Raw genomic sequence first — 56,173 nt, forward strand, 5'->3', positions numbered from 1 at the left:
AGCCCCGCTCCCGGTCCGCATCCGGGCCTGGGACGGCAGCGAGTCCGGGCCGCCGGGGACGCCCGTCCTGGTGATCCGTCACCGGCGCGCCCTGCGGCGGCTGTTGTGGAAGCCGGGGGAGCTCGGCCTCGCCCGGGCCTGGGTCGCCGGTGAGATCGACGTGGACGGCGATCTGTACGCGGCGCTCGACCTGCTGGCCGGGCTGATCTGGGAGCGCGACGACCCGGCGGAGCTCAAGAAGACGCGCCTGGCGCTGCTCGACCCGAAGCTGCGGGCCGCCGCCCGCGGGCTGCTGGACATCGGCGGGCTGCTGCCCCCGCCGCCCCCGCCGGCGGAGGAGATCAGACGCCGCCGGGGCCCGATCCACACCAAGCGCCGCGACCAGCAGGCCATCAGCCACCACTACGACGTCGGCAACGACTTCTACGAGCTGGTGCTCGGGCCGTCGATGGTCTACTCCTGCGCCTACTGGGCCGAGGATTCCACGCTGGAGACCGCCCAGCGCGACAAGCTCGACCTGGTCTGCCGGAAGCTGGAACTCAAGGAGGGCATGCGGCTGCTCGACGTCGGCTGCGGATGGGGCTCGATGGCCATCCACGCCGCCCGCGAGTACGGGGCGCGGGTCACCGGTGTCACCCTCTCCCGCGAGCAGGCCGCGTACGCGCGCAAGCGCATCGCCGAGGAGGGCCTGACCGACCGGATCGAGATCCGCGTCCAGGACTACCGGGACGTCAAGGACGGCCCGTACGACGCGATTTCGTCGATCGGGATGGCCGAGCACGTCGGGTCGATCCGCTACCGCGAATACGCGGACGATCTGTTCGCGCTGCTCAAGCCCGGCGGCCGGCTGCTCAACCACCAGATCGGCCGCCGCCCCGAGCGCGACGAGTCGGCGTACGAGATCGACGCGTTCATCGACGCCTACGTCTTCCCGGACGGCGAGCTGTCGCCGGTCGGCCGGACCGTGGAGCTCCTCGAGGAGGCCGGTTTCGAGGCCCGCGACGTCGAGATGCTCCGCGAGCACTACGCGCTGACGCTCCGGGAGTGGGTGGCCAACCTTGAGGCGCGCTGGGCGGAGGCGGTCCGGCTGACGAGTCCGGGCCGGGCCCGGATCTGGCGGCTCTACATGGCCGCGTCCGCGCTCGCCTTCGAGAAGAACCGGATCGGCGTCAACCAGGTGCTGGCCGTGAAGACCCCGGAGAGCGGGGCCTCGGGGCTGCCGCGCCGGGCCCGCGACTGGCGCTGACGGGCCGCGGACCTGCCCGGCGGGCGCCGGGCACGCGCAGGGGAGGCCCGGGACACTGTCGATGTCCCGGGCCTCCCCGTCTGCGTATGACCGTCGCCGGGAGGCTTACTCCGTCTTGATCGCGGTCAGCATGTTCAGCCGTGCCGCGCTGCGGGCCGGCCAGAGCGAGGCCAGCACCCCGACGACCGCCGCGAGCGCCAGGAAGATGCCGATCCGCCCCCACGGCATGACCAGCACATAGTGCGGGATGCTCGACTTGATGGTCTGGCCGACGGCCCAGGCCAGGAAGGTTCCCAGCGCGATCCCGACCACCGCGCCGAAGAGCGAGATCACCACGGCCTCCAGCCGGATCATCCGCTTCACCTTGGCCCGGTCCAGGCCGATCGCCCGCAGCATCCCGATCTCCTGCTGACGCTCGAAGACCGACATCGCCAGGGTGTTGATGACGCCGAGCACCGCGATGATCAGGGCCATCGCCAGCAGCCCGTACATGATGTTCAGGGTGGTGTTGATCATGCCGCCCATGGTGTTGCGGATGTCCTGCTGGCCCATGACGGAGATGGCCGGGTTGCCACCCATCGCGTCCACCAGGGCCTGCTCACCGGAGCCGCTGTCCGTCTTCACGAGGATCTGCTGGATCTCCGGCTTCTCCTCGTGCGGGGTGAGCACCGACATGGAGGCCAGGACGGGCGAGACGAACTGGTTCTCCTTGAAGACCGCGCCGACCGTCAGCGAGCCCTTCTTGTCGTCCAGGTACTTCGCGGACACCTTGGTGCCGGGCTTCCAGCCCTGCTTCTCCGCCGTCTTCTGCTCGACGGCGATCTGGCCCTTGGCGAGCGAGTCCAGCGAGCCCGAGACCACCGGGAGGTTGAGCAGCTGCTGGATGTCGCCGGGCTTCACTCCGGAGACCGCCTGGTCGCTGCCGTCGATGATGATCTGGCTGCCGGTCTGCGGGGAGACCGCGGTGACGCCCTTGGCCTTCTCCAGCGCGGTGACCGTGGAGGGCGTCAGCGACATGCCGTTGGCCATCTCGACCATGTAGTCGCCCTTGAAGTTGTCCGTGGTCATCCGGTCAACGGACTGGCCCACCGTGACACCGATCACCGAGAGTCCGGTGACCAGGGTCAGACCGATCGCCAGCGCGGAGGCGGTGGCCCCGGTGCGGCGCGGGTTACGGACCGCGTTCTGGCCCGCGAGCTTGCCCGACACCCCGAACACCCCGGTCAGCAGCGGCCGTACGAGCGCGATGACGGGACGGGAGAGCAGCGGGATCAGCACGATCACGCCGATCAGGGCGAGGAAGGCACCGGCCCCGATCATCATCCGGCCGCTGGAGCCGGCCGACGCACCGGCGATGATCACCGCGGCGCCGGCCAGCGTGATGACGGCGCCGATCGAGTTCCGTACGACCAGGGACTTCGTCGTGGCGGGCAGATGGGCGCTGCCCATCGCCGCGACCGGCGGGATCTTCGCCGCCCTGCGGGCGGGCAGCCAGGCGGCGAGCATGGTGATCAGTACGCCGACGAGCAGCGCGGCCAGTGCGGTGCTGGGCGCCACGATCAGCGGGCCGCCGGGCACCTTCGCCCCGAACGAGCCCATCGCGGAGCGCAGCCCCACGGCCAGGCCGATGCCGAGCCCGAAGCCGACCACGGAGGCGACCGTGCCGACCACCAGCGCCTCGGCGAGCACCGAGCGGGTGACCTGCTTGCGGGACGCGCCGACGGCGCGCAGCAGAGCCAGCTCCTTGGTGCGCTGGGCGACCAGCATGGTGAAGGTGTTGGAGATCAGGAAGATCCCGACGAAGAGCGCGACCGCCGCGAAGCCGAGGAGCATCTGGCTCAGCCCCGACATCTCCCGCGTGATCTGCTTGGCCTGCTCGTCGGCGAGCTGCTTGCCGGTCTTGGCCTCGGCGTTCTTCGGGAGGAGCGGCGTGACCTCGGAGAGGAGCTTCGCCTGGGAAGTGCCGGGGGAGGCCGCGATGTTGACGTCCTGGTACCAGCCGGGCTGCAGATAGAGCTTCTGCGTGACCGCGGTGTCGAAGAGGACCAGGCTGCCGCCCGCGCCGACCGCGCCGTCGTCGGTGGTGAAGATCCCGGAGAGGGTGTACGTGCGCACCGGCCCGTTCGTCGCGACCCGCACGGTGTCACCGACGTGGTAGCCGCCCTTGTCCGCGGAGTCCCGGTCCAGCGCGATCTGGCTGCCGCGCACCGGGCCCGAGCCGTCGGTGAACGCGTACTGGCCGTCCTTGCCCCCGGCGCCGGGGGAGTAGTTCCCACCCTTGTTGGACCAGCCGTTGCCGATCAGCTTGCCCTGGTGGTCGGCGACACCGGCGAACCCGGAGACGCGGCCGGTGGCCGAGGTGACACCGTCCAGGCCCCGTATCCGGTCCAGGGTCTTCGCGCTGACCCCGGGGGCTTCCTTGGGGTGTTCCGAGTCGGAGTACGAGGTGACCGCGACGGCCACGTCGGAGTAGTTCTTGGCCGACTGGTTACGGAAGGCGTGGCTGAGGGTGTCGGTGAAGACCAGGGTGCCGGAGACGAAGGCCACGCCGAGCAGCACGGCGAGGACGGTCATCAGCAGCCTGGCCTTGTGCGAGAGCACATTGCGCAGGGCAGTACGGAACATGGTGGGTGTCAGTCCTGAGGTGAGGAGCCGGCGGGGCGGGCGGAGCGGGGCCGTACGGGGTGGGGTCGGCCGGAGTGGGTTCGGCCGGGGCGGGGTCAGCTGGTCCGGCCCCGGGCGTCGAACTCCTTCATCCGGTCCAGTACGGCTTCGGCGCTGGGCGACAGCATCTCGTCGACGATCCGGCCGTCCGCGAGGAAGATGACCCGGTCCGCGTAGGCGGCGGCCATCGCGTCATGGGTCACCATGACGACCGTCTGGCCCAGCTCCCGTACGGAGTTGCGCAGGAAGCCGAGCACCTCGGCGCCCGAGCGCGAGTCCAGGTTCCCGGTCGGCTCGTCGCCGAAGATGATCTCGGGCTGCGAGGCCAGCGCACGGGCAACGGCGACGCGCTGCTGCTGGCCGCCGGAGAGCTGGGTGGGCCGGTGGCTGAGCCGGTCCTTGAGCCCCACCATCTCGATGACGTTCGCCAGCCACGCCTTGTCGGGCTTGCGGCCCGCGATGTCCATCGGCAGCGTGATGTTCTCGGAAGCCGTCAGCGTGGGCAGCAGGTTGAAGGCCTGGAAGATGAAGCCGATCTTGTCCCGGCGCAACTGCGTGAGTTGCTTGTCCTTGAGGGTGTTCAGCTCGGTCTCACCGATGCGTACGGAGCCCGATGTGAAGGTGTCGAGCCCCGCGACGCAGTGCATCAGCGTCGACTTCCCGGAACCGGACGGGCCCATGATCGCGGTGAACTCGCCCTGCCGGAAGTCCACGGACACGCTGTCCAGGGCGACCACCTGGGTCTCCCCCTGGCCGTACACCTTGGAGAGGTCGGAGGCGCGGGCGGCCACCGCGGTGGCGCGGCGGGCGGTGGTGGTCGAGGTCACGTGGGGCTCCTGTTCGGAACGGGATGCGGGGACTTCTCCATCCTCGTGGCCGCCCGGCGCCGTAACGTCCCTCCGCATGCCCGTTCCCGTGGCCCTCTTGAGAGTGACCGGGAGGGCGCCGCCTCCTCCTCCGGTATGACACCGCCCCTGAGGCCGTCCCCCGCGGGTACCCCGGCCCGGCGGCCGGGCCGGGGTACCCGGTACGGCGACTTTCCGTCAATCCCGTACGCCCGGGTACGGGGCCGCCACCACGTGCGGCATGTGCCGATGGCGCATCCACTCGCTGACGGACCTTCAGGCATCAATAAAATAAGACAACATCGCGCTGAGGGTCCGCTGTCCGGGCGGCGCGTCCGGATAGTCTCTGAAACGCGAATGCGGTGCCGCGCGTCTTGCCCGGATGGTGGAATGCAGACACGGCGAGCTTAAACCTCGCTGCCCCTCGGGGGCGTACCGGTTCAAGTCCGGTTCCGGGCACCTCGCCGGGCGCCGGGGGCGGCCGGCGACCTACGCCGATTCACCGCATGGGTCACCACCTTGGCCACCGCCGTGGGATCGTGTTGTTGCCCGGACCAGCCGCGGGCTGGACCCACCGGTGACGTCGCACCCCTCACGTGACGCGGCCCCCGCGCTCCGCGTGCGGCCGTGCCCCGAAGCGCGGCGATGAGGGTGCCCGGACCAGTCGTCGCGGAGGGATACGGAGGGATATTGATGGAACTTGCCCAGGTCCGCCTTCTTGTTGCGGACTTCCCCGGCTGTTACCGCTTCTACCGCGACGTACTGGGGCTGAAGCCGCAGTTCGATGCGGAGGACGGCCCGTACGCGAAGTTCACTCCCGACGGCGGCGCCGCGGGCATCGCGTTGCAGGACCGTACACAGATGGCCCAGGTCCTGGGCGAACTCGCCGCTGAGCCGTCCGGCTACCGGTCCCTCGTCGTTCTGCGGGTCGACGACATCGGCCGCTACTGCGAGGAGATCGCCGCGCGGGGAGCCGTACTCGTCCACGGCCCTGCCGCCATGACCGATCGCATGCGCGTCGCCCACCTCATGGATCCGGCGGGAAACCTCGTCGAACTTCAGGAGTGGCTCGCCCCACGCGGGTGACGAGCCGGGCCCGGCCCCGCAGGGCGCCGGGTGCGTCCGGCGTCACGATCACGGAAAGATCCTTCCCAGGCACTACGCCCTTCTCTTTGCTGTCCCATTACTCTGGTGCACGAGGCCACGCACCGTGGCCACTGAGGAGTGAGATGAGGAGCAGCAACCCGGTCTTCTCGCGACGGGGCTTCAGCCGCGACAACGGCTACGCGGGATTCAACGCGGCGCCGCAGGCCGGGGGACCCGCGGTAGGAACCAACCCGTACGCGCAGAACCCGTCCGGCCAGAACCCGTACGCCAACCCGTACGCGGCCAATCCGTACGCGACCGACCCGTACGGCCCCCAGGCGCCCGCGCGCGCCGGTGCGATGACGATGGACGACGTCGTCACGCGGACGGCCATGACGCTCGGCACGGTCGCCCTCGGCGCCGTGCTGGCCTGGGCGCTGCTGCCGGTCTCCTCGACCAGCTACGGACTGGCTGTCGGCTCCGCGCTGGTGGCCTTCGTGCTGGCGATGGTGCAGTCCTTCAAGCGCACGCCGGCACCCGCGCTGATCCTCGGTTACGCGTTCTTCGAGGGCATCTTCCTCGGCGTGCTCAGCGAGATGTACAACAGCCAGTGGTCGGGCGCGCCCTTCCAGGCGGTGCTGGGCACGATGGCCGTGTCGGCCGCGAGCCTGCTGGCGTACAAGCAGCGCTGGATCCGGGTCACCGCGCGGTACGCCCGCATCGGCATGATCATCGCGATGGCGTTCCTGATGGTGATGGTGGTCAATCTGCTGCTGGTCGCCTTCGGTGTGGCCGGTGACGGCGGGCTGCGCGACTTCGGGCCGCTCGGTGCGCTCGTCGGGGTGCTGGCGATCCTGATCGGCTGCTTCTTCCTGACGCTGGACTTCAAGCAGATCGAGGACGGCATCACCTATGGCGCCCCGCGCCAGGAGTCGTGGCTGGCGGCGTTCGGCCTGACCATGTCGCTCGTCTGGATCTACCTGGAGATGCTGCGGCTCGTCGCGATCTTCAGCGGCAACGACTAGGACAGCGGAAGTGAGTGGACGGCCCGGCCGTCAGTGAGGGGCCCGTCCGGATGCGTTCCGGACGGGCCCCTTCGTGTGCACTGGAGTGGGTGAGCTGCTTCGCGGTGGCCGGTGCTCGGTGCTCGGTGCCCGGTGCCCGGAGACGCCTAGAGCAGCCGCCGTGCGGCTCGTCTGAGGTCGTACTCGTGGATGATCGCCTTGGCGTGGCCGTAGGCAAGCTGGTGTTCGGTCCTGAGCCAGCTGACCTTCTCGTCGAAGCGGACGAGGGTGGGGCCTTCGTCGACGGCACGGAGCCAGTCGGACACTTCACGGCCGGTGCACTCGGGGATGCGGGAGAGCATGTTGCGATGGGTCTCTTCGGAGAAGACTTGGGACATCGGCGCCTCCGGAGGCATTGCGCTGAGTCGGTATTGCTGTGCCTTCACTGCACCGTGCCTCAGCATTGGCCCGTTGGCAACCGTCCGGGACGGGCGCGTAGGGTCGCGGCGTGCTCGATACGACGCCCCTCACCACCGCGGCGGACCGCTTCGCCGACCGGCTGCGTTCCGCCCCGCAGAGCCGGCTCCAGCGCGGAGCCGCCGCCGCAGGTCTTGAGCTGGCCAGGGAACTGTCCTCGCGCGCCCAGCGTCTGGAGTTCCCGGACGCAGCCGTGCGGATCATGCCGGACGCCGGGATGTTCGCCGTCGCCGACCAAGTCGCCGTCGCGGCACACGACTTGGCCGAGGAGTTGCGAACGGCCCCGTCCGCGGAGCTGGACGAGGCCGTGAAGTCGGTGGAGGCTGCCGAGGCCCGATCGGGGCTGTGAGGGGCGTTACGGCGGTGGGGGCTGCGGCGACGGGCGTTACGGCGGCGCTGTGACGCGGTCCGGCGTTACAACGACGCTATGACGCGGTCCGCGAGGATGTAGACGTTCTCCTCGCCGCAGGTGAAGGTCAGCGCGTACGCGCCGGAGATGCCGGAACCGCCCAGCAGGACCGGGTTGTCGCCCGCGCGCAGGGCCTCGGAGAGCCGCTCGGCGGTCTCGCGGTGGCCGGGCGTCATACAGAGCGTGGTGCCGTCCGTGAAGACGTACACATCGAGCGTCCCGAGCGGGCCCGGACGGACGTCGGAGAGCGCGGTGCGGGTCTCGGCGAGTTCTTCGAGACGGGTCACCATGCGCTCGTGCTCGGTCACCACGGGGGTCTGCACCGGGACGAAGTCGGGGTGGGAGGGGTGCCTGCGGCGTGCCGCGGCCAGTTCGGCGCTGTCGGCCGCGTACTCGTCGGGGCCCGGCTCGTCGTCCGCGTCGGCGCCCGACTCCACGGCCGGTTCCAGCTCCGGGCCGAAGCCGGCATCGAAGGCCGGGTCGACGCCGGTGAAGTCGGTCTGGCGCGGCAGGAAGAACGCGGCGTCCTCGCCGAGTCCGGCCAGGCCGCCCAGCAGGGACGGGGCGTCCGCCGCGTCGCGGGACTCCTGCGCGGCCCAGAAGGCGCGCGCCTCGGCCAGCTCGCGTTCACGCTCCTCGGCCAGCGCTTCCGCGACGGCCGCCCGTATCTCGGCCGCCGGGGTCTCACGTGCGGCCGGTACGGTCGCGCCCCGAGTGCTGCCGCCGGACGCGCAGGCGAGGTCGTCGCGCAGGGCGGCGATCTGGCGGCGCAGGCCGTGTGCGGCATGCAGGGACGCAGCGCCGACGGCCGTGGCGGTGGCCGTCGTCAGCAGCAGGGCAATCGACAAAGTGCTCACTGACTTACTCCCGGATTCAATCGGTCCCCGACTTCCTACATCAGCTTGTCGTGAGAGTGTGTCCGCCGGCAGTGCATTACGTCATGAATTGGACAGGTCTTTGGGCCCTGTTTTTCCCTCTGATTCCTCTGTGACCTGCGGGAATGAAAAGTTCCCGGGAGATAGGTCACATCCTGGGGGAGATTCGGTCACGACTGGGTGGCGAGAGGCATGGAAGGAGGGGAGTTGTGACAGGGGCGGCATCAACCATGCCTCTGGGTAGCGGAGTTACGAACGCCCCGACCCCTCCTGTGGGAGGGATCGGGGCGTTCCCGTCGACGCAGCGTCAGCGTCCGGGTGCGCTGTGTGCGTGTCTGTGATGCCGCTGTGGGATCACTGTGTGCTGCTGTGCGGCCGCTGTGGATTCAGGGGCTGGTGGCCGAATCGGGCCGGTGGATCGGGCCGGTGGATCAGGGGGTGGCGGAATCAGCTGAGGCGCTCGATGACCATCGCCATGCCCTGGCCGCCGCCCACGCACATCGTCTCCAGGCCGAACTGCTTGTCGTGGAACTGCAGGCTGTTGATCAGCGTGCCGGTGATGCGCGCGCCCGTCATGCCGAAGGGGTGGCCGACGGCGATGGCGCCGCCGTTCACGTTCACCTTGTCCAGGTCGAGGCCCAGGTCCCGGTAGGACGGGATGACCTGGGCGGCGAACGCCTCGTTCAGTTCGGCCAGGTCGATGTCGCCGATCGTCAGGCCCGCCCGCTTCAGCGCCTGCTTGGACGCCTCGACCGGTCCGTACCCCATGATCTCGGGGGAGAGGCCGGTGACGCCCGTCGAGACGATCCGGGCCAGCGGGGTCAGGCCCAGCTCGCGCGCCTTGGTGTCACTCATGATCACCAGGGCCGCCGCACCGTCGTTGAGCGGGCAGCAGTTGCCCGCGGTGATGCGGCCGTCGGGGCGGAAGACCGGCTTCAGGCCCTGAACGCCTTCGAGGGTCACGCCGGCACGCGGGCCGTCGTCAGCGGAGACGACCGTGCCGTCGGGGAGCGTCACCGGGGTGATCTCGCGGGCCCAGAAGCCGTTCTTGATCGCTTTCTCGGCGAGGTTCTGCGACCGCACGCCGAACTCGTCCATGTCCTGCCGGGTGATGCCCTTGATCCCCGCCAGGTTCTCGGCGGTCTGGCCCATCGCGATGTACGCGTCCGGGACGAGGCCGTCCTCGCGGGGGTCGTGCCAGGAGGCGCCCTCGCTCTTGGCCACGGCCTCGGTGCGGGCCTCGGCCTCGGCGAAGAGCGGGTTGTGCGTGTCGGGAAGGCTGTCGGAGTTGCCCTTCACGAACCGCGACACCATCTCGACACCGGCCGAGATGAAGACGTCGCCCTCGCCCGCCTTGATGGCGTGCAGCGCCATCCGTGAGGTCTGGAGGGAGGATGAGCAGTAGCGGGTGACCGTACAGCCGGGGAGGTGGTCCATCCCCATGGCGACGCTGACGATGCGGCCCAGGTTGTTGCCCTGTTCACCGCCGGGCAGCCCGCAGCCCAGCATCAGGTCGTCGATGTCCCGGGGGTCCAGCTCGGGGACCTTGGCGAGGGCGGCCTGGATGATGGTGGCGGTGAGGTCGTCGGCGCGCAGGTCCTTCAGCGAACCCTTGAAGGCGCGGCCGATGGGGGAGCGGGCGGTTGAGACGATCACGGCTTCGGGCATCACGGCTCCATGAGGCTGAGAAAGCGGGCTGGCTGGGCGGTGCTGGTTCGGCGGGCGGGGCTGATTGGAAGTTACCCGGACGTACCGCCGAGGTCACCGGGGACGGTGTGTGATGCGGGCCTCTTTTCTAAGCGACCGCTCAGGATGGTGGAGCGGGGGGCTGCGCGACCCCCGGCTCCGGCTGGCCCGGCTCCGGACCGGGCCCTGGCTTCGGCCCCGGACCTGGCCGCGTACCTGGCTCGGGCCCTGGCCCCGGCTTCGGCTTCGCCTCCGGCCCCGGCTCCGGCTCCGGCTCCGACACCGGCCCTGGAGGAGCGATCGGCGGCTGCGGCCCGTGCCGCTGCTCCCCGGGCGGCGCGGCGTGCGCCGTTTCGGGCGACTCCGCCGGCAGGCGCCGCCGCCTGCGGTGCTTCAGCAGGGCCCAGGGGGCGCGGACGCCCGTGACCTCGGTGCCCGCCTCGGACGCGGCGGCCGACGCGGCCTTGGCCACCGGCAGCATGTCCTCGTCGCGGGTGGCGTCCAGGCGGTCGGTCTCCGGCCACAGGCCCAGTACCGCGCAGAGCGTGGGCAGCACCGCCATCGCGGCCGTCGCGTACCCCTCGGCGGAGGGGTGGTAGTTGTCCGGGCCGAACAGCTCGCGGGGGTTCGCCGCGAACTCCGGGCCCAGCATCTCGCCGAGCGACACCGTCCGCCCGCCCTGTTCGACCACCCCGATCGTCTGCGCCGCAGCCAGCTGCCGGGAGACCCGCCGGGCCAGCCACCGCAGCGGCTGGTAGACGGGCTCGACCGTGCCCAGGTCGGGGCAGGTCCCGACGACGACCTCGGCCCCCGCCGTCCGCAGCCTGCGGACGGCGGTCGCCAGATGGCGTACGGACTGGGTGGCCGGCATCCGGTGGGTCACGTCGTTGGCGCCGATCATGATCACGCAGACCTCGGGCAGCCGCGCCGGGTCGGCGAGCACCAGCCCCACCTGCCGGTCCAGATCGTCCGACATCGCGCCGGGCAGCGCGACGTTCCGGAGGTCCACCGGCCGCTCGGCCACCGCGGCGAGACCGGAGGCCAGCAGCGCGGCCGGGGTCTGGCCCGCCCGCCGTACGCCCTGGCCCGCCGCCGTCGAGTCGCCGAGCATGGCCAGCCGCAACGGCTCCAGACGCCCCGCGCGGCCGGCGAACGCCAGCCCGTACCGCCCGTCAGCGCTCGGCGCCTGAGGGGCCCGCCCACCGCCCACGGAACGCTTGGCCAGCTGGACCTCCGCCAGCACCACGCCCACCGCGGCCGCTCCGACCAGCCCGATGCTGCCGCCTCCGTACGCCGCGCCCGCAGCGATCCGTCGCGCCACCCTCGCCCTCGACACTGCCACCTCCTCATAGCCGTACACGACGTAACTGCCCGTACACCGGTGCTGCCCAATCTTGTCCAATACGCTGACCGCCATGGTGCACTTCCACGACTCGATGATCAGCCTCGTCGGCAACACCCCGCTGGTGAGGCTCAACAACGTGACCGCAGGGATCAGGGCGACCGTCCTGGCCAAGGTCGAATACTTCAATCCGGGCGGTTCTGTGAAGGACCGTATCGCCGTGCGCATGATCGAGGCGGCGGAGCAGAGCGGCGAGCTGCAGCCCGGCGGCACGATCGTGGAGCCGACCAGTGGCAACACTGGTGTCGGGCTGGCGATCGTGGCCCAGCAGAAGGGCTACAAGTGCATCTTCGTCTGCCCGGACAAGGTGTCAACGGACAAGATCAACGTGCTGCGGGCGTACGGGGCCGATGTCGTCGTCTGCCCGACCGCCGTCGACCCCGACCACCCGGACTCGTACTACAACGTCTCCGACCGCCTGGTCAGGGAGACGCCGGGCGCGTGGAAGCCCGACCAGTACAGCAACCCCAACAACCCGCGCTCGCACTACGAGACCACAGGACCCGAGCTGTGGGAGCAGACGGAGGGGCGGATCACCCACTTCGTCGCCGGCGTCGGCACGGGCGGCACGATCACCGGGACCGGCCGGTACCTCAAGGACGTGTCCGACGGCCGGGTCAGGATCATCGGCGCCGACCCGGAGGGCTCGGTGTACTCGGGCGGCTCGGGGCGGCCCTACCTGGTCGAGGGCGTCGGTGAGGACTTCTGGCCGTCCGCGTACGACAGGACGGTGACCGACGGCATCGTCGCCGTGTCCGACAAGGACTCCTTCCAGATGACGCGCAGGCTCGCCAAGGAGGAGGGCCTGCTGGTCGGCGGCTCCTGCGGGATGGCGGTCGTGGCGGCGCTGCGGGTGGCCGAGGACCTCGGGCCCGACGACATCGTCGTCGTGCTGCTGCCGGACAGCGGGCGCGGCTACCTCTCGAAGATCTTCAACGACGAGTGGATGAACGACTACGGGTTCCTGGAGCAGCCCGGCACCGAGCCGCGCGTCTCCGATGTGCTGCTGGGCAAGGAGGACGGCATCCCCCACCTGGTGCACATGCACCCGGAGGAGACCGTCGGCGACGCGATCGACGTGCTGCGCGAGTACGGCGTGTCGCAGATGCCCATCGTGAAGCCGGGGGCCGGGCACCCGGACGTGATGGCCGCCGAGGTCATCGGTTCGGTGGTGGAGCGCGAGCTGCTCGACGCGCTGTTCACCCAGCGGGCCTCGCTGGGCGACGCGCTGGAGAAGCACATGTCCTCGCCGCTTCCGCTGGTCGGCTCGGGCGAGCCGGTCGCCGATCTGATGGCCGTCCTGGAAAAGGCGGACGCCGCGATCGTGCTGGTGGAGGGGAAGCCGACGGGTGTGGTCAGCCGCCAGGACCTGCTGAGCTATCTGGCACGTAACGCCGAGGCCCGCTGAGACCTGCCTGTCCGGCCCGGTGGCCGGTGTGCGGCGGTTCTCCCTGCGGCTCTTCTCTCCCGGCGGCCCTCCCCGCGCATCCCGTGCGCGGGGAGGGCCGCCGTACACCCGCTGATCCCGCGTCCGCGGGCAGGATTCCCCCAAGTGGTACACGGGTGACACGCCCGCGCAGCACCGTCTTAACAAGGCTGCGGCAGATTGGTGGATGCCGGGAGGGAGACCCTCCGGCACCACGAACGGCGTCACGGACCTCCGGAGCGGCTCCCGGCCTCCAGGACGCCATGGACGCGGCACCCCGGCCCTGACCCGGACCCGCGTCCCTCGCGGGGACCGCCGTCGTCCCGCCTCCCGGTCCGCCGGGGGGTCGGCGGTCCCCGCGATCGCCCTTGGACGGCGGCTGCCGCCTGCCGTGCCGGGCCGTGAGCGGTGGTACGCGGTGAACCCCGGACCCGAGTCGGTCCCGGGCCAGTCCCGGGTCGGTCCCCGGTCGGTCCCGGGTCAGTCCTCCCAGCCGGATTCCGGCGAGGACTTCGCGTGGGTGCGCAGCCGCTGGAACAGCCCGCCGTCGCGCGCGGCGTGGACCATGTTGACGCCCGCGATCCCCACCCACGTGACGATGAGACCCGGCAGGCCCGCGTTGACCACCCCGATCGCCGACAGCGGGACGGCCAGGATCATCGTGACGATCCCGAACCCGAACCGTTCGCCGAAGCCGCTCTCGGGCTGCTGCGGGCGGTTGCCGCCCCGCGCGACCACCATCTGCTGTTCGGCCATCTGCCGGCGAACCCGCCGGTCCACCGTGCCGTCGAGCCGCTGCTCGACCTTCTCCAGGAACGATTCGACCAGGGCCGAGTCGTAATCCTCGCCCAGTTCCCTGCGGGCGTGCAGGGCGGCGTCGAGTTCCTTCTTCAACTCCGGGTCGCTGGCTTCCATGGTGTCCACGGTACGAACCCGGAACGCGGGGGGCAGTGGGGCTAACCCCCCAATTCAGGGGGGTACCTCCACCCACCTTCCCCGCGGTCCTGTGCCGTCCTACGGGGACGGCACCTGCTCCGGTACGGGCTCGGCGGCCGGCGCCGACAGGATGGTGGCCTCCGGGACGTGCGAGGTGTTCCGCCGCGCCAGGATCCAGTACAGCGCCGCCGGGACCACGAGCCCCACGATCCAGGAGATGTCGGCGCCGCCGAGGGGGCCGACCAGCGGTCCGGTGTAGAAGGACGTGGCCAGGAAGGGGAACTGGGCCACCAGGCCGATCCCGTAGACCAGCAGGGCGTCCCAGCGCCAGGCGCCGTAGCGGCCCTTCGGGTCGGAGAGGGCCGGGATGTCGTAGCGCTCGCGGGAGACCAGGTAGTAGTCGACCAGGTTGATCGCCGACCACGGCGTGAAGAAGGCCAGCAGGAAGAGCAGGAAGTCCTTGAAGGAGTCCAGGAAGCTGTCCTTGCCCGCCAGGGCCACCACCGTGCCGGCGACCATGATGACCAGGATGTAGAGCGTGCGGCCGCGCGGGGTGAGGGTCTTCTGGCCGCGGAATCCGCTGATGCTCGTCACCATCGACATGAAGCCGCCGTAGGTGTTCAGCACGTTGATCGTGAGCTTGCCGAGCGCGATGACGAAGTAGAGGGCCGAGGCCATCAGGCCGGTGCCGCCGAGCCCGACCACGTAACCGACCTGGCTGTTCAGGAAGGCGTCGCCCGCCGTGGCCGCCACCAGGACACCGAAGGTCATCGACCACTGCGAGCCGAGCGTGGTGCCGCCGAGCGTCCACCAGAACGTGGCCCGGCCGCTCGTCGTACGGGGCAGATAGCGCGAGTAGTCCGCCACGTACGGGCCGAACGCCAGCTGCCAGGAGGCCGAGAGCGAGACCGCGAGCAGGAACAGCGGGAACGAGAAGCTGTGGTCGTGCAGGACCGTGCCCAGGTCGATGCGGTCGAGCAGCCGGATCCCCAGGTAGATGAAGGCGATGGCGCAGATGACGCTCGCCACCCGGCCGAGGGTGTGGATCACCCGGTAGCCGATGACCGCCATCGCCGCGGTGATCACGGCGAAGATGACGATGCCCGCGGTGTCGCCGAGGTGGGTCAGCTTGCCCACCGCCTGGCCCGCCAGGACGGTACCGCTGGCGAAGAACCCGACGTACATCAGGATCACCAGGGCCAGCGGGACCACCGCGCCCTTGACCCCGAACTGCGCACGGGACGAGATCATCTGGGGCAGCCCGAGCCGCGGGCCCTGCGCCGAGTGCAGGGCCATCACGGTCCCGCCCAGCAGATTGCCGAGCAGCAGCCCGACGATCGACCAGAGCGCGCCGCCGCCGAAGACCACGGCGAGCGCGCCGGTCACGACCGCGGTGATGTGGAGGTTCGCGCCCACCCAGAGGGTGAACTGGGAGAAGGCGCTGCCGTGGCGCTCCTCGTCGGGGACGACATCGATTGACCGCTGTTCCACCAGGCCCGCCACTGACGGCCTCCCTCTCACCACTGCGCCGCGTTCACCGCGCTGCCATCGCTGGCCGGGTGTGCCGACCGACGTTGTATCGATCTATGCAGAGTGTGCCGTGATGAATGGAAGGTCAATAGGTTCAGGCGAATTAGTGCCGGTCGGGTGGCTGATTCTTCACGCGGCGGGACTGTCCATAGGGCGTAGTTCGTCCGCATATGACACAGAAATCCGGCGCATCAGACCGTCGTCACTGATGTCGTACTGGCCGAGCCGCCAGAGCGGCGGCGAGTACGCGTGGATCGAGACCGCGTCGTCCGTCGCCCCGGTCAGACGGTGGATGTGGTCGGGACCGAAGCAGAAGGAGGTGTCCGCGCCGACGGCGGTCGCCAGGTGCCGGCCGCCGATGCGCGGATTCGACTCGGTCAGTACGCCCTGGACCACCCGGACCGCGCCCGACGAGATGTCGTGGTCGTGCCAGCCGGTGTCGTTCTGCCGGGTCCAGCAGAGCAGCCAGATGTCGACGTACTCGTCGCGGTGCAGCGAGGCGTAGTGCCGGTCGGTGTCCGAGAAGGCGACCTCGGACCGCCAGAGCTCCGGGCGGGCGGCCAGGTCGTCGACCAGTGCCTGGAGTTCACGCTTGTCGAGATTGCGGTCGGGCAGCGTGGCGTCGTACGTCACGGGGTTGCTCCCTTCAGGAGGCGGGATTCAGGGGGAGGGATTCAGGAGACGGGCGGGGTTGGCGGCGCGGAGCGCGTGGACGGCCGCTTCGGCGCCGAGGTCGGGGGTGACGGGCCGGGCGTACGGGCGGTCGCTGCCGGACACGACCACGTCGATGCCGACCGCTCGGACCAGGGCGTCCACCGCCCGGGTGCCGTACGACGAGGTCTCGTAGAAGGTGTCGAAATCGACCTGGCCCCGGCCGCCGCCGCGGGCCGCGAGCCGCTCGCCGTGCAGCGGGGCGAGGCCCGCGAGGGCGGCGAAGCAGACCCGCAGCCCGGGGTGGCGCGGCCGGCCGAACGCGCGGAAGGCGAACCAGGAGGCGTGCAGCTGCTGGACGTACGGCACCAGTGCGGGCCACCACGGCGGGGCGCCGGGGGCGCTGGGCGGCGCCGCGCCCGGGTGGACGAAGAGCGGTTTGCCCGCGCGGGTGAGCGTGTCGAGCAGCGGCGCGCAGTGCACCCAGCCCGCCTCGTCGAGCAGTGCGGTGGCGGGCAGTTGGAGCCCGGCGCACCCCTGGCCGAGGGTGCGGTCCAGCGCTTCGGGGTCCGGCGCGACGAGCCCCGCCGACGCCCAGACGCCGAAGGGCGCGGGGAGGGCCAGCGCGCCGTCGTGGAAGGCGGCCAGCAGCGGGTCCGCCTCGGCGGGCGGCAGGTACTCGATACCGAGCGGGCTGGAGAGCGAGACGAGCGCCAGGCCGAGGCCGTCGGCGTGGGCCAGTGCGGTGCGGGCTGCGACGTCGTGATCGCCCGGGTCGACCGCGTACGGCGGCTCTCCTTGCAGGTGGAGCGTCCAGCCGTCGAGGTACGGGGCGGTGGTGCGGGCGCGCAGCAGCTCCGTGAAGGCCGGCGGCCAGAGGTGCTGGTGGACGTCTACAAGCAAGATTCACCTTGGTGTTAAGCGGTTAACTGACGCGCTTAAGTGAAGCGGTTAACGAGGTGCGGTGTCAAGGCCGGCTGCCAGGCCGGCTGCCAGGCCACGGCCGAGCGGGGCCGCGCGGGCCGGGAAGAGCCGGTCGCGGGTCTGCGCAATGGCACGGCGGGCTGTCGGAGGTGGCCGGTAGGCTTCCCGTCATGGCCAGGCCGAGCAAGCGCACCACCCTCCGCGAGGTGGCAGAGGCCACCGGCCTCTCCACTGCCGCCGTCTCGTACGCGCTGCGCGGCAAGCAGGTCTCCAAGGAGACCGAGGAGCGGGTCCGCAAGGCCGCCGCCGAGCTGGGGTACGAGGCGGATCCCATCGCCCGCGCCCTCGCCAGCGGCCGTACGAGCATGGTCGGCGTCCTCGCGGGCGACCTCCAGGACCTCTGGCAGCAGCAGCTGATGGCGGCGATAGGGCGCGAACTCCTGGCGGGGGACCGCTATGCGCTGATCCTCGACGCGGGCGGCGACCCCGAACGGGAACTCGTCCTCGCCAAGCAGCTCCGCGACCAGCGGGTGGACGGTCTGCTCGTCTCGCCGGTCGACCCCTCGGCCGAGGGCTGGGCGAAGATCGCCGACGCGGTGCCGGTGGTCTCCATCGGTGACTCGCTCCAGCAGGCCAGGACCGCCGGTGAGGTGCTCTTCGACAACCGCGCCGGGATCGACGCGGTGCTCGCGTATCTGGGCCGGCTCGGACACCGGCGGGTGACGGTGCTGACCCCGACCGGGCCCAGCACCCCCGACCGCCCCGCCGACGTCTATGTGCGCGAGGCGGCGGACCGGCTCGGCCTCGATGTCGAAGTGGTGCCGTGCGCACAGGAGTTGGGCGAGGCGACCGGGGTCGCGCGCGGGGTGGTGGGTGGCCGTTCCACCGCGGTGTTCTGCTTCTCGGACTCGATCGCGTACGGCGTGTACGCGGCGGCCGCCGAAGCGGGCCTGGCGATCGGCCGGGACCTGTCGGTGGTCGGCTTCGACGACCACCCGGTCTCCCGGGTCCTGACACCCGCGCTGACGACCCTGGACTGGGGCCTCGCGGAGATCGCGGCGGAGGCGGCACGGCTGGCTGTGGCGGCGATCGAGGGGCGCCGGGTGCGGCGCAAGCGGATTCTGTGCGCGCCACGGCTGGTGGAACGCGGCTCCGCGGCGGGGGCGCTGCCCCCGGGCCCCGGGTCCTCGGTCTCCCCCGGCCGGCGCTGAAAAATGGCGGTCAGGCGTGCCTTCCGCGTGGGTGAGGGAGGGGTGGTGCGTCCTGGTCGCCCCGTCGTGGAGCCTTGGGTATATCCAGCGAGATATACTTATGCCACGAGATGATATCGCCGGAGGTGCTCGATGAGTCGTACAGTGATCGACCTCGATGACGAACTGCTGACTGCCGTGGCACAGGCGCTGGGGACCGGCACCAAGAGGGAGACGGTCAACACCGCGCTTCGCGAGGTGCTCGACAACCGCCGACGGGCCCTCGCTCTCACCCGGCTGCGTGCGGCAGCGAACGACGGGGGCTTCGAACTGGACCTCTTCGAGGACAAGAGGGACTACCGGCGGTGAGCGCGGCTCAGTTCCTGATCGACACCAGCGCACTTGCCCGGTTCCTCCGTGGCGACGCCGAGCAGTACGGCTGGGACCAAGCCGCTACGGCAGGACTCATCGCGACCTGCCCTGTCACCGAGCTGGAGTTCTTCTACAGCGCCCGCTCCGCCGCAGACCGCGAGCGTGGCATCGAGGACATGCGTCTGCTCTTCTGCTGGGTGCCCGTGGACGACCGTGCGTACAACCGCGCTTGGCAGGTTCAGGGGCTGCTGACCCAGCGCGGTCAGCACCGCAGTGCCGGAGCTGTGGATCTCGTCGTTGCCGCCACCGCGGAACTCCAGGGTCTCACCCTCCTGCACCGTGACCACGACTTCGACTGCATCGCCGCCGTCACCGGACAAGCCGTGCAGTGGTACGGCCCGGAGGCCGGCAAGTAAACGAGTGCCGGGCCGCAGGCTTGAAAGGTCAAGCCTGCGGCCCGGGGCACCTCCCAGCGAGGACCGGGGTCCGGGCGGCGCCCCGGAAGAGCAGCGCTACACCATCAGCTTGTGCTGCTTCAGCCACGCGTCCGCGACCCGGTCCGGGTCCTCCTTGTCCTTGTCGACCAGCCGGTTCAGCTTCGTCAGCTCCTCCGTGGTCAGCGCGTTGCCCAGCAGGGCCAGCGCCTTGCGGACCTTGCCGTCGGCCTTGCGGGCGGCGATCAGCGGGACGATGTGCTGCGCGGGCACCAGATGCTTCGGGTCCTCGAGGACGACCCAGTGGTTCGCCACGACATCCACGTCCGTGGTGAAGACGTTGGCGACATCCACATCGCCCTTCTTCAGCGCGCCCTTGACCAGCGGGCCCGACGAGTCCAGCGCCTTGAACTCCTTGAACTCCACGCCGTACTGGTCCTTCAGGCCGACGACCCCGACGACCCGCTTCTGCATCTCGGCCGCCGCGCCGAACACCAGCTTGCCGTTGGCCTTCTTCAGGTCGGCGAGGGTCTTGAGGCCGTACTTGTCGGCCGTCTCACGGGTCACCGCGAAGCTGTCGCGGTCCTCGGCCGCCGCATACGGCAGGACCTCCAGGCTCGTGGGCAGCACGGCGGCCAGCGCGTTCTGCATGGCGCCGGCCTCCGTCTCGGTGGCCTTCTTGTTCAGATAGAGCAGCAGACTGCCCTGGTACTCGGGGAGCAGATCGATGTCGCCCCCCTTCAGCGCGGGGACGATGATCTCGCGGGAGCCCAGGTTGGGCTTGACCGTGGACTTGATGCCCGCGGCCTTGAGCGCCCCCGCGTAGAGGTAGCCGAGTATCTGGTTCTCGGTGAAGTTGGCGGTGCCGATGACCAGCCCGCCCGAGCTGCTTCCGGCGTCGCCGCCGGAGCTGTCCCCGTTGAGGGACGTGATGCCGGACGAGCAGGCGGCGAGCATGGGCGCGGATGCGCCGGCCAGCAGGGCGGTGAGTGCGGTACGTCGGTTCATCTCGGGTCTCCAGAAGTCAGCGGGCGGTGTCGGGTCGGCCGCGCAGCAGCAGCCGCTGCACCCCGCCCAGGGCCAGGTCGGCGATGACGGCCAGGACGGCGACGAGCACCGCGCCGCCGAGCACCTGCACCAGGTCGCGCTGGGCGAGCCCGTCGAACACGTACCGGCCCAGGCCGCCGAAGCTGACATAGGCGGCGATGGTGGCGGTGGCCACGACCTGCACGGTCGCCAGCCGGATGCCGGTCATGATCAGGGGCAGCGCGAGCGGGAGTTCGACCTGCCAGAGGACCTGGTGGCCGCGGAGCCCCACCCCTTTCGCCGCGTCCTTGACCTCCGGGTCGACGGCGGCCATGCCCGCGTACGTGTTGGTGATGATCACCGGCACGGCGAGGGCGACCAGCGAGACGTACACCGGCCAGATGGAGAGCCCGCCCGCGAGGAAGACCAGGGTCACCAGGCCGACGGTGGGCAGCGCGCGGCCGAACGACGCCAGGTTGACCGCGATGAACGCGCCCCGCCCGGTGTGGCCGATCAGCATGCCGATGGGGAGCGCGATGACGGCCGCGATGACCGTGGCGAGCAGCGAGTACTGCAGGTGCTCGACCAGCCGGTGCGCGATGCCTTCCTGGCCGGACCACTGGGCGGAGCTGGTCAGCCAGGACGCGAGGTTCTTGAGGAGTTCCAGCATGGGTCAGGCGCCCCTCTTCATGGAATGGCGCTGCCTGGTCCAGGGCGTGCACAGCCACTGGACGGTGACGAGCAGCGCGTCCGCCACCAGGGCGAGCAGCAGGGTCAGGACCACTCCGGCGACGACCGGGGTGGGGTAGTTGCGCTGGAAGCCGTCGGTGAAGAGCTGGCCGAGGCCGCCGTACCCGATGTAGCTGGCGACGCTCACCAGCGAGATCGACATCACGGTGGAGACCCGGATACCGGCCATGATCACCGGGAGTGCCAGCGGCAGTTCCACGGTGAGCAGGGTGCGCAGCGGCCGGGTGCCCATGGCGGTGGACGCCTCGCGCACCTTGGCGGGCACCGCGTCCAGGCCCTCGACGGTGTTCCGTACGAGCACCACCAGGGTGTACGCGGTCAGGCCGGTGATCGCCGTCGTCCGGGTGAGTCCGGTGATGGGCAGCAGCAGGACGAAGAAGGCCAGCGACGGGATCGTGTAGAGGATGTTGGAGATGCCGAGTACGAAGCCGCGCAGTGCGCGTACCCGGTGGGCGATGACCGCCAGCGGGAGCGCGATCAGCAGGCCGATGAGGACGGCGGGCACCGCGGTGGAGAGATGGTCCGCGGTGAGGTGCGCCATCTCGCCGGTGTGGTCGGGGAACCAGCCCCAGTCGACGGTCATGCGGCGGAACCGGTCTGCGCGGGGGTGTCGCCCGCGGCTCCGGCGCTCGTGTGGGCCTCGCCCGCACGGTCGTGGATCGCGTCGCGCGAGGTGACGCCGGTCAGTGCGCCGTCGGCGTCCACCCGCGCCACCAGACCGGCCGGGGACGAGACGGACTCGTTGAGCGCGGAGAGCAGTGAGTCGGTGTCGCGCAGGGCCCGGACGGGCAGCAGCGGGGCGTCGCCCGCGGTCCCGGCCGCGGGATCCGCGTCCGCGTCGAGCCAGCCGAGCGGCTTGTTGTCGGCGGATGCCACCAGCAGCCAGCGGCCCGGCCGCTTCACCGCGGATATTCGCTCGTCGGCGCGGATGACCGGGGCGGGGGTCTGGGATATCCCCGCGAGCGTGGAGAGGGACAGCAGCTTCAGCCCGCGCTCGGCGCCCAGGAAGTCCGCCACGAAGTCGTCGGCGGGCCTGGCGAGCAGTTCGGCGGGTTCGGCGCACTGGACGAGATGGCCGCCGGTACGGAAGACCGCGATGCGGTCGCCGAGCCGGACGGCCTCGTCTATGTCGTGGGTGACGAAGACGATGGTCTTGTTCAGGTCCTTCTGGAGCCGCAGCAGCTCGTCCTGGAGCTGGGTGCGGACCACCGGGTCCACCGCGCCGAACGGCTCGTCCATCAGCAGCACCGGCGGGTCGGCCGCGAGCGCGCGGGCCACCCCGACGCGCTGCTGCTGGCCGCCGGAGAGCTGGTGCGGATAGCGCTTGCCGGTGTCGGCGTTCAGCCCGACCGTCTCCAGCAGTTCCGCCGCGCGGGCGCGGGCCTTCTTGCGGCCCCAGCCGAGCAGCAGCGGGACGGTGGCCACGTTGTCCAGGATCGTCCGGTGCGGGAAGAGCCCGGACTGCTGGATGACGTACCCGATCCCGCGCCGCAGCTCGGCGGCGTCCGCTTCGAGGATGTCCTTGCCCGCGAGGCGGATGGTCCCGGACGACGGGTCGACCATGCGGTTGATCATGCGGAGCGTGGTGGTCTTGCCGCACCCGGACGATCCGACGAGGACCGTGATCTGCCCCTCCGGCATGTCCAGGTTGAGGTCGTGGACCGCGGTGGTGCCGTTCGGGAAGCGTTTGTGCACGGCGTCGAATTTGATCATCGGTCATCCCTTGCCCGGCTGCATATGGTCATGCAGAGTTCTCGGTGTCTGAATAATTTGTCAATGGGCTGCGCTGAAACACTGGTGACGCCGGTCCATCAGGCAGACCGAATGTCGGGAAAAGGAGGCGTTCGCGCATGATGTCGTACCGCACGGTGGACACCGGGACCGGCACCCCCCAGGCCGGCATCGTGGTCCTCGACGGTGAGTCCCTTCCGGTCGCCGATGTGGTGCGGCTCGCCCGTGGCACGGCAAGGCCCGTACCCGGGACCGAGGCGATGAAGCGTGTCGAACAGTCCTGGGACGCGGCGCGTGAGCTCGCCGCGTCGGGTCGGGTGTACGGCCGTTCCACCGGTGTCGGCGCCAACCGTAACGAGTCGGTGCCGTCCGGCGCAGCCGCCGACCACGGACTGCGGCTGCTGCGCTCGCACGCCGGGGCCATCGGGGACCCGCTGCCGGGCCACGAGGTCAGGGCCATGCTCGCAGTGCGCGCCAATCAGCTGCTCGCCGGCGGGGCCGGACTGCGGCCCACCGTCGTCACCGCGCTCTGCGAAGCCCTGGAGTCCGGCGCCCACCCCGTCGTCAACGAGTTCGGCTCGGTCGGGACCGGCGACATCGCGGCCCTCGCGCAGATGGGCCTCGCGCTGGCCGGCGAGCATCCCTGGCAGGGCGGCCGGCCACCCACCGCGCTGCGCCTCGACAACAACGATGCCCTCGCCCTGATCAGCAGCAACGCCCTCACCCTCGGGCAGGCCGCGCTCGCACTCGACGAGCTGCGCTCACTGGTCGACGCGACCCAGGTGGTGGCAGCGCTGTCCCTGCTCGCCGTGGACGGCTCCTTCGAGGCGTACGCGGAACCGGTGCACGCGGCCCGCCCGCACCCCGGCTCGTACGCCGTCGCCGCCCGCAGCCGCTGGCTGCTCGGCGCACCCGAGCGGCCCACCCCGCCGCTGGGCCGCATCCAGGATCCGTACGGCTTCCGCTGTGTCCCGCAGATCCACGGGCCCGCGCAGGACGCCGCCGACCTGCTGGAACGCACCATCGCCGTAGAGATCAACGCGGCGGCCGAGAACCCGCTGATCCACGCGGAGGACATGGCCGCCTATCACCACGGCGGCTTCTACATGGCCCAGCTGGCGCTGGCGCTCGACCACTTCCGGCTGGCCCTCACCCAGACGGCCCGGCTCTCCACGTCCCGGCTCTCCGAGCTGAACGAACCCGGGTTCACCCGGCTCAGGCCCTTCCTCGCCGACGGCGAGGCGGCGTCGTCGGGCGTGATGATCCTGGAGTACGCGGCCGGAGCTGCCCTCGGTGAGCTGAGCGCCCTGTCCGCGCCGGCCTCGCTCGGGCACGCCGTCCTCTCCCGCGGCGTCGAGGAACAGGCCAGCTTCGCGTCGCTCGCGGCCCGGCAGGCGCTGCGGGCCGGACGCGCGTACCGCTATGTCGTGGGCTGCGAACTGGTCGCCTCTGTACGGGCGCTGCGCCAGCGAGAGCTGCGGATCGACCCCGACCTGCCGGTCGGCCGTGCCTTCGCCCTGGCGGACGAGGTGCTCAACCCGGATCTCGCGGACCGGCCGCTCACCGACGACGTGGAGACGGCGGCGGCGCTGCTCGACCGGTTCAATGACCTCTGAGGAACGGGCGGTTCGATGATCTCCCAGGGAACGGGGCGGCTGAGAGGCTTCCGAGGGGCTTCCGAGGGGGCCGCCGGGGCGGGCGGTGCCCCGGAGCGGGCACGTCAGGAAGGCGGCGGTTCAATGAACTCTGATGTGGAAGTGGAACTTGAGGGGGATGACGGCATGAGCGACAGCCCGGCCGCACGGCTGCAACAGCTCTTCGAAGGGCACCGGCTGACACCGACCCAGCGGCGCATCGCGCACTGCATGGTGCGGCAGGCCGCCGAGGCGCCCTTCCTCTCCTCCGTCGAACTGGCCGAACTGGCCGGGGTCAGCCAGCCGTCCGTCACCCGGTTCGCGGTGGCGCTCGGCTTCGACGGCTACCCGGCGCTGCGCCGGCACCTGCGGGAGGTCGCCCCGGCCGGACGCGAGGCGGACGACGACAGCCTCAACGAGTACCAGCAGGCCGTCCACGCCGAGATGGAGAACCTGCGCCGGCTCGCCGAGGTACTGGCCGACCCCTCACTGGTGGAACGCGCGGGCCGGCTTCTCGCGCAGTCCCCGACCCTGCCGGTACTGGGGCTGCGCGCCGCCTCCTCGCAGGCCAGGGGTTTCGCGTACTTCGCCGCCAAGGTCCACCGGGATGTCCGGCTGCTCGACGAGGGCGGCACGATGCTGGCCGACCGTATCGACGCCTCGGTACGGGCGGGGGCCACGGTGCTGCTCTGCTTCGCGCTGCCCCGCCACCCGCGTGAGGTGGTCGAGGCGCTCGCGTACGCGCAGTCGGCCGGGCTGACCGTGGTGACGGTCGCCGACTCGGCCTTCGCGCCCGTCGCCAAGTACAGCGACATCCTGATCCCGGCCGCCGTCGGCACCGGCCTCGCCTTCGACACGGTGTGCGGGCCGATGCTGCTGGGGCGGGTGCTGCTCGAGGCGATGTGCGACGACCTGCCGGAGGCGCAGTCGCGCCTGGAGGAGTTCGACACACGGGCGGTGGCGCGGGGGCTGTTCATGGAGTAGCTCAGGCACCGGCCTTCCGGGCAGACAGGCGCCCGCCTGCCTGCCCGGCGGCCTTCGGGGGGAAGGACCGGCGCCTGCGTCAGAGCGTGGCGAGCTCCCCCGCGACGGCGAGGAGCGCCTCGCGGGACATCACCCCTGCGGCCACCGCGGCGACATCGATCAGCGGCATGGGGCCGAGGAGCTGGAGCAGCTCGGAGTCGAAGACGCCGGGCAGATGCCGGCGCAGTACCTCGCCCGCGACCGGATCGGCCATCAGGCTCCGCATCGGCGTCCGCAGCGACAGGCGCCCGGCGGGGAACTCCTCGGGCCGCGGCAACGGCTCTATGGCCTTCTCCGCCTGGTCACGCTGGGCCCGCACCAGCAGATGCTTGTCGGTGACCGCCCCGTCGGCGGGCAGACCGAGCCGCTCGTACTGGCTGGGCGGCGCGTCATTCGCCCGCATCAGCTCCACCAGCAGGGCGGCCATGCGCAGTTCGGCCTCGTCGTCGACGATCGGGGCGAGCTGCTCGGGGTCGGTGGAGAGGTCGAAGAGAAGCGTGCCGTGGAGGTACGGGTTGAGGATGCTGCGCCCCGGGGTGCGCAGGGTCCGTACGCCCTTGGTGAAGGAGAACGGCTCGGCCAGCTCGGCGTCCACCAGCTCGGCCGGGGTGAACCGGCCCCGCATATGCGTGGGCATCAGCGTGTGTTCGTACAGCGGCGCGTTGTCCGGGGAGACGGGGGCGCGCATGTACACGTACCGTCCGTCGGTGGCGTTGACGTGCCCGCCGTGCGCACCGAACAGCGCGGCCTCCCGTACGGGGACGTCATCGGCGACCGGCAGCGGTACCCCCTGCATGTCGGCGGGGCGGTCGACGCCGAAGTAGTCGAGGAGTGTGGGCGCGAGGTCGATCGTCTGGACGAGGGCGTCCCGCCGCTCGCCCGCCGTGCCGGGATGGCGGGGGTCCCGGACGAACAGCGGCAGGTGGACCAGCTCGTTGTACCAGGGCTGGACGGCCTTGCCCCACCAGCCCTTCTCGCCCAGCAGGAAGCCGTGGTCGGTGTTGACGATCAGCAGCGTGTCGTCCCACAGGTCCAGCTCGTCCATGGTGTCCAGGACCCGGCCGAGGGAGCGGTCGCACATGGACAGCAGCGCCGCGTACTCGTAGCGGGCGTGTTCGGCCTGGCCGTCGGTCTCCGTCACGCGCTTGTAGTCGGGCCAGTCGAAGTGCGGACCCTCGTAGCCGTGCGGATAGAGGTCCTTGTAGCGCTGGTGGGAGAAGAACGGCTCGTGCGGATCGAAGGTCTCGATCTGTACGAACCACCGGTCGGCGCCCTGGTTGGTACGGATGAACTCCAGGCCGGCGTCGAAGGTGAGGGTCTGCGGGTGCCGGTCCTCGGTCGCCATGTACGGGCGGTTGACCCAGTCCTGGCGGTACGCCGGGCTGCGCATCGACTTCGGGGAGTCGGGTATCGCGGGGTCGGCGACCTGGCCCTTCCACGGGTCGCCCTCCTGGCCGCGGAAGAACTCCCAGGTGTTGTACCGGCCGTGGTAGGTCGCCCCGCCGTCCTCCCAGTAGTGCGGGTGGTCGCTCGCCAGGTGGGTGTACACCCCGTGCTGCTTCAGCAGTTCGGGCATGGAGTCGTCGAACGGCTCCAGGGGGCCCCAGCTGCGGTGCAGGAAGTTGTGGCGGCCGGTGTGGAGTTCACGGCGGGCCGGCATGCAGGGCATCGACCCGGCCCACGCGTTGTCGTAGGTCACCGAACGCTCCGCCAGGCGGCGGAAGTTGGGAGCGTGTGTCCAGTCGCCACCGTACGGGGGCAGCAGATGCCGGTTGAGACTGTCGAACATGACCATGATGGCCTTCATGCGGGGGTGTCACCTCTCTGATCGCGTCTCTGATCGCGGCGGGCCTCCAGGCGCTGAAGCATCCGCTCCAGCCAGGCCACCCAGGTGTCGGCTGCGGACGCGCCGTAGGCGTGCAGCGTGTCGAAGGTCTCCTGGGCGAAAGCGGAGTCCACCTCCGGCAGCGCATCGTCGAAGCGGAGGGTGCGATCACGGTCCCGGTTACGGGCGATCTGCTCCCGGCGGTAGTCGAGCTCGGTGCGGACGAGCCGGATCGCGGCTTCCGTGTCCAGCGGCGCCGCGAAGGCGAACCGTGCCACGAAGTCCGGGTCCTGGAACCGGCTGGTCGGCTCGTACGGCGAGCGCACCCACTCCAGCAGGACATCACGCCCGTGCGGTGTCACCCGGTACACCTTGGCGTCCGGCCGCCGGTCGCGCGGATCGACCTCGTAGACCACCCAGTCGTCGGCCACCATCCGTCCGAGCAGCCGGTAGATCTGGCTGTGATGGGCCCGCGACCGAAGGAACTGCCCTTCGGACTCCACCCATTTGCCCAGATCGAACCCGCTTCGAGGACGCCCTGCGAGCAACGCGAGCAGCACGTACTCGAACTTGACCATGTGCCACCTCACCTATGTGCACTTTCACCTATGTGAGGAGAGTCTTAGGCCCCCGCGGGCCGGGCGTCAATGGTTCCGGCACACATGCGTCACCGCCGGGCGTCACCGTCGGACGCCCCGGGAGCAGCACCGAACGCGGCCAGGCCGGGCCTCAAAGAACAAACTCAGAAACCGTCGCTAGTCTCCGCTCGGTCCGGAGCAGGCATGCGGAGGGAGTACGGACGTGGGGCGCGGCAGAGCGCAGACACAGGTGCAGGTGCAGGCTCGGGGCCAGGGCCAGGGCCAGGACCGGCGGTCGGAGGGGTCCGGGAAGGGCCGACGTTCGGAGGGGGCCGGGAAGGGGCGGCCGCGGACCGTGGCGAGAGTCGCGGTGCTGGTACGGGCGGGGGCCGCGCCGCTGTGGTGGCTGGGACTGGTGGCCGCGGCTGCCGGGGCGCTGCTGCCCGGACTGACGGGGCGCAGGATCGGGCTCCTTGCCGGGGCCGCGCTCGCCCTGGTCACCTGCGCGCTGGTGGCCCTGGTCCGCAGGCGCAGGTTCCACCATCTTTCGAAGTCGCCCTCGCGGGCGGGCCGTTCGGACTTCCTCCAGGACCGGGCCGTGACGGTACGGAACTGGCGGCGCGCCCACCGCTGGTGGCTGCTCGCGGCCTTCGCCGCGGCGCTCGGCTCGTCGTTCGCGCTTCCCGCCGCCGGCGGGCTGACCCTCGCCGGGGCGGGCGCCGGGCTCTGGCTCAGGGCGGTGCGGCTCGGCCGTCGCGAACACGCGGACGACCTGCTCCTCTGGGTCCGTACCGACTGGATCGCGCGGGGCCCCGCGGGGAAGCCGGTCAAGGGCTACAGCTCGACGGGTGTCCTCGCGGGCGACGCCGCACCCGGCGGGGCACGGCGTCGCTGACAGGGCCGTGGAGGTGTGACCCGGCGGGTCAGACCTCCAGTTCGGCCTCGATCTTCTTCAGCTGGTGGCGGGCCATCGCGAGGTTCGCCCGGGACTTGTCCAGCGCCAGATAGAGGAACAGGCCGTTGTTCCCGCGTCCCTTGAGCAGCCGGATCAGGTGGTACTGCCCGCCCAGGGTGATCAGGATGTCCTCGATCTCGTCCTTCATACCGAGGTGCTCCATGGTCCGCACCTTGGCGCGCACCACATCCGTGTTCCCGGCCGCGGCAACGGCCAGATCGAGGTCCTTGCCGCCGCCGAGCGTGCCGAGGGCCATTCCGCTGGTGTAGTCGACGAGGGCCACCCCGATGGTGCCCTCGATCGAGCTCATCGCGTCCTTGAGTGCGGTTTCGGTGTTCGCCATGGGAGGCGCACTTCCCTTCTTCTGGTTGGTGTCGGAGCGGGTGGTGTCGGAGTGGGGGGTGTCGGTGCGGTTGGTGCCGGAGCGGGGGGCGTCAGGGCGGCCGGTGTCCGAGTGGCTGGTTTCCGATGCCGTACGGGTCCGGGTACGGGTACGGGCGGCCCGGGAGTGGGGGCCCCGCGAGGGTGTGCCGGTCATGGGCTCTCCGGTCGTGGGTGCTCCGGCCGGTCGAGGGCGCCGTCGACCAGTTCGCCGATCCGGGTGCTCGACCGGCGGGCCTCCAGATGCAGCCGGCCCACGTTGATACGCGGCTGGGCGAGCAGGGTGAGCACGGCGGACGGGCCCGCCGCGTACGTCGCCACATAGCCGTGCTCGCCGCGGACCAGCAGCTCACGGAAGGCGCCCTGGCCCGTCGTCTCGGTCAGCCGCTGCGCGACGCCGAGGGCCGCCGCGGTGAGCGCGGCGACGGATTCGCCCTCGGCCGACGTGGTGTCCTGCGCCAGCACCAGGCCGTCGGCGCTGGCCGCGAGTGCCCCGCTGATCAGCGGCACCCGGGCTCTCAACCGCCGTAGCTCCTCCAGCACTTCGGCCTCCGCGGACATCAGTTGTCTCCTCTCGGCGCGCTGCCGCAGAGCGCGGATCACAGCGTGGCCTCCAATGCGTCTCGCAGCCGGCGGAGCAGGGCGACATCCGGGTCCGGCGACACGTCGGCGACCGCGTCGGCGAACCGGGCGGGGACCGCGGGCGCCTGCGGCACGGGTGTGCGCGGGGTCTCGACGGCGCCGGCGGCTGCCAGCCTGCGGACGTCGATGAGGGTGTGGAAGGCCGGGCGGCCCAGCGCCCTGGCGATGCCGGGCGGAGTGCGGACCCCGTCCGCCAGGTCGAGCACGGCGCGCTGGCGCGGGGTGACCGGGACGTCGGGGCGGCTCGGGGCCCGTACCACCGGGGCGGTGTCGATGTCCGGGTAGGGCCAGAGCCGGTCGAGCAGCTCCCGGCGGCGGGCGGCCTCCCGCTCCACCGCGCCGGCGGGGACCGGGTGCACGGTGCCGATCCAGTGGGCGACGCCGTAGCGGAAGCGGGTGGGGCCGCTGCTGGGGGCGAGGGCGAAGTACGCGGCGTCGTGCAGGGCGCCGAGGTGGCAGATCTCCAGCTCGCCGTCCGCGACCTGGCCGCTCTCGACCAGGAAGCGGCCGACCCGGCCGTGGGCCCCGGCCCGGTCCAGTGCCTGCCGCCACCCCTCGGGGCGCAGCCGTCCCGAGGCGGTCAGCAGGACGTCGATCCCGGGGGCGGCCGGGCTCTCGGCGTGCACCACCTGGCCGTCGACCAGATAGAGCGTGCCGCGGTCACGCAGCAGGGCGCCGGTGGCCCCTTCGCCCGCGAGGCGGACGAGCATGGGCGAGACGCCCGAGGGGCCGGGGCCTTTCGTCGCGGTGGTCATCACAGCACCAGACGCCCGGCCAGGTCCCGCAGCCGTAATCGGGCGAGCGCCAGATTGCCCTCGTCGCGGTCGAGCCAGAGATGCAGGAAGACGCTGCTGTCGAAGGTCGTCTCGACGAAGCGCAGGATGTGGTAGCCGGTGCGGTTGGTGACGATGACGTCCTCGACCGGAAGTCCCTCACCCGGGGCGGGCGCCGAGGCTTCCGGTATCTCGCCGGTGGCTGCCGGGACCAGGGGCGGGGCCGGGGCGAACGCGGGCTGTTCGGCGGCCATCCTCGCCAGTTCCGCGGTCTCGGCCGCGGTCGCCTCGTGGTCGTTGTTCGGTGACTCGCCGATGGTGCCGAGTGCGAGCCCGCTGGTCCAGTCGACCACGGCGGCACCGAGGGAACCGGGCAGCCGCATGGCTTCCAGCAGACACTCGTCGATTCCGGGCACGCGGAACTCCCCTCCCAGCGTGGCGCGCGTGGCCGCGGGGGCGGCCGTGCTCCAGTGACGGCCAAGTTACGCAACGCTCAGCCCTCTGAGGGGAGTTCTGGCATTTTCCAGCGGAACATGCGCGGCGGGATTAGGGTCTGCGTTCCGGCTGTGTGTGCGTCCGGGTTCCGGCTGTGCGTGTGTGTGCGTTCGGCCGGTCCGGCCGCTTCGGTGCCCGCGCCGGCGCGCGTCAGAGTTCAGAGCTCAGAGCAGCGCGTCCGCGTGCGACCCGCCCGACTCGGCGACGATCTCCGCCACGCTCTGCGCGTCCCGCACCGTCGCGAACCGGACCCCGCGCGCGCCGGACGCGGTCTCTGCCGCCGACCCCGCCGCGAACCCGTAGACCGCGGGCCTGGCAAGGCTGTTGTACGCGTAGTGGTGCGCGAAGTAGTACGCCCCGGTGTCCAGCACCGCCACGTAGTCCCCCTGCCCGAGCAGCGGCAGCTCACGGTCCTCCGCCAGCAGGTCGCCCGCGAAGCAGGCGGGGCCCGCGATGTCCTGGGCGGTGGCGGGGGCCGTACTGGGGCGGCCCCCGCTGTCGTACGCGGCGATCCGCAGCGGCCACGAGGCGGGCGCGTACACCGTGCGGGTGGCCACCTGGACCCCGGCGTGGGTGACCGCGATGGCCCGGCCGCCCGCCGACTTCGCGTACTCGACGCGGGCCAGGATCGTGCCGTGCTTGGCGAGCAGCGAGCGGCCGAACTCGGTGACCAGGCCGTAGCGGCCGTCGAGCAGGCCGGGTGCGGTCGCCTTGAGGAGCCGGGCGTACTCGGCGTACGTGGGGGTCTCGTCGTCCGACGAGAAGTTGACCGGGAGGCCGCCGCCGATGTCGATGGTGTCGATCTGCTGCCGGCCCGCAGCCTCGTTGATCTCCTCGGCCAGTTCGTGGACGGCCCGTACGCCCTCGGCCATGAGTGCCAGCGGTACGCCCTGCGAGCCCGAGTGGGTGTGCAGCCGGTTCAGCCAGGGGCGGTCCAGGAAGGCGCGGACGACCCAGGCGCGGGCGCCCTCGTCCCGCAGCGCCACCCCGAACTTGGAGGTCGAGGTGGCCGTCGACAGCGCGCCGATGGAGCCGCCGCCGGTCTGCGGATTGACGCGCAGGCCCAGTGGTGAGGCCGTCGGGGCGGACCGGACGAGGGCGTCGAGCCGGGCCAGCTCCTGCGGGTTGTCGGCGTTCACGGCGATCCCGATGGCGAGCGCCTCGCGCAGCTCGGCGGGGGTCTTGGCGGGGGAGTCCAGGACGGTGCGCGCCGGGCGCACCCCCGCGGCGCGGGCCAGCGCCAGCTCACCCGGGCTCGCGACCTCCGCGCCGATGCCCTCGTGGGCGAGCAGCCGCAGGACGGGGACGAGCGGGGCCGCCTTGACGGCGAAGGCGTGCAGAACGGGTGTACCCGGCGGAGTGACCTCCTCGAACGCGGCCCGCAGGGCGGCCGCGCTGCCGCGGATGCCGTGGATGTCCAGCAGCCCGACGACCGGGCTGTCCGGCCCGGCCAGCCCGGCCGCCACCGCGGCCCGTACCGCCTGCTCACGCCGCGCGGCGGCACCCGTATCGGAAGCCGTACCGGCACCCGTATCCGAAGCCGTGCCGGCACCCATGTCGGCACCCGTACCGGCACCCATGGCAGAGCCCGTACCGGCGGCTGTTCCAGAACCCGTTTCAGAAGCCATGTGATCCAGCCAATCATCGACTGGGGCGGGGCGGGATGCCCGACTGTATTGACTAGTTCTATTCACCTCGTCAAGATGTGAATAGAACGTGTAACAGTGTGGGATCGAGGAGGCAGACCATGTCAGGACCCCGGCCGGTACGGGCCCCGCGCGGTACGGAGCTGAGCACCCTGGGATGGCAGCAGGAAGCCGCCCTGCGCATGCTCCAGAACAACCTGGACCCGGAAGTCGCCGAGCACCCCGACAAGCTCGTCGTCTACGGCGGCACCGGCAAGGCCGCCCGCGACTGGCGCTCCTTCGACGCCATGGTGCGCACGCTGCAGACGCTCAAGCAGGACGAGACGATGCTCGTCCAGTCGGGTCGCCCGGTCGGCGTGATGCAGACCCACGAGTGGGCCCCGCGGGTGCTCATCGCCAACTCCAACCTGGTGGGCGACTGGGCCAACTGGGAGGAGTTCCGGCGGCTCGAATCGCTCGGTCTCACCATGTACGGCCAGATGACGGCCGGCTCCTGGATCTACATCGGCACCCAGGGCATCCTCCAGGGCACCTACGAGACCTTCGCCGCTGTCGCGGCCAAGCGCTTCAACGGCACGCTCGCCGGGACGATCACGCTCACCGCCGGACTCGGCGGCATGGGCGGCGCCCAGCCGCTCGCCGTGACGATGAACGACGGCGTCGCGATCTGCATCGACGTCGACCCGCGCGCCATCGAGCGCCGGATCGAGCACCGCTACCTGGACGTCCGCGCGAACTCCCTCGAACACGCCCTCCAGCTCGCCGTCGAGGCGCGCGACGCCCGCAAGCCGCTCTCCATCGGCCTCCTCGGCAACGCCGCCGAGCTGCTGCCCCGGATGCTCGCCGAGGGCGCGCCGATCGACATCGTGACGGACCAGACCTCCGCCCACGACCCGCTCGCCTACCTGCCGCTCGGTATCGACTTCGACGACATGGCCGCGTACGCCGCCGAGAAGCCCGCCGACTTCACGGTGCGCGCCCGCGAGTCGATGGCCCGCCACGTCGAGGCCATGGTCGGCTTCATGGACGCCGGGGCCGAGGTCTTCGACTACGGCAACTCCATCCGCGGTGAGGCCCAGCTCGCCGGTTACAGCAGGGCGTTCGACTTCCCCGGCTTCGTGCCCGCCTATATCCGCCCGCTCTTCTGCGAGGGCAAGGGCCCGTTCCGCTGGGCCGCCCTCTCCGGCGAGGCCGCGGACATCCACAAGACGGACAAGGCGCTCCTGAAGCTCTTCCCGGAGAACGAATCGCTGCACCGCTGGATCAAGATGGCCGGTGAGCGCGTCCACTTCCAGGGCCTGCCCGCCCGTATCTGCTGGCTCGGCCAGGGCGAGCGCGACAAGGCCGGCGCCCTCTTCAACGACATGGTCGCCGACGGCACCCTCGCCGCCCCGCTGGTCATCGGCCGCGACCACCTCGACTGCGGCTCGGTCGCCTCTCCGTACCGCGAGACCGAGGCCATGCTCGACGGCTCCGACGCCATCGCCGACTGGCCGCTGCTCAACGCCATGGTCAACGTCGCATCCGGTGCCTCCTGGGTCTCCATCCACCACGGTGGCGGGGTCGGCATGGGCCGCTCCATCCACGCCGGACAGGTCTCCGTCGCCGACGGCACCCCGCTCGCGGGCGAGAAGATCCGCCGGGTGCTCACCAACGACCCGGGCATGGGCGTCATCCGCCATGTCGACGCCGGATACGACATCGCCGAGCGGGTCGCCGACGAGCGCGGCGTCCGCGTGCCGATGCGCGAGGGCGGGCAGCAGTGACCTCCTCCTTCCACGAGATGTGGGCGGAGCTGCTGCCCATCGGCCGCAGCTCCGAATCCGGCGGGTACCGCAGGCACGCCTGGACCGGCGCCGACGCCGACTGCCGCGCCTGGTTCAAGGACCAGGCGCTGGCCCGCGGTCTCACGTACGAACTCGACCGCAACGGCAACCAGTGGGCCTGGCTGGGCGACCCGCTGGGCACCGACGCCGTCGTCACCGGCTCGCACCTGGACTCCGTACCGGACGGCGGCGCCTTCGACGGGCCCCTCGGGGTGGTGTCCTCCTTCGCCGCACTCGACGAACTCCGCAGCAGGGGAGCCGAGTTCACCAGGCCGCTGGCGATCAGCAACTTCGGCGACGAGGAAGGCGCCCGCTTCGGGCTCGCCTGCGTCGGCTCCCGGCTCACCGCGGGACAGCTCACCGTCGACAAGGCCCACCAGCTCCGCGACGGCGACGGCATCTCGCTGCCCGACGCCATGGAGCAGGCCGGGTACGACCCCGCCGGTATCGGCGCCGACCCCCAGCGGCTGGCCAGGATCGGCGCGTTCGTCGAGCTCCATGTGGAGCAGGGGCGCGCCCTCGACCTCAGCGGCGACCCGGTCGGTATCGCCTCGGCGATCTGGCCGCACGGCCGCTGGCGGTACGACTTCCACGGCGAGGCCAACCACGCCGGGACGACCCGTCTGGTGGACCGGCGCGACCCGATGCTGACATACGCCGAGACGGTCCTGGCCGCCCGCCGCCAGGCGGAACTCGCGGGCGCGGTCGCCACCTTCGGCAAGGTCTCCGTCGAGCCGAACGGGGTCAACGCGATCCCCTCCCTGGTGCGCGGCTGGCTCGACTCGCGCGCCGCCGACCAGTCGACGCTGGACACGGTCATCGCCGGTATCGAGCAGGCCGCCAGGGAACGCGGCGAGCGGGACGGCGTGGACGTCCGCGTCACCCGGGAGTCCTTCACCCCCGTCGTCGAGTTCGAGCACGCCCTGCGCGACGAGCTCCGCAAGATCCTCGGCGGCGACGGCACCGATGTGCCCGTTCTCGGAACGGGCGCGGGACACGACGCCGGAATCCTCTCCGCGTCCGTCCCGACCGCCATGCTGTTCGTACGCAACCCCACGGGTGTCTCGCACTCCCCGGCGGAGACCGCCGGCGAGGACGACTGCCTGGCCGGGGTGACCGCACTCGCCGATGTACTGGAGGGCCTGGCGTGCAGGTGACGTACTGGCTGGAACACGCCTGGCTCGACACACATGTCGAGCCGGGCGTCGTCCTGGAGACCGGCCAGGGCCGGATCACCGCCGTCCGCAAGGAGGTGCCGGCACCGCCGCCCGGCGCGACGGTCCTGCGCGGCCTGACCATCCCGGGCCTGGCGAACGCCCACAGCCACGCCTTCCACCGCGCCCTGCGGTCCGCCGCCCAGGTCGGCTCGGGCACCTTCTGGACCTGGCGCGACGTCATGTACGGCGTGGCCGCCCGGCTGACCCCGGACACCTACCACGCGCTCGCCCGCGCGGTGTACGCCGAGATGGCGATGGCCGGGATCACCGTGGTCGGTGAATTCCACTATGTGCACCACACGCCGGGCGGCGCCCCCTACGACGACCCGAACGCGATGGGCGAGGCGCTGATCGCCGCGGCCGCCGACGCGGGCATCCGCATCACCCTCCTCGACACCGCCTACCTGGCGTCCGGGATGATCGACAAGTACCGCAGCGCGGAGCCCGAGAAGCACCAACTGCGCTTCTCCGACGGCTCGGCGCAGAGCTGGGCCGAGCGGGCCTCCCTGCTCAAGGACCGCGACCACGCCCGGATCGGCGCGGCCGTCCACTCCGTACGGGCGGTCCCGGCCGACCAGCTCGGCACCGTGGCCGCATGGGCCGAGAGCCGGCAGGCCCCGCTGCACGTACACCTCTCCGAGCAGACCGCCGAGAACGAGTCCTGCCTTGCGGCGCACGGCTGCACGCCCACCCGGCTGCTCGCCGACCACGGAGTGCTCGGGCCCCGCACCATCGGCGTCCACAACACCCACCTCACCGACGAGGACATCAGCCTCCTCGGCTCCTCGGGGACCGGCACCTGTATGTGCCCCACCACCGAACGCGACCTCGCCGACGGCATCGGCCCCGCCACCCGGCTCCAGCACGCGGGCAGCCCACTCTCCCTGGGCAGCGACAGCCACGCCGTGATCGACATCCTCGAAGAGGCACGCGCCCTGGAGCTCAACGAACGGCTGCGCTCGCGCACCCGCGGCCACTGGACGGCGGCGGCCCTGCTGCGCGCGGCCACCGACGACGGGCACAACGCGCTCGGCTGGCCCGAGGGCGGCGTCATCGAGACCGGCGCGCTCGCCGACCTCACGACGATCGCACTCGACTCGGTCAGAACAGCGGGTCCCGTACCGCGACTCGGAGCGGAGACCGCGGTATTCGCCGGCTCCGCGGCCGACGTACGCCACACGGTCGTCGGCGGCCGTCATGTCGTACGCGACGGAGTCCACGCACTGGTCCCGGACGTCCCGCACGCGCTGGCCGAGTCGATCGCGGCGCTGCGTCCCTGACCCCGAACCCGTACACGGAGGAGCACACCGCGATGACGAACCCCGCCACCGCCCTCACCCACATCGGCAGTCTGGTCACCAACGACCCCTCCCTCGGGGACGGATCCCCGCTCGGTCTGATCCAGGACGCGGCGCTCGTCATCGACGGCGACCGCATTGCCTGGGTCGGTGAATCCAGCAAAGCACCCGCCACTGACAACGCGGTCGACGCGGGCGGCCGGGCGGTGATCCCGGGGTTCGTCGACTCGCACTCGCACCTGGTCTTCGCGGGCGACCGGACGGCCGAGTTCAACGCGCGCATGTCGGGCCGCAGTTACTCGGCGGGCGGGATCCGCACCACGGTCGCCGCCACCCGCACGGCCACCGACGAACAGCTGTCGGCGAACGTCGCGGCCTACCTCCACGAGGCGCTCCGCCAGGGCACCACCACGCTGGAGACGAAATCCGGCTACGGCCTGACCGTGCAGGACGAGGCACGGGCCCTGCGGATCGCGGCCCGCCACACCGAAGAGGTCACCTACCTGGGCGCCCACATCGTCTCGCCCGACTACGCCGACGACCCGGACGGGTACGTCGCCCTGGTCACCGGCGAGATGCTCGATGCCTGCGCGCCGCACGCCCGCTGGGTCGACGTGTTCTGCGAGAAGGGCGCCTTCGACGGCGACCAGGCCCGCGCGATCCTGACCGCGGGACGGGCCAAGGGCCTGCACCCGCGCGTCCACGCCAACCAGCTCAGCTACGGTCCTGGGGTGCAGCTCGCCGTCGAGCTGGACGCCGCTTCGGCCGACCACTGCACCCATCTCACCGACGAGGACGTCACGGCCCTGGCCGACGGCGACACCGTGGCCACGCTGCTGCCGGGCGCCGAGTTCTCCACCCGCGCCGCCTGGCCGGACGCCCGCCGCCTCCTCGACGCCGGGGTGACGGTCGCGCTCTCCACCGACTGCAACCCGGGCTCGTCGTTCACGTCCTCCATGCCGTTCTGTATCGCCCTGGCGGTACGGGACATGGGGATGAGCCCGGACGAGGCGCTCTGGGCGGCCACGGCGGGCGGCGCACAGGCGCTGCGCCGTACGGACATCGGCCGTCTGGTGCCGGGGGCCAGGGCGGACCTGACGCTGCTCGACGCACCGTCCCACGTCCACCTCGCCTACCGGCCCGGTGTCCCGCTGGTCTCGGGGGTGTGGCAGCGCGGAACCCGGGTGGTCTGACCGACCGGATCCCACTCAGCCCGCGTACGAGCTCCGTACGCGGGCTGTCCGGGCTGCGCACGCGGGTTCCGAGCCCCCGCACGCGGGTTGTACGAGCCCCGCACGCGGAAGAGCCGGTCCCGGCGAGCGGGACCGGCTCTTCCGCCGAGGCGCTGCCCGGCCGTGTGCCGGACGGACGCTCCTCGCGACGTTGCCTCACTGCTGACGGCGCCTCACTGCTCCAGCGTCAACCCCTTGCGCAGCTTCACCAGCGTGCGCGACAGCAGCCGCGACACGTGCATCTGCGAGATGCCCAGCTCTTCGCCGATCTCCGACTGCGTCATGTTGGCGACGAAGCGCAGCGACAGGATCTGCCGGTCGCGCGAGGGGAGCCCGGCTATGAGGGGCTTGAGCGACTCGATGTACTCGACGCCTTCGAGGTCGTGGTCCTCGTAGCCGATCCGGTCGGCCAGCGCGCCCTCGGACTCGTCCTCCTCGGGCTGGGCGTCGAGCGAGCTGGCGGTGTACGCGTTGCTCGCCGCCATCCCTTCGACGACCTCTTCCTTGGTCAGGTCGAGGCGTGCGGCGAGTTCCGCCACGGTCGGGGCGCGGTCGAGCTGCTGGGCGAGCTCGTCGCCGGCCTTGGCGAGGTCGAGACGGAGCTCCTGGAGACGGCGCGGCACCCGCACCGACCAGGACGTGTCACGGAAGAAGCGCTTGATCTCGCCGATGATCGTCGGCATCGCGAACGTGGGGAATTCCACGCCCCTGCTGAGCTCGAAGCGGTCTATCGCCTTGATCAGGCCGATCGTGCCGACCTGGATGATGTCTTCCATCGGTTCGCTGCGTGAGCGGAACCGGGAGGCGGCGAACTTGACCAGGGCCAGGTTGAGCTCGACGAGCGTGTTGCGGACATACGCGTACTCGTGCGTTCCCTCTTCGAGGGACTCCAGCCGCGAGAAGAGCGTCTTCGACAGGGCCCTGGCGTCCAGCGGACCCACTTCGCCGTACGGCGGAATCTCAGGAAAATCCTCGATTCCGGACTCGATCCGGTGGGGCTGGGTAGGACGTGCAGTCGACGCATCGCTGCGGGATTCGTCGAGCCGGGGTGACATGGTGTCCTCCATGGTTCTCGGCATATGGCTGCCGATGCCTGTGTTCAGCGGTGTAGCGGCGCCTCCAAAGCCGGCCATGTTCGAATGCTGTCGGCTACTACCCCTATCGGCTTGTGGCGGACAAGCGCAAGTGTTAAATGTCCGTATTGGTAAGGTTTGTTGGGGTTGTTCGGCTACCGGTCGGCGTGTGGAAGGCGTAGTCTTCGTCGCACGTCAGCGACATCTCCAACACGGCGAAGAGGGACGGACATGGACCGCGGGACGGTCGGCAGCACGAACCGGGGCCGGCTTCAGGTCGAAGTCAGGTCCGTGGGCCGGAGTGAGGTCGTGACTCCGGCAGGTGAGCTTGATCACCACACTGCCGAATTGCTGAGCGAGCCGCTGGATCAGGCGCTGGAGCGGGGCCGGTCGCGACTGGTCATCGACTGCTCCCAGCTGGAATTCTGCGACTCGACGGGACTGAACGTGCTCCTCGGGGCCCGCCTCAAGGCGGAGGCCGCCGGGGGTGGGGTTCACCTGGCCGGGATGCTTCCCGTGGTGGCCAGAGTGTTCGAGATCACAGGCGCCGAGGCGGTCTTCACCGTGCACGATTGTCTCGAAGACGCGCTGCGCGACTGATCCGCACACTCTGTAGAAAGAAATGAGTGTTGTCACCATTAGGCAGGGCAGGAGTCCCTCCGCAATCTTTGTACCGCTGACTTTTTTGAACCGGTGAATCGGTGAGGTGAAGCGCTGATGAGCACCACCCGGCAGCAGCCGCCGGGGGACCTCGGCCCCGAGCGCGACGGCGCCGGACCAGCCTCCACCGTGTCCGCCGAAGGCCGCAGTCGCACGCTCTCCCTGCAGAGCGCGAGCGGCATTGTCCCGCTGGCGCGTGATTTCACGCGCCAGGCGCTCTACGACTGGGCCTGGCTGCCCGCCGGGAGCGCCGACCGCCGTGCCGCGGCGGAGGACGTCCTGTTGGTCGTGTCCGAGCTGGTCACCAACGCGTGCCTGCACGCCGAGGGTCCCGAGGAGCTCCGCGTCTCGTACGGGCAGAAGGTGCTCCGTCTCGAGGTCGTCGACCGCGGCGCGGGCCAGCCCGCACCGCGCAGCCCGCACCGGGCCGGCCGGCCCGGCGGGCACGGCATGTTCATCGTGGAGCGGCTCTGCCTCGACTGGGGCGTGGTCCGTACGTCCGGCAGGCCCGGCAAGATGGTCTGGGCCGAGCTGGCCGCACCGGCTTAGAGTTCCACCCCTTTTCTCCCCTTCCCCTGAGCGCACCGATCCGGTGCGCTCTTTGTCTTCCCTCGGCAAGGGCTCCGGCGTACCTTGAGCGCCCAATCTGATGTGTCGTCAGTAACTTAGCGGCGGCATCCGGCATAAGGGGTTTCGAGGTGTCGTACCAGAAGCGGACAGCGTTTGCGCTGGCGGCGGCCGTCGCGGGCTCGGTGGTGCTGATGACCGCACCGGCAGCCCAGGCCGACGTGGTGGACGTCAACTACCAGTGCAAAACGCCGATCGGTAACAAGGGAGCCGTCTCGCCCATCGACATCAAGGGCGTCAAGAGCGGCAGCGGCTACACCCTCACCATGTCCTTCCAGAAAGGCGTCTCGTCCAGCCCGGTCGAACTGGGCAAGGGCGCCATGAAGCCCAGCGCGCTCATCAAGCTGGGCGGCGCCGAGAGCGGGACGGTCCCGGTCGCGGGAGCGACCAACTCGGCGGCCATACCCGCCAACTCACCCATCAAGATCAGTGACCTGTCGGGCACCTACACGCCCAAGAAGAGCGGCAAGGTCACCTTCACCGCGTCGACGCTGACCATCAAGGCGCTCGGCACGACGACCACCTGCACCCCGTCCAACAGCCCCAAGCCCTCACTGGAACTGACGGTCGCCGGATCGGGCGGCGGCGGTACGAGCGGTGGCAGCGGTTCCACGGGCGGTGGCTCCGGGTCGTCGCAGAGCACACCGGGCGGCAGCCTGCCGAAGACCGGGCCGCTCGACTCCACGATGGCGCTCGGCACGCTCGGCGGGACCGTGCTGCTCAGCGGGGCCGCGGGGGTGCTGTGGCTGACCCGGCGGGGCCAGCGGTCCGCCTGACACCTGCCGGGACCAGGGAGGCGGTCCAAGCAACAGGGAGTTCTCTCATGCTCACGCGCAACATCCGTTCCGCCGTGCTCACGGCTGCCGTACTGCTCTGCTCCGCCGTGCCCGCGCTCGTACCCGCGGCCGCGGCGGAGCCGGCGGCCGGCGGATCCGGCTGGACGGCGGCGCCCGCGTCCGGCGCGGGGACCAGGCCCAGCGCCGACGGCCGGCCGTACTTCTATCTGGAGGGCGCACCGGGGACCGTCCTGGAGGACACCCTGGCGCTGACCAACCCGGGGAAGAAGGCCGTGACCGTACGGCTGCGGGGGGCCGAGGCGTACAACACGGCATCCGGCGGTTCCGCGTTCCGCGCCACGGGCCACACCTGGATCATCCCGGCCGCCCGCACGGTGCAGGTCCCGGCGCGCACCAGCGCCCGGGTCCCCTTCAGCGTCACGGTCCCCGCCACCGCCGAACCGGGCGACCATCCGGCCGCGATCGTGGCGGCGGCGGGCGGGCGCGAGACCGGGGTGCGGGTGCAGCTGCGGGTGAGCGGACCGACGCTCTCGGCGCTGACCGTCGAGGACGTCCGGGTCGACAAGGGCCAGGGGCTGATCCACTACACGGTGGTGAACCGCGGCAACACCGCCCTCACCCCGCACCTCGACGTACGCACCGACGGCCTCATCAGCGGCGCCCACCACCTCACCGGGCGCACGCTGCCGGTTGAACTGCTGCCCGGACGGCGCGCACGGCTCACGGAGAAGTGGCCGCACCCGCCGGCGCTCGATTCGGCATCCGTGCACCTCACGGTGGTGGCCGGGGGCGGAGCACACGGGACGGGGGCCGCGTCCGCGGTGTTCGTGCCGTGGTGGCGCGTGGCGGGCGCCGCGGTCCTGGTGCTCGTGGGTACGGGCGGCTGGTTCGCCGTACGGCGCAGACGCCGCCGGGGAGACGGGCCGGGCTCCGGGCCGGACCCGTACGCGGGCGACAGCGGCACCAGCGACAGCGACAGCAGCACCAGCGACACGCAGTACACCGACAGCGAACCGGCGACGGCGGGAGCGGCAACGTGAAGATCGAACCCGCCCGGTGGCTGCGGGCCACCGGGAGCAGGGGAGCCGGAGCCGCCCTGGCCTTTCTCCTGGCACTGCTCCCCGTCCTGGTCCTGTCCCCGGCAACCGGCGCCGCCGCGGCCGGCAAGCCCGGCGCCACGCTCTCCCAGCAACAGGCGGGCAAGGGCGGCGACATCACCGTCAAGGGCACCGGCTGGCGCCCCGACGCGCTGCTCATGATGCTGATCTGTGGTCAGGCCACCCCGGCCCGGGGCGTGATCGGCGGCACCAACTCCTGTGCCAACTCCGAGGGACGCGCCGTCACCACCGACTCCAAGGGCGGTTTCAGCAAGAAGCTGCCGGTCGCCGAGCCGCCCAAACCCTGCCCGTGCGTGGTGCACATCGCGACCGTCACCGGTGAACAGGCCGCGGCCGACGTGGTGTTCAAGGTCGCGGGACATCCGGTCGCGGCCCTGCCGAAACCCCCGCCCGGCGGGCGGCTGGCGGTCCTGTCCGACGCCCGGCTCGAAGGGTCGAGCGGGATCCTCACCTGGTTCGGGGCGCCGCCGAGCCGGACCATCGTCTTCACCGTGGGCAATCTCGGCTCGACGCCCGTCAAGGACCCGCTCTTCTCCCTCGGCACCTCGCACGGCGTGTTCGCCCCGCAGTGGCAGGACGGCCAGTGGCACGGCACCGTCGCACCCGGCAAGAAGGCGCAGATCAGACTGGACACCGAACTGTCCGCGGGCGCCCACGGCGACTACCAGGTCGCGGTGAAGTACGCCGGCAAGGTGATGGTCGAGCAGCCCTGGGGCGTAGGGCGCCCGTGGGGCGTCACGTTCTTCTGGCTGCTGCTGTGCGTGGTCGTACCCGCCGCGATCTTCCGTATCGGCATGGCGGTCGTCGACAAGGTCAGGCCGCGGGGCGCACGCGGTACGGCCGGTGGCGCCGGCCGTCACCGGAACGCGCTGCTGCCCGGACTCGCCGTGAGAATGCCCGCGTTCCGCAGGCCCGAGCGGACGGCATCGCCGTCCGGTGACGGGCCGCCCTCTACGGCCACGGTTCTGCCGTGGTTCACCCCGGACACCGCACCGTCTGAGAACCACCCGGCCGAGAAGCACCCGACGACGAAGGGAAACTCGTGATCAGACAACGGAGGATGAGCGCGGCAGGATTCGCGCTGATGCTCGGCGGTGCGGGGATCATGCTGGCCGCGGGCCCTGCCCAGGCCGCGGACGTCTCGTACAAGACCGAGTGCATACCGCCCTCGATTTCCGGCCTGCCGCCCATCGAGGGCACGACCCAAGTGGCGATCACCGCGCCCGCCACCGCGAAGGTGGGCGACGAGGTCGATGTCGTGTGGAAGACGGTCTCGGCCGCCTCCAAGAACCCCGACATCCTCGATCTGGACGCCAACACCGTGCAGCCGACCGGCACGGTCAAGGTCGGCGGGGCCCAGACAGCGGATCTGGCAGTGCAGGGGCCCCGGACCAACCCGCCCATTCCCAAGGGCGCCCCGATGGTCCTCTCCGACATGACGGCCAAGCTGAAGCTGACCAAGGCCGGGGACGTCACGCTGACGGCCGACAAGTACAACATCAACGTCAGCAAGCCGATCTCCACGGACACCAAGTGCTCGCCCAAGGAGACGGTGAAGCCGTCGGCCACCATCAAGGTCACGGACGGCGGCGGCACGACCACCGGCGGGACCACGACGGGCGGTACGACCACCGGCGGGACCACGACGGGCGGCACGGCCGCCGGCGGGACCACGACCGGCGGTACGACCACCGGCGGCACGACGACCGGCGGTACGACCACGGGCGGCACGACGGCCGGGACCACCACCGGCGGTACGAGCACCGGCGGCAGCACCACGGGCGGCACCGGGGGCGGGACCGACTTCCCCGGCAAGCAGGTCTCCGTGGCCTACGCCTGCAAGACGCCCATCGGCGACAAGAACGCCACATCGCCGGTGCAGATCAACGCGAAGAAGAGCGGCGGGGACTACGGCCTCACCGTGAAGTTCAGCAAGTCCGTGATGGACAGCCCGGCCGACATCCCCGCCGGTTCGGTCGTCCCGTCCATGGACGTCAAGCTGGGCGGCTCCGACAAGGGCACGGTCCATGTGGTGGGCCCGGCCAACAAGTCGGCCATCAAGTCGGGTGCGCCCATCGAGATCCCCGACCTCACCGGCACGTACAAGCCGGGCGCCACCGGCAAGACGACGCTCAGCCCCGGCGTACTGACGGTCAAGGCGCTCGGTACGACCACCACCTGCACCCCGCCGGCGAACGTCGCCGTCTCACTGCAACTGGACACGTCGGCCCAGCCGGGCGGCGCGTCGGGTGGCACGTCCACCGGCGGTACCACCGGCGGCACCGCGACGGGCGGCTCGGGCGGCAGCACCAGCACCAGCGGTGGCCTCGCCGAGACCGGTGCGAGTGACAACGGCGGTCTGCGGGCGCTCGGCCTGGTGGCCGGCACGGTGATCCTGCTGGGCGGCGCGGTGTTCACCTTCACCCCGTGGAGGAGGCTGCGCGGCACCCGCTGACCCCCGGGCACAAAGCACAAGACACAGCGCACAGCGCACCGGGTCCGCCGCCGTCACCGGGAGGGCCCGGCGCGTACCGGACAGGTCCGAAGCCCAGCGCGTACGAGACAGGCCCCGCCGCACCTGACCGGTGCGGCGGGGCCTGTCTCGTACGGAACGGAGCGGGTACGGACCGCGTCAGCGGACCTCGCCCATGAGTTCCTTGACCTTGCGCCGGTACATCCAGATCGCTATCGCAGCGACCACCGCGAGCGCCGCCTCAAGACCGACGATGCCGGACTTGTTGAGGTTCACACCGGCCAGCGACATCAGGCTGGTGAAGCAGTCGCCCGCCGTGACGGCGAGGAACCACACACCCATCATCTGGCTGGCGTACTTCGCCGGGGCCATCTTCGTGGTCACCGAGAGGCCGACCGGGGAGAGGCAGAGCTCACCGACGGTCTGGATGAAGTAGATCGCCACCAGCCACATCGGGCTGACCTTCGAGCCGTCCGTCGTCGACATCAGCGGCAGCATGAAGACAAAGAACGAGATGCCGATCAGGAAGAGGCCCGAGACGAACTTGACGACCGTGCTCGGCTCCTTGCCCCGCTTGTTGAGGGCCAGCCAGATCCAGGCGACGACCGGGGCCAGCGCCATGATGAAGACCGGGTTCACCGACTGGTACCAGGACGTCGGGAAGTGGAAGCCGAGCAGGCTGTTCGTCGTGGAGTTCTCACCGAAGAGCGACATCGTGGAGCCGCCCTGGTCGTAGATCATCCAGAAGACGGCCGCGGCCACGAAGAACCAGATGTACCCGGACATCTTCTTCTGCTCCTGGCCCGACAGGTCGCGGTCGCGCTTGATGCGCACCAGGACACCGATCGGGATGAGCAGACCGAGCACGGTGATCGGGTAGAGCGCCCAGTTCTGGGTGAAGGCACCGCTGAAGATCACGATGCCGTAGAAGACCGCGGCGATGATCAGGCAGATCAGGCCCTTGGTCAGGGTCGAGCTGCGCTCCTGCGCCGACAGCGGCTTCGGGACGATGCTGCTGCGCGCGTTCAGGTGGCGGGTGCCGACGAGGAACTGGATCAGGCCCATCGCCATGCCGAGCGCCGCGAGGGCGAAGCCGAGGTGCCAGTTGACGTTCTCGCCGACCGTGCCGATGACCAGCGGCGCGAGGAAGGCACCGAGGTTGATGCCCATGTAGAAGACGGTGAAGCCACCGTCGCGGCGCGGGTCGTCCGGACCCTTGTACAGGTGGCCGACCATCGTGGAGATGTTGGCCTTCAGCAGTCCGGAACCGAACGCGACGAGAGCCAGACCCGCGAAGAACGCACCCGTACTGGGCAGCGCCAGTGTGAGGTGCCCGACCATGATGACCGAGGCCGCGATGGCGACCGTCTTACGGGGCCCCCAGACACGGTCGCCGAACCAGCCGCCGGGCATGGCGAGCAGGTAGACCATCGCCAGGTAGATCGAGTAGATCGCCGTGGCGGTGGCCGCGCTCAGGTGCGGACCGCTGTTGGACACCAGGTACAGCGGAAGCAGAGCCCTCATGCCGTAGAAGCTGAAACGCTCCCACATCTCCGTCATGAAGAGCGTTGCCAGGCCGCGGGGGTGTCCGAAGAAGGTCTTTTCCGGGGTCTCCGGAGCCTTCGTCAGGCTTGACGCCATGGTCGTTCCTTGCTTTTCGGGACGCGTCGCAGATCGGAGACGCGCCCGGTGGGGGGTGGCCGGCACCGGGATGATCCGTCCCCGCCCCACGCCTGAGGGGCCAGCCGGACGTCATCCGGACCGAAGGGGGAGACCACACCGGGATCCACGCTCCGCGCGCTTCCTCGCACACAGGGCCCGGCCGCTAGGTCATTCACTGTCCACGCGGCCGATATGCCGGCCGCGCACAGAATAAAGGGGTCTTTGGCGCCTCATGGCAGGCCAAAGAACCTCAAGTACTGCTACAGGCGTCTCGCCACCATAAAGAGCCAGCTGCGGCATTTGAAAGGGGTTGAGACATGGATCACAGGTGAATGCCGGAACCGGCCGCTGTATTCGAAGGTAACAATCCGTATGGTCACCCAGACCCGCAGCCCTTCGCGATCACCTCACGAGCACGACCCGTCGCGGTCTACCATCACCTTCATGACCCGTGTACTGCTCGCCGAGGACGACGCATCCATCTCGGAGCCGCTGGCCCGCGCACTGCGTCGGGAGGGTTACGAGGTCGAGGTGCGGGAAGACGGACCGACCGCGCTCGACGCCGGCCTTCAAGGAGGGATCGACCTGGTCGTCCTGGATCTGGGCCTGCCCGGCATGGACGGCCTGGAGGTGGCCAGGCGGCTGCGCGCCGACGGGCACACCGTGCCCGTCCTGGTGCTCACCGCCCGCGCCGACGAGGTCGACACGGTGGTCGGCCTGGACGCCGGTGCCGACGACTACGTCACCAAGCCGTTCCGGCTCGCCGAACTGCTGGCGCGGGTCCGGGCCCTGCTGCGGCGTGGCGCCGCCGATACCGCCCCGCAGCCCGCCACCCACGGCGTACGGATCGACGTCGAGTCGCACCGCGCCTGGATGGGCGACGAGGAACTCCAGCTCACCGCAAAGGAGTTCGACCTGCTGCGGGTCCTGGTCAGGGACGCCGGCCGGGTCGTCACCCGGGACCAGCTGATGCGCGAGGTCTGGGACACCACCTGGTGGTCGTCCACCAAGACGCTCGACATGCACATCTCCTGGCTGCGCAAGAAGCTCGGCGACGACGCGGCGAACCCGCGCTACATCGCCACCGTGCGGGGCGTCGGCTTCCGCTTCGAGAAGAGCTGAGGCGGGGGCCGCAGGCCGAGGCCGCGGGCGTAGAACCGTTCCGGTCCCACGGGCGTAGAACCGTTCCGGTCCCACGGGCGGCGACTGCGACACTTGCCGCATGCGCCGCCGACTCATCAACTCCACGCTCGCCGTCGTACTCGTCGTGATCGCCGTCTTCGGCGTCTCGCTCGTCATCGTCGAGACGCGCACCATCAGCAGCAGTGCCCAGGAGAGCGTGGACTCCGAGGCGCTGCGCCTCGCGAGCATCGTCGAGAGCCGGATCGTCGGCAAGGAACGGGTCACCGGGTCGGTCCTGCACGACCAGGTCGAGGCCCATCGCTACGCGGTGATCAAGATCCCCGGCCGGGACACCGTCAGGCTCGGCACCGAGCCCGAGGGCAGCGTCATCCGGTCCAGGGCGACCGGCGCCCACGGCGAGGAGGTCACGGTCGAGGAAGCGGGCTCCACCGTGACCCGCGAGGTCGGCCGCACCCTGCTCATCATCGGCGCGGTGGCCCTGCTGGCGATCATCTCGGCGGTGCTCCTCGCCGTACGCCAGGCCAACAAGCTCACCTCGCCGCTCACCGACCTCGCCGAGACCGCCGAACGCCTTGGCTCAGGCGACCCGCGCCCCCGCCACAAGAGGTACGCGGTGCCCGAGCTGGACCGGGTCGCCGATGTGCTGGACTCGTCGGCCGAGCGGATCACCAGGATGCTGACCGCCGAGCGCCGGCTGGCCGCCGACGCCTCGCACCAGCTCCGTACGCCGCTGACCGCGCTCTCCATGCGTCTTGAGGAGATCACCCTCACCGAGGACCTGGGCACGGTGAAGGAGGAGGCGACCATCGCGCTGACCCAGGTCGAGCGGCTGACGGACGTCGTGGAGCGGCTGCTGACCAACTCCCGCGACCCCCGCACCGGCTCCGCCGTCACCTTCGATCTGGACGAGGTCGTCACCCAGCAGCTCCAGGAGTGGCGCCCGGCGTACCGCAGCGCGGGGCGCGCGATCGTACGGTCGGGGAAGCGCGGGCTGCGGGCCATCGGCACGCCCGGCGCGGTGGCCCAGGTGATGGCCGCCCTGATCGAGAACTCGCTGATGCACGGTGGCGGCACCGTCGCGGTCCGTACGCGGGTCACCGGCACCCAGACGGTCGTCGAGGTGACGGACGAGGGGCCGGGGGTGCCGTCCGACCTCGGGGCGCGGATCTTCGAGCGGACCATCAGCGGCCGCAACTCCACCGGTATCGGCCTCGCCGTGGCCCGTGACCTGGCGGAGGCGGACGGCGGACGGCTCGAAATGCTCCAGCAGCACCCGCCGGTCTTCGCGCTCTTCCTGAGCCGGGTGTCGAAGAACCCGCCGCAGCAGAGCAGCGTCCCGGATCCGCAGCCGACGATCCGGTGACCGGGCGGGGCCCGGTCCGGCCCGGAGGGGCCTACTCCGGCCCGGCCTCCACCAGAGGCCCGGGAGACGGGGCCGGCTCCGGTGTGGGCAGCGCCCGGAACACCCAGGTGCGGTAGGACCAGAAGCGGAAGAGGGTCGCGACGGCGATACCGAGGAACTTGAAGAAGTTGCTCTGCAGCGGGGAGTTCCAGTCGGCGCCGTACGTCGCCGCGTAGAGGACCCCGTTCTCGATGACCGCCCCGACCAGGCTGAACAGCAGGAACAGCCCCATCTCGCGGGCCCGGCCGTTCTTCTCGCGGTCCCGGTAGGCGAAGTACCGCAGGCCGGCGTAGTTGAAGACGACCGCGATGACGGTCGCCAGCACACTGGCCCGTACGACCTGGAGAGAGGTCGTGTGCCGGAGCAGGTTGAACGCCGCCATGTTGACCAGCAGGCCCAGCGCGCCCACCGCGCCGAACTTGGCGACCTCGCGCCAGAGCCGCTGCACCCGCGTCCGCATCCCGCCGGAATCGCTCATGGTGGTCGGTAGCCCCGTTCGGTCGAGTGGGTCGGGTCGGCGTTCGGTCGAGCCGGTCAACGCGACCATGCTAGCCAGTGCTCCGTTCGGGTGCCCGGTCAAGGCTGTGACGTGCTGGCATGCGGGGTACGGGCCTGCGGATACCCTGGGGTACGTGACGTTCCCCGTAGTCGGCATGGTCGGTGGCGGACAGCTCGCCCGGATGACCCACGAGGCGGGTATCCCCCTCGGCCTCAGATTCAAGTTGCTCAGTGACACCCCGCAGGACTCGGCGGCCCAGGTGGTCAGCGAAGTCGTCGTCGGCGACTACCGCGACCTGGACACGCTGCGCGCCTTCGCGCGCGGCTGCGATGTGATCACCTTCGACCACGAGCATGTGCCCACCGAGCACCTGCGCGCCCTGGAGGCGGACGGCATCCCCGTCCGGCCGGGCCCGCACGCGCTGGTGCATGCCCAGGACAAGGGGGTGATGCGCGAGCGGCTCACCGCGATCGGGGCCCCCTGCCCCCGCCACCGCATCGTCTCCGACCCGGCCGACGCGGTCGCCTTCGCGGACGAGGTGGGCGGCTTCCCGGTCATCCTCAAGACGGTCCGGGGCGGCTACGACGGCAAGGGCGTCTGGTTCGTACGCTCCCTCGCGGACGCCGAAGCCCCCTTCAAGGCGGGCGTCCCGGTCCTGGCCGAGGAGAAGGTCGACTTCGTACGGGAGCTGGCGGCGAACGTCGTACGCTCCCCGCACGGCCAGGCCGTGGCCTACCCGGTGGTCGAGTCCCAGCAGGTCGACGGGGTCTGCGACACCGTGATCGCCCCCGCGCCCGGCATCAGCGAGGAGCTGGCGGGCGAGGCCCAGCAGCTCGCTCTGCGGATCGCCGCCGAGCTGGACGTGACCGGCCACCTCGCGGTCGAACTCTTCGAGGTCCGCGGACCGGACGGCACACCCGGCGTCCTCGTGAACGAGCTGGCGATGCGCCCGCACAACTCCGGCCACTGGACCCAGGACGGCGCGATCACCTCGCAGTTCGCCAACCATGTGCGCGCGGTCCTGGACCTGCCGCTCGGCGACCCGCGCCCGCGCGCCCGCTGGACGGTCATGTGCAACGTCCTGGGCGGCGACTTCCCGGACATGTACCAGGCCTATCTGCACTGCATGGCCCGCGACCCCCAGCTCAAGATCCACATGTACGGCAAGGACGTGAAGCCGGGGCGCAAGGTCGGCCACGTCAACACCTACGGCGACGACCTCGACGAGGCACTGGAACGCGCCCGTCATGCCGCCGGATACCTGCGAGGGACGATCACCGAATGACCTCTCCGTCAGCTCCCGCGGCCTCTGCCGCTCCCGTGGTCGGCATCGTGATGGGCTCGGACTCCGACTGGCCCGTCATGGAGGCCGCGGCCAAGGCCCTGGACGAGTTCGGAGTGGCGTACGAGGTGGACGTCGTCTCCGCCCACCGGATGCCGCGCGAGATGATCGCGTACGGCGAGCACGCCGACGGGCGGGGGCTCCGGGCGATCATCGCGGGCGCCGGGGGAGCGGCCCATCTGCCGGGGATGCTGGCATCGGTCAGCCCGCTGCCGGTCATCGGCGTCCCGGTGCCGCTCAAGTACCTGGACGGCATGGACTCGCTGCTCTCCATCGTGCAGATGCCGGCCGGCGTCCCGGTGGCGACGGTCTCGGTGGGCGGCGCGCGCAACGCGGGGCTGCTCGCCGTCCGCATCCTGGCCGCGTCCGACCCGCAACTCCAGGACAAGATGCGGGAGTTCCAGCAGAAGCTGAACGACGAAGCGACGGAGAAGGGCACCCGGCTGCGCGCCAGGGCGGCGGGCGCGGAAACCTTCGGATTCGGAAAGTAGGCGGTTCCCATGAGCAATCACCTCACCGAAGCGCTGGACCTGCTCGCCGAGTACCCGGTCGTGGACGGCCACAACGACCTGCCCTGGGCGCTGCGCGAGAACGTCCGGTACGACCTCGACGCGCTGGACATCGCCCGCGACCAGACGGGCCACCTCCACACTGACCTGCACCGGCTGCGCAAGGGCGGCGTCGGCGCGCAGTTCTGGTCGGTCTACGTCCGCAGCGACATGGCGGGCGAGGACGCGGTCAGCGCGACGCTGGAGCAGATCGACGCGGTGGACCAGCTGCTCACCCGCTACCCCAATGACCTGGTCCGCGCAGTGACCGCCGACGACATGGAGAAGGCCAGGAGCCAGGGCCGCATCGCATCCCTGATGGGCGCCGAGGGCGGCCACTCCATCAACAACTCGCTGGGCACCCTGCGCGCCCTGTACATGCTGGGCGTGCGCTACATGACGCTCACGCACAACGACAACATCGCCTGGGCGGACTCCGCGACCGACGTCGTGAAGGCCCGCGGGCTGACCGCCTTCGGCCATGAAGTCGTACGCGAGATGAACCGCACCGGCATGCTGGTGGATCTCTCGCATGTGGCGGCGTCCACGATGCGCGACGCGCTGGCGACCTCCACGGCGCCGGTGATCTTCTCGCACTCCTCGTCCCGTACGGTCTGCGACCACCCGCGCAACATCCCGGACGACGTCCTCGCGCTGCTCCCGGCGAACGGCGGCGTCGCGATGGCCACGTTCGTCCCGAAGTTCATCCTCCCCGAGGCGGTCGCCTGGACCGCCCGCGCGGACGAGAACATGCGCACCCACGGGCTGCACCACCTGAACACCACGCCCGCGGGCCTGAAGGTCCAACGCGCCTTCGAGGAGGCGCACCCCCGCCCGATGGCCACCGCGTCCACGGTCGCCGACCACCTGGACCACATGCGTGAGGTCGCAGGCGTCGACCACATCGGCATCGGCGGCGACTACGACGGCACGGCCTTCACCCCGGCCGGCCTGGAGGACGTGGCGGGCTACCCGAACCTGATCGGTGAGCTGATCGGCCGCGGCTGGTCGAAGCCGGACCTGGCGAAGCTGACCTGGCAGAACGCGGTACGGGTACTGCGCGCTGCGGAGGACGTGGCCCGCGGCCTCCAGTCCGAGCGCGGCCCGTCCAACGCGACCCTGGCTGACCTGGACGGCTGACCGGGGCTGGACGGCTGGACAGTGCGGCCGGGCCGGGCGGAGCACCCCGGCTCAGCCGCACCCGGCAGCCGGCCCGGGTCTCAGCAGGCGCAGAGGCAGAACGGGTGCCCGGCGGGGTCCGCGTACACCCGCCAGGTGCGCGAGTGGTCCGCCGCGTCGAGCACCTTCGCGCCCAGCGCCAGGATCTGCTTCTCGGCCGCGTCCAGATCCTCGACGGTCAGGTCCAGATGGAACTGCTGCGAGCTGTCGCCCGCGGGCCACCGCGGCGGTACGAAGTCCGGCGCCAGCTGGAATTCGAGCGGCGTGCCCGGGTGGCCGGTGAGGCTCACCCACTCCGGGTCCTTGTCCTCGACCGTGCCGCCGAGGATCTCCGCGTAGAAGGCGGCGAGCGCGCGGGGGTCGGGACAGTCCAGAACGACGGAACCGAGCTTGGCCACGGCCATGGTGATCTCCCTGGGTCGGTGGATTGAGGCGGTTACCGGTGTACGCGTCCACAGGTAACGGCCCCATGGTCCCCTCGCCGCTCCCCTCCCACAACGGGATTAGGCCCGCGGCCGCCCCATCGCCCGGTACACCCAGCCGGCCTCGCGCCACGCGACCGGGTCCAGAGCGTTGCGGCCGTCCAGCAGTATCCGTTCGGAGGCCACCGCGCCCAGTGCCGCCGGGTCCAGCTCGCGGAACTCGCGCCACTCCGTGAGGTGCAGGACGACATCCGCGCCGCGTACCGCGTCCAGCGCGGTCTCCGCGTAGCCGAGCGTCGGGAAGAGGCGGCCGGCGTTCTCCATGCCCTTGGGGTCGTAGACCGTGACCTGGCCGCCCTGGAGGTGGATCTGGCCCGCGACGTTCAGCGCGGGGGAGTCCCGTACGTCGTCCGAGTCCGGCTTGAAGGTCGCGCCGAGCACCGCGACCCGCTTGCCCAGGAACGAGCCGCCGCCCACGGCCTCCCGCGCCAGCTCCACCATGTGGCCGCGGCGCCGCATGTTGACCGAGTCGACCTCGCGGAGGAAGGTCAGCGCCTGGTCGGCGCCCAGCTCGCCCGCGCGGGCCATGAAGGCCCTGATGTCCTTGGGCAGGCAGCCGCCGCCGAAGCCGATCCCGGCCCGCAGGAACTTCTTGCCGATGCGCTCGTCGTGCCCGAGTGCCTCCGCCAGCTTCGCGACGTCGCCGTCGGCGGCCTCGCAGACCTCGGCCATCGCGTTGATGAAGGAGATCTTCGTGGCGAGGAAGGAGTTCGCGGCGGTCTTCACCAGCTCGGCCGTGGGGAAGTCGGTCACCACGAACGGCGACCCCTCGCCCACCGGCCCCGCGTACACCTCGCGCAGCAGCTTCTCGGCCCTCTCGCTCTCCACACCGATGACGATCCGGTCGGGGTGCAGGGTGTCCTTGACGGCGAAGCCCTCCCGCAGGAACTCCGGGTTCCACGCCAGCTCCACACCCTCACCGGCGGGCGCCAGCTCCCGGAGTACCCCGGCGAGCCTGGCCGCGCTGCCGACCGGCACGGTCGACTTGCCGACGACCAGCGCGTCCCGCTTCAGATGCGGTGCGAGCCAGCGGAAGGCGTTGTCGACGTACGACATGTCGCAGGCGTACTCGCCGTGCTTCTGCGGGGTGTTGCAGCACACGAAGTGCACATCGCCGAACTCGCCCGCCTCCTCCCACGACGTGGTGAAGCGCAGCCGTCCGGTCGCCCCCTCGATCCCCGCGACGTGCCGCTGCAGAAGCTCTTCGAGTCCGGGCTCGTACATGGGGACGCGGCCCTGCGAGAGCATCTCGATCTTCTCGGGGACGATGTCCAGACCGAGTACGTCGAATCCCAGCTCAGCCATGGCCGCGGCGTGGGTGGCACCGAGATAACCGGTACCGATCACGGTGATTTTCAGGGCCATCAGGGAGCTCCAGGGGGCGTACGGGATCGGGTGCGCGCCCGAGCATAGCCGGGGCGCCCGATACCCGGCCCTGCCCCTGTCGTGCAACTCACGTATCCCTGTGGGCGGACAGCGCCTAAAATCTGGTTACTTAACGGTAGTTAGCATCTTGGGGAGTGAGTGACCTTGGCAGGTTCGCCCGATTTCGACCTGTACCGCCCGGCCGAGGAGCACGACATGCTCCGCGACTCGGTCCGCGCGCTGGCTGAGGCGAAGATCGCACCCTTCGCCGCCGCGGTGGACGAGGAAGCCCGCTTCCCGCAGGAGGCGCTGGACGCACTGACCGCTGCCGACCTGCACGCCGTGCACGTACCCGAGGAGTACGGCGGCGCCGGGGCCGACGCGCTCGCCATGGTCATCGTCATCGAGGAGGTGGCCCGCGTCTGCGCGTCCTCCTCCCTGATCCCGGCCGTCAACAAGCTGGGCTCGCTCCCGGTGATCCTCTCGGGCTCCGAGGACCTCAAGAAGAAGTACATGAGCCGCCTGGCTAAGGGCGAGGGCATGTTCTCGTACTGCCTGAGCGAGCCCGACGCGGGTTCGGACGCGGCCGGCATGAAGACCAGGGCCGTGCGCGACGGGGACTTCTGGGTGCTCAACGGCGTGAAGCGCTGGATCACCAACGCGGGTGTCTCCGAGTACTACACGGTGATGGCCGTCACCGACCCCACCAAGCGTTCCAAGGGCATAAGCGCGTTCGTGGTCGAGAAGTCCGACGAGGGCGTCTCCTTCGGCGCACCCGAGAAGAAGCTCGGCATCAAGGGCTCCCCGACCCGCGAGGTCTACCTCGACAACGTCCGGATCCCCGCCGACCGCATGATCGGCGAGGAGGGCACCGGCTTCGCCACGGCGATGAAGACCCTGGACCACACCCGCATCACGATCGCCGCGCAGGCTCTCGGCATCGCGCAGGGCGCACTCGACTACGCCAAGGGCTACGTCCAGGAGCGCAAGCAGTTCGGCAAGCCGATCGGCGACTTCCAGGGCATCCAGTTCATGCTCGCCGACATGGCGATGAAGCTCGAAGCGGCCCGCCAGCTCACCTACTCGGCCGCCGCGAAGTCGGAGCGCCTCGACGGCGATCTGACGTTCTTCGGCGCGGCCGCCAAGTGCTTCGCGTCGGACGTCGCGATGGAGATCACGACGGACGCGGTCCAGCTCCTCGGCGGGTACGGCTACACGCGTGACTACCCGGTGGAGCGCATGATGCGCGACGCGAAGATCACGCAGATCTACGAGGGCACGAATCAGGTCCAGCGGATCGTGATGGCCCGCAACCTGCCGTAGCGGCCACGGGCCCCCGGGCACAAACAGAGGAAACCCCGGCCGCCGGCCGGGGTTTCCTCTGTTTGTGTCCGTTCGTGCTGGCTAGTGCCGCGGCACTAGTTGCCCGAGACCGTCACCGTGTCGTCGTTCTTCAGCTCCTGCACCAGCTGCGTGACCTTGGTCTTGTCCCAGACCAGGTTGCCGCCGGTGGAGCCCGAGATCGGCATGTTCATCTGCTTGCCGTCGCCGCCCGACACACCCTTCATGGCCCAGAACATGGACGCCAGGTTCCACAGGCTCATGTCCTTGTCC

General features: G+C 70.8%; 53 protein-coding genes, 1 tRNA gene and 1 pseudogene (2 of these 55 running past the window's edge). 28 read left to right on the forward strand and 27 right to left on the reverse strand.

The features are described 5' to 3' along the window. A protein-coding gene (locus OG210_RS19255; protein WP_371537867.1) for a class I SAM-dependent methyltransferase crosses the window boundary here: on the forward strand, positions 1–1,246 show its 3' portion. It extends 50 nt beyond the left edge of the window; the window shows 1,246 of its 1,296 coding nt (coding positions 51–1,296); its start codon lies off the left edge, out of view; the stop codon is at positions 1,244–1,246. Positions 1,247–1,351: 105 nt separating this feature from the next. Here OG210_RS19255 and OG210_RS19260 read toward each other — a convergent pair whose 3' ends face one another. Continuing rightward, a complete protein-coding gene (locus OG210_RS19260) occupies positions 1,352–3,871 on the reverse strand; it encodes an FtsX-like permease family protein (protein ID WP_328327306.1) in 2,520 nt (839 codons plus the stop codon). A gap of 95 nt (positions 3,872–3,966) precedes the next feature. Beyond that, positions 3,967–4,737 carry an ABC transporter ATP-binding protein gene (locus tag OG210_RS19265; RefSeq protein ID WP_371537870.1) on the reverse strand — a complete coding sequence of 257 codons (771 nt, stop codon included), beginning with the start codon at positions 4,735–4,737 and terminating at the stop codon, positions 3,967–3,969. A 394-nt stretch (positions 4,738–5,131) separates the two neighbouring features. Between OG210_RS19265 and OG210_RS19270 the strand changes: the two genes are divergently transcribed. The 3 genes from OG210_RS19270 to OG210_RS19280 all read left to right on the forward strand — a co-directional run bounded on the left by OG210_RS19270 (position 5,132) and on the right by OG210_RS19280 (position 6,866). Next, positions 5,132–5,214, forward strand: a tRNA-Leu gene (locus OG210_RS19270). A gap of 234 nt (positions 5,215–5,448) precedes the next feature. Continuing rightward, positions 5,449–5,841 carry a VOC family protein gene (locus OG210_RS19275; protein WP_328327302.1) on the forward strand — a complete coding sequence of 131 codons (393 nt, stop codon included), beginning with the start codon at positions 5,449–5,451 and terminating at the stop codon, positions 5,839–5,841. Positions 5,842–5,984: 143 nt separating this feature from the next. After that, positions 5,985–6,866 (forward strand): Bax inhibitor-1/YccA family protein, encoded by an 882-nt coding sequence (locus OG210_RS19280; RefSeq protein WP_328327300.1) that lies wholly within the window; start codon positions 5,985–5,987, stop codon positions 6,864–6,866. A 146-nt stretch (positions 6,867–7,012) separates the two neighbouring features. Here OG210_RS19280 and OG210_RS19285 read toward each other — a convergent pair whose 3' ends face one another. Beyond that, on the reverse strand, positions 7,013–7,243 hold the full coding sequence (locus OG210_RS19285) for a DUF4287 domain-containing protein (protein ID WP_327297215.1): 231 nt from the start codon (positions 7,241–7,243) through the stop codon (positions 7,013–7,015). 110 nt (positions 7,244–7,353) lie between these two features. Here OG210_RS19285 and OG210_RS19290 point away from each other — a divergent pair, with 110 nt between their 5' ends. Then, entirely contained in the window at positions 7,354–7,671 is a 318-nt protein-coding gene (locus tag OG210_RS19290) for a hypothetical protein (protein ID WP_328327298.1), read from the forward strand. Positions 7,672–7,736: 65 nt separating this feature from the next. Here the strand turns inward: OG210_RS19290 and OG210_RS19295 are convergent, their stop codons facing one another. The 3 genes and pseudogenes from OG210_RS19295 to OG210_RS19305 all read right to left on the reverse strand — a co-directional run. After that, positions 7,737–8,588, reverse strand: a complete 852-nt coding sequence (locus tag OG210_RS19295; protein WP_328327295.1) for a hypothetical protein — start codon at positions 8,586–8,588, stop codon at positions 7,737–7,739. A gap of 465 nt (positions 8,589–9,053) precedes the next feature. Next, complete coding sequence (locus tag OG210_RS19300; RefSeq protein ID WP_328327293.1) at positions 9,054–10,274, reverse strand: acetyl-CoA C-acetyltransferase; 1,221 nt, start codon at positions 10,272–10,274, stop codon at positions 9,054–9,056. Between the two features lie 334 nt (positions 10,275–10,608). Further along, positions 10,609–11,613 (reverse strand): annotated as a pseudogene (locus OG210_RS19305) (SGNH/GDSL hydrolase family protein); the annotation flags it as partial. A 97-nt stretch (positions 11,614–11,710) separates the two neighbouring features. Between OG210_RS19305 and OG210_RS19310 the strand changes: the two are divergent. Continuing rightward, positions 11,711–13,102, forward strand: a complete 1,392-nt coding sequence (locus OG210_RS19310; protein ID WP_328335454.1) for a cystathionine beta-synthase — start codon at positions 11,711–11,713, stop codon at positions 13,100–13,102. Between the two features lie 498 nt (positions 13,103–13,600). On the opposite strand, the gene OG210_RS19315 is transcribed toward OG210_RS19310, so the two are convergent. The 4 genes from OG210_RS19315 to OG210_RS19330 form a co-directional block, all read right to left on the reverse strand. Beyond that, positions 13,601–14,035 carry a hypothetical protein gene (locus tag OG210_RS19315; RefSeq protein ID WP_328327291.1) on the reverse strand — a complete coding sequence of 145 codons (435 nt, stop codon included), beginning with the start codon at positions 14,033–14,035 and terminating at the stop codon, positions 13,601–13,603. Between the two features lie 99 nt (positions 14,036–14,134). Beyond that, positions 14,135–15,559, reverse strand: coding sequence for a cytosine permease (locus tag OG210_RS19320; RefSeq protein ID WP_371537876.1), 1,425 nt, complete (start codon positions 15,557–15,559; stop codon positions 14,135–14,137). Positions 15,560–15,715: 156 nt separating this feature from the next. Next, a complete protein-coding gene (locus OG210_RS19325) occupies positions 15,716–16,219 on the reverse strand; it encodes a cysteine dioxygenase family protein (protein ID WP_328327286.1) in 504 nt (167 codons plus the stop codon). Positions 16,220–16,246: 27 nt separating this feature from the next. Continuing rightward, a complete protein-coding gene (locus OG210_RS19330) occupies positions 16,247–17,140 on the reverse strand; it encodes an amidohydrolase (RefSeq protein ID WP_371537879.1) in 894 nt (297 codons plus the stop codon). Positions 17,141–17,331: 191 nt separating this feature from the next. On the opposite strand from OG210_RS19330, the gene OG210_RS19335 reads away from it, so the two are divergent. The 3 genes from OG210_RS19335 (at position 17,332) to OG210_RS19345 (ending at position 19,139) form a co-directional block, all read left to right on the forward strand. After that, entirely contained in the window at positions 17,332–18,372 is a 1,041-nt protein-coding gene (locus tag OG210_RS19335) for a LacI family DNA-binding transcriptional regulator (RefSeq protein ID WP_328327282.1), read from the forward strand. Positions 18,373–18,504: 132 nt separating this feature from the next. Further along, the gene (locus tag OG210_RS19340; protein WP_328327280.1) at positions 18,505–18,720 is read left to right on the forward strand and encodes a type II toxin-antitoxin system VapB family antitoxin; all 216 of its coding nucleotides are present in this window, start codon (positions 18,505–18,507) and stop codon (positions 18,718–18,720) included. Continuing rightward, positions 18,717–19,139 carry a PIN domain nuclease gene (locus tag OG210_RS19345; protein WP_328327278.1) on the forward strand — a complete coding sequence of 141 codons (423 nt, stop codon included), beginning with the start codon at positions 18,717–18,719 and terminating at the stop codon, positions 19,137–19,139. Before OG210_RS19340 ends, OG210_RS19345 begins: the two co-directional genes overlap by 4 nt. A gap of 96 nt (positions 19,140–19,235) precedes the next feature. Here the strand turns inward: OG210_RS19345 and OG210_RS19350 are convergent, their stop codons facing one another. Genes OG210_RS19350 through OG210_RS19365 form a run of 4 tightly spaced genes read right to left on the reverse strand, consistent with a single transcriptional unit; the run spans position 19,236 to position 22,646 of the window. Next, positions 19,236–20,165 carry an ABC transporter substrate-binding protein gene (locus OG210_RS19350; protein ID WP_371537884.1) on the reverse strand — a complete coding sequence of 310 codons (930 nt, stop codon included), beginning with the start codon at positions 20,163–20,165 and terminating at the stop codon, positions 19,236–19,238. Positions 20,166–20,181: 16 nt separating this feature from the next. Then, positions 20,182–20,853 (reverse strand): ABC transporter permease, encoded by a 672-nt coding sequence (locus OG210_RS19355; RefSeq protein ID WP_328327274.1) that lies wholly within the window; start codon positions 20,851–20,853, stop codon positions 20,182–20,184. A gap of 3 nt (positions 20,854–20,856) precedes the next feature. Beyond that, a complete protein-coding gene (locus OG210_RS19360; protein WP_328327272.1) occupies positions 20,857–21,516 on the reverse strand; it encodes an ABC transporter permease in 660 nt (219 codons plus the stop codon). Continuing rightward, on the reverse strand, positions 21,513–22,646 hold the full coding sequence (locus tag OG210_RS19365; protein WP_328327271.1) for an ABC transporter ATP-binding protein: 1,134 nt from the start codon (positions 22,644–22,646) through the stop codon (positions 21,513–21,515). Before OG210_RS19365 ends, OG210_RS19360 begins: the two co-directional genes overlap by 4 nt. A gap of 140 nt (positions 22,647–22,786) precedes the next feature. Here OG210_RS19365 and OG210_RS19370 point away from each other — a divergent pair, with 140 nt between their 5' ends. Both OG210_RS19370 and OG210_RS19375 read left to right on the forward strand, forming a co-directional pair. Further along, positions 22,787–24,280, forward strand: a complete 1,494-nt coding sequence (locus tag OG210_RS19370; RefSeq protein ID WP_371540372.1) for an aromatic amino acid ammonia-lyase — start codon at positions 22,787–22,789, stop codon at positions 24,278–24,280. Positions 24,281–24,445: 165 nt separating this feature from the next. After that, on the forward strand, positions 24,446–25,282 hold the full coding sequence (locus OG210_RS19375; protein WP_371537889.1) for a MurR/RpiR family transcriptional regulator: 837 nt from the start codon (positions 24,446–24,448) through the stop codon (positions 25,280–25,282). A 79-nt stretch (positions 25,283–25,361) separates the two neighbouring features. On the opposite strand, the gene OG210_RS19380 is transcribed toward OG210_RS19375, so the two are convergent. Together OG210_RS19380 and OG210_RS19385 are read right to left on the reverse strand one after the other, a co-directional pair. After that, a complete protein-coding gene (locus OG210_RS19380) occupies positions 25,362–27,128 on the reverse strand; it encodes a sulfatase (RefSeq protein WP_371537892.1) in 1,767 nt (588 codons plus the stop codon). Beyond that, positions 27,125–27,724, reverse strand: coding sequence for a helix-turn-helix transcriptional regulator (locus OG210_RS19385; protein ID WP_371537895.1), 600 nt, complete (start codon positions 27,722–27,724; stop codon positions 27,125–27,127). The genes OG210_RS19380 and OG210_RS19385 overlap by 4 nt, the downstream gene beginning before the upstream one ends. A 355-nt stretch (positions 27,725–28,079) precedes the next feature. On the opposite strand from OG210_RS19385, the gene OG210_RS19390 reads away from it, so the two are divergent. Next, positions 28,080–28,619: a hypothetical protein gene (locus OG210_RS19390; protein ID WP_328327263.1), complete on the forward strand. Its 540-nt coding sequence runs from the start codon at positions 28,080–28,082 to the stop codon at positions 28,617–28,619. A gap of 28 nt (positions 28,620–28,647) precedes the next feature. On the opposite strand, the gene OG210_RS19395 is transcribed toward OG210_RS19390, so the two are convergent. The 5 genes from OG210_RS19395 to OG210_RS19415 form a co-directional block, all read right to left on the reverse strand. Next, on the reverse strand, positions 28,648–29,022 hold the full coding sequence (locus OG210_RS19395) for a hypothetical protein (RefSeq protein ID WP_327299723.1): 375 nt from the start codon (positions 29,020–29,022) through the stop codon (positions 28,648–28,650). 191 nt (positions 29,023–29,213) lie between these two features. Continuing rightward, a complete protein-coding gene (locus tag OG210_RS19400; protein WP_328327261.1) occupies positions 29,214–29,621 on the reverse strand; it encodes a roadblock/LC7 domain-containing protein in 408 nt (135 codons plus the stop codon). 38 nt (positions 29,622–29,659) lie between these two features. After that, on the reverse strand, positions 29,660–30,457 hold the full coding sequence (locus OG210_RS19405) for a transcriptional regulator (RefSeq protein ID WP_328327259.1): 798 nt from the start codon (positions 30,455–30,457) through the stop codon (positions 29,660–29,662). Continuing rightward, a complete protein-coding gene (locus OG210_RS19410) occupies positions 30,457–30,891 on the reverse strand; it encodes a hypothetical protein (protein WP_371537900.1) in 435 nt (144 codons plus the stop codon). Before OG210_RS19410 ends, OG210_RS19405 begins: the two co-directional genes overlap by 1 nt. A 243-nt stretch (positions 30,892–31,134) precedes the next feature. Next, positions 31,135–32,526, reverse strand: a complete 1,392-nt coding sequence (locus tag OG210_RS19415; RefSeq protein ID WP_371540375.1) for a diaminopimelate decarboxylase — start codon at positions 32,524–32,526, stop codon at positions 31,135–31,137. Positions 32,527–32,717: 191 nt separating this feature from the next. Here OG210_RS19415 and hutU point away from each other — a divergent pair, with 191 nt between their 5' ends. From hutU to hutI, 4 genes are read left to right on the forward strand one after another with little or no spacing between them, the layout of a single operon-like run. After that, complete coding sequence (hutU, locus tag OG210_RS19420) at positions 32,718–34,382, forward strand: urocanate hydratase (protein ID WP_328327255.1); 1,665 nt, start codon at positions 32,718–32,720, stop codon at positions 34,380–34,382. A 17-nt stretch (positions 34,383–34,399) separates the two neighbouring features. Then, the gene (locus OG210_RS19425; RefSeq protein ID WP_328335451.1) at positions 34,400–35,599 is read left to right on the forward strand and encodes an allantoate amidohydrolase; all 1,200 of its coding nucleotides are present in this window, start codon (positions 34,400–34,402) and stop codon (positions 35,597–35,599) included. Continuing rightward, positions 35,590–36,939: a formimidoylglutamate deiminase gene (locus OG210_RS19430; protein WP_328327253.1), complete on the forward strand. Its 1,350-nt coding sequence runs from the start codon at positions 35,590–35,592 to the stop codon at positions 36,937–36,939. The genes OG210_RS19425 and OG210_RS19430 overlap by 10 nt, the downstream gene beginning before the upstream one ends. Positions 36,940–36,971: 32 nt before the next feature. Then, on the forward strand, positions 36,972–38,150 hold the full coding sequence (gene hutI, locus OG210_RS19435; protein WP_328327251.1) for an imidazolonepropionase: 1,179 nt from the start codon (positions 36,972–36,974) through the stop codon (positions 38,148–38,150). Between the two features lie 212 nt (positions 38,151–38,362). On the opposite strand, the gene OG210_RS19440 is transcribed toward hutI, so the two are convergent. After that, positions 38,363–39,256, reverse strand: a complete 894-nt coding sequence (locus tag OG210_RS19440; RefSeq protein WP_327297237.1) for an RNA polymerase sigma factor SigF — start codon at positions 39,254–39,256, stop codon at positions 38,363–38,365. 237 nt (positions 39,257–39,493) lie between these two features. Here OG210_RS19440 and OG210_RS19445 point away from each other — a divergent pair, with 237 nt between their 5' ends. The 6 genes from OG210_RS19445 (at position 39,494) to OG210_RS19470 (ending at position 44,919) form a co-directional block, all read left to right on the forward strand. After that, positions 39,494–39,862 (forward strand): STAS domain-containing protein, encoded by a 369-nt coding sequence (locus tag OG210_RS19445; protein WP_328327249.1) that lies wholly within the window; start codon positions 39,494–39,496, stop codon positions 39,860–39,862. 117 nt (positions 39,863–39,979) lie between these two features. Then, the gene (locus tag OG210_RS19450; RefSeq protein ID WP_371537905.1) at positions 39,980–40,471 is read left to right on the forward strand and encodes an ATP-binding protein; all 492 of its coding nucleotides are present in this window, start codon (positions 39,980–39,982) and stop codon (positions 40,469–40,471) included. Between the two features lie 149 nt (positions 40,472–40,620). Then, positions 40,621–41,325: a peptidase gene (locus tag OG210_RS19455; RefSeq protein WP_328327245.1), complete on the forward strand. Its 705-nt coding sequence runs from the start codon at positions 40,621–40,623 to the stop codon at positions 41,323–41,325. Between the two features lie 47 nt (positions 41,326–41,372). After that, positions 41,373–42,386, forward strand: coding sequence for a hypothetical protein (locus tag OG210_RS19460; protein WP_328327243.1), 1,014 nt, complete (start codon positions 41,373–41,375; stop codon positions 42,384–42,386). 2 nt (positions 42,387–42,388) lie between these two features. Then, positions 42,389–43,510, forward strand: coding sequence for a hypothetical protein (locus tag OG210_RS19465; RefSeq protein ID WP_328335450.1), 1,122 nt, complete (start codon positions 42,389–42,391; stop codon positions 43,508–43,510). Positions 43,511–43,524: 14 nt separating this feature from the next. After that, on the forward strand, positions 43,525–44,919 hold the full coding sequence (locus tag OG210_RS19470) for a hypothetical protein (RefSeq protein WP_371537908.1): 1,395 nt from the start codon (positions 43,525–43,527) through the stop codon (positions 44,917–44,919). 177 nt (positions 44,920–45,096) lie between these two features. Here OG210_RS19470 and OG210_RS19475 read toward each other — a convergent pair whose 3' ends face one another. Then, positions 45,097–46,578, reverse strand: a complete 1,482-nt coding sequence (locus tag OG210_RS19475; protein ID WP_328327239.1) for an oligopeptide:H+ symporter — start codon at positions 46,576–46,578, stop codon at positions 45,097–45,099. Between the two features lie 465 nt (positions 46,579–47,043). Here OG210_RS19475 and OG210_RS19480 point away from each other — a divergent pair, with 465 nt between their 5' ends. After that, a complete protein-coding gene (locus tag OG210_RS19480; protein WP_328317821.1) occupies positions 47,044–47,721 on the forward strand; it encodes a response regulator transcription factor in 678 nt (225 codons plus the stop codon). Positions 47,722–47,821: 100 nt separating this feature from the next. Continuing rightward, on the forward strand, positions 47,822–49,105 hold the full coding sequence (locus OG210_RS19485) for an ATP-binding protein (RefSeq protein WP_328327234.1): 1,284 nt from the start codon (positions 47,822–47,824) through the stop codon (positions 49,103–49,105). A gap of 31 nt (positions 49,106–49,136) precedes the next feature. On the opposite strand, the gene OG210_RS19490 is transcribed toward OG210_RS19485, so the two are convergent. Further along, positions 49,137–49,622, reverse strand: coding sequence for a GtrA family protein (locus OG210_RS19490; protein ID WP_328327232.1), 486 nt, complete (start codon positions 49,620–49,622; stop codon positions 49,137–49,139). Between the two features lie 154 nt (positions 49,623–49,776). On the opposite strand from OG210_RS19490, the gene OG210_RS19495 reads away from it, so the two are divergent. Genes OG210_RS19495 through OG210_RS19505 form a run of 3 tightly spaced genes read left to right on the forward strand, consistent with a single transcriptional unit; the run spans position 49,777 to position 52,673 of the window. After that, positions 49,777–50,928 (forward strand): 5-(carboxyamino)imidazole ribonucleotide synthase, encoded by a 1,152-nt coding sequence (locus tag OG210_RS19495; RefSeq protein WP_328327229.1) that lies wholly within the window; start codon positions 49,777–49,779, stop codon positions 50,926–50,928. Next, positions 50,925–51,476, forward strand: coding sequence for a 5-(carboxyamino)imidazole ribonucleotide mutase (gene purE, locus OG210_RS19500; RefSeq protein ID WP_327297248.1), 552 nt, complete (start codon positions 50,925–50,927; stop codon positions 51,474–51,476). The genes OG210_RS19495 and purE overlap by 4 nt, the downstream gene beginning before the upstream one ends. Before the next feature lie 9 nt (positions 51,477–51,485). Then, on the forward strand, positions 51,486–52,673 hold the full coding sequence (locus OG210_RS19505) for a dipeptidase (RefSeq protein ID WP_328327227.1): 1,188 nt from the start codon (positions 51,486–51,488) through the stop codon (positions 52,671–52,673). Positions 52,674–52,753: 80 nt separating this feature from the next. Here OG210_RS19505 and OG210_RS19510 read toward each other — a convergent pair whose 3' ends face one another. Both OG210_RS19510 and OG210_RS19515 read right to left on the reverse strand, forming a co-directional pair. Next, positions 52,754–53,116, reverse strand: coding sequence for a VOC family protein (locus tag OG210_RS19510; RefSeq protein WP_328327225.1), 363 nt, complete (start codon positions 53,114–53,116; stop codon positions 52,754–52,756). Positions 53,117–53,215: 99 nt separating this feature from the next. Next, positions 53,216–54,559 (reverse strand): UDP-glucose/GDP-mannose dehydrogenase family protein, encoded by a 1,344-nt coding sequence (locus tag OG210_RS19515; protein ID WP_328327223.1) that lies wholly within the window; start codon positions 54,557–54,559, stop codon positions 53,216–53,218. A 165-nt stretch (positions 54,560–54,724) separates the two neighbouring features. On the opposite strand from OG210_RS19515, the gene OG210_RS19520 reads away from it, so the two are divergent. Further along, positions 54,725–55,882, forward strand: a complete 1,158-nt coding sequence (locus OG210_RS19520; RefSeq protein WP_328327221.1) for an acyl-CoA dehydrogenase family protein — start codon at positions 54,725–54,727, stop codon at positions 55,880–55,882. A 95-nt stretch (positions 55,883–55,977) separates the two neighbouring features. Here OG210_RS19520 and OG210_RS19525 read toward each other — a convergent pair whose 3' ends face one another. Next, a protein-coding gene (locus OG210_RS19525) for an LCP family protein (RefSeq protein WP_328327219.1) crosses the window boundary here: on the reverse strand, positions 55,978–56,173 show its final stretch. It continues 1,064 nt past the right edge of the window; the window shows 196 of its 1,260 coding nt (coding positions 1,065–1,260); its start codon lies off the right edge, out of view; it ends in the stop codon at positions 55,978–55,980.

The organism is Streptomyces sp. NBC_00466 (assembly GCF_041433995.1).
Taxonomy (GTDB): Bacteria; Actinomycetota; Actinomycetes; order Streptomycetales; family Streptomycetaceae; genus Streptomyces.

Excerpts from the sequence above, each read along its gene's own strand:
- OG210_RS19385 (WP_371537895.1), bottom strand. The coding sequence starts at position 27,724 with ATGGTCAAGTTCGAGTACGTGCTGCTCGCGTTGCTCGCAGGGCGTCCT.
- OG210_RS19375 (WP_371537889.1), top strand. The coding sequence starts at position 24,446 with ATGAGCGACAGCCCGGCCGCACGGCTGCAACAGCTCTTCGAAGGGCAC.
- hutI (WP_328327251.1), top strand. The coding sequence starts at position 36,972 with ATGACGAACCCCGCCACCGCCCTCACCCACATCGGCAGTCTGGTCACC.
- OG210_RS19480 (WP_328317821.1), top strand. The coding sequence starts at position 47,044 with ATGACCCGTGTACTGCTCGCCGAGGACGACGCATCCATCTCGGAGCCG.
- OG210_RS19440 (WP_327297237.1), bottom strand. The coding sequence starts at position 39,256 with ATGGAGGACACCATGTCACCCCGGCTCGACGAATCCCGCAGCGATGCG.
- OG210_RS19340 (WP_328327280.1), top strand. The coding sequence starts at position 18,505 with ATGAGTCGTACAGTGATCGACCTCGATGACGAACTGCTGACTGCCGTG.
- OG210_RS19355 (WP_328327274.1), bottom strand. The coding sequence starts at position 20,853 with ATGCTGGAACTCCTCAAGAACCTCGCGTCCTGGCTGACCAGCTCCGCC.
- OG210_RS19280 (WP_328327300.1), top strand. The coding sequence starts at position 5,985 with ATGAGGAGCAGCAACCCGGTCTTCTCGCGACGGGGCTTCAGCCGCGAC.
- OG210_RS19460 (WP_328327243.1), top strand. The coding sequence starts at position 41,373 with ATGCTCACGCGCAACATCCGTTCCGCCGTGCTCACGGCTGCCGTACTG.
- OG210_RS19505 (WP_328327227.1), top strand. The coding sequence starts at position 51,486 with ATGAGCAATCACCTCACCGAAGCGCTGGACCTGCTCGCCGAGTACCCG.
- OG210_RS19445 (WP_328327249.1), top strand. The coding sequence starts at position 39,494 with ATGGACCGCGGGACGGTCGGCAGCACGAACCGGGGCCGGCTTCAGGTC.
- OG210_RS19335 (WP_328327282.1), top strand. The coding sequence starts at position 17,332 with ATGGCCAGGCCGAGCAAGCGCACCACCCTCCGCGAGGTGGCAGAGGCC.
- OG210_RS19475 (WP_328327239.1), bottom strand. The coding sequence starts at position 46,578 with ATGGCGTCAAGCCTGACGAAGGCTCCGGAGACCCCGGAAAAGACCTTC.
- OG210_RS19380 (WP_371537892.1), bottom strand. The coding sequence starts at position 27,128 with ATGAAGGCCATCATGGTCATGTTCGACAGTCTCAACCGGCATCTGCTG.
- OG210_RS19260 (WP_328327306.1), bottom strand. The coding sequence starts at position 3,871 with ATGTTCCGTACTGCCCTGCGCAATGTGCTCTCGCACAAGGCCAGGCTG.
- OG210_RS19490 (WP_328327232.1), bottom strand. The coding sequence starts at position 49,622 with ATGAGCGATTCCGGCGGGATGCGGACGCGGGTGCAGCGGCTCTGGCGC.
- OG210_RS19370 (WP_371540372.1), top strand. The coding sequence starts at position 22,787 with ATGTCGTACCGCACGGTGGACACCGGGACCGGCACCCCCCAGGCCGGC.
- OG210_RS19425 (WP_328335451.1), top strand. The coding sequence starts at position 34,400 with ATGTGGGCGGAGCTGCTGCCCATCGGCCGCAGCTCCGAATCCGGCGGG.
- OG210_RS19360 (WP_328327272.1), bottom strand. The coding sequence starts at position 21,516 with ATGACCGTCGACTGGGGCTGGTTCCCCGACCACACCGGCGAGATGGCG.
- OG210_RS19510 (WP_328327225.1), bottom strand. The coding sequence starts at position 53,116 with ATGGCCGTGGCCAAGCTCGGTTCCGTCGTTCTGGACTGTCCCGACCCC.
- OG210_RS19315 (WP_328327291.1), bottom strand. The coding sequence starts at position 14,035 with ATGGAAGCCAGCGACCCGGAGTTGAAGAAGGAACTCGACGCCGCCCTG.
- OG210_RS19515 (WP_328327223.1), bottom strand. The coding sequence starts at position 54,559 with ATGGCCCTGAAAATCACCGTGATCGGTACCGGTTATCTCGGTGCCACC.
- OG210_RS19275 (WP_328327302.1), top strand. The coding sequence starts at position 5,449 with ATGGAACTTGCCCAGGTCCGCCTTCTTGTTGCGGACTTCCCCGGCTGT.
- purE (WP_327297248.1), top strand. The coding sequence starts at position 50,925 with ATGACCTCTCCGTCAGCTCCCGCGGCCTCTGCCGCTCCCGTGGTCGGC.
- OG210_RS19350 (WP_371537884.1), bottom strand. The coding sequence starts at position 20,165 with ATGAACCGACGTACCGCACTCACCGCCCTGCTGGCCGGCGCATCCGCG.
- OG210_RS19395 (WP_327299723.1), bottom strand. The coding sequence starts at position 29,022 with ATGGCGAACACCGAAACCGCACTCAAGGACGCGATGAGCTCGATCGAG.
- OG210_RS19400 (WP_328327261.1), bottom strand. The coding sequence starts at position 29,621 with ATGTCCGCGGAGGCCGAAGTGCTGGAGGAGCTACGGCGGTTGAGAGCC.
- OG210_RS19415 (WP_371540375.1), bottom strand. The coding sequence starts at position 32,526 with ATGGGTGCCGGCACGGCTTCGGATACGGGTGCCGGTACGGCTTCCGAT.
- OG210_RS19450 (WP_371537905.1), top strand. The coding sequence starts at position 39,980 with ATGAGCACCACCCGGCAGCAGCCGCCGGGGGACCTCGGCCCCGAGCGC.
- OG210_RS19285 (WP_327297215.1), bottom strand. The coding sequence starts at position 7,243 with ATGTCCCAAGTCTTCTCCGAAGAGACCCATCGCAACATGCTCTCCCGC.
- OG210_RS19470 (WP_371537908.1), top strand. The coding sequence starts at position 43,525 with ATGAGCGCGGCAGGATTCGCGCTGATGCTCGGCGGTGCGGGGATCATG.
- hutU (WP_328327255.1), top strand. The coding sequence starts at position 32,718 with ATGTCAGGACCCCGGCCGGTACGGGCCCCGCGCGGTACGGAGCTGAGC.
- OG210_RS19365 (WP_328327271.1), bottom strand. The coding sequence starts at position 22,646 with ATGATCAAATTCGACGCCGTGCACAAACGCTTCCCGAACGGCACCACC.
- OG210_RS19485 (WP_328327234.1), top strand. The coding sequence starts at position 47,822 with ATGCGCCGCCGACTCATCAACTCCACGCTCGCCGTCGTACTCGTCGTG.
- OG210_RS19300 (WP_328327293.1), bottom strand. The coding sequence starts at position 10,274 with ATGCCCGAAGCCGTGATCGTCTCAACCGCCCGCTCCCCCATCGGCCGC.
- OG210_RS19405 (WP_328327259.1), bottom strand. The coding sequence starts at position 30,457 with ATGACCACCGCGACGAAAGGCCCCGGCCCCTCGGGCGTCTCGCCCATG.